This is a genomic window from Streptomyces sp. NPDC107522 (assembly GCF_055657525.1).
In genome coordinates this window covers 459,242-513,418 of record NZ_JBVKAU010000004.1, presented here as the reverse complement: position 1 = coordinate 513,418, position 54,177 = coordinate 459,242, and the positions used below count along the sequence as shown (strand labels likewise).

Sequence of the window (54,177 nt, the reverse complement as noted above, 5' to 3'; positions counted from 1 at the left end):
TGGGCTTGTCCGAGCCGTAGGGGTCGGCCCAGATCTCCACCGTGCGGTTCTTGTAGGTGGTGCCGAGGTGCGCGGTGAAGGTGACGTAGCTGCCGTAGCCGTACGTCTTGAGGTTGTTGTTCAGCGTCAGCGTGGTCGCCGTCTTGGCGACGCTCACCGAGCCGGACGCCGTGGCACCCGCGTGGTCGGCGTCGCCCGCGTACGCGACGGTGTACTTGACCGTGCCGCCGGCCGGCGGGGTGTCGGTGAAGGAGTACGAGCCGTCCGCGGCGACGGTCGCCGTGCCGAGCGCCTTGCCGCTCGGGGACTCGGCGTCGGTGCGGGTGACGGAGACCGTCGTGCCCGCCGGGAACGCCGCCGACGAGGTCAGCGAGCCGGTGAGGGTGAGGGGCTTGGCGCGGGTGGCGGTGGCCGGCGCGTTCACCGTGAGGGTCGAGGACACCTTCGCCGGGTCGTCGTAGACGTGCAGTGCGTAGGCGTCACCCCCGGTGCGGGACACCGCGAACAGCTTGCTCGCGTCCGGCGCCCAGGCCAGGCCGCGCGCGGCGAGCTGGTCCGAGCCGAGGTTGTACTCCTTCAGCGCGAGTGAGGTGCCCGGCTTGAAGACGTGGACGTCCGGCTCGTCGGTCGAGCTGGTGCCCGCCGCCACGTCGCCGTTCGGCGCGATGTCCACCGCGTTCGGGTACGGGTTGGTGGTGTACGCGCCGTCCTTGGACAGGTCCGAGAGCTTGTAGACGGCCTGGTAGTAGGGCGCGCCGCTGGCCGTGACGACGTCCTTGCCGTCCGGCGTGACGGCCATGTCCATGAGGTTGCCGCCGCCCGTGCTGCCGGGGTCGAAGGCGTGCGCCGTCTCGCTCGGCGTGCCCGAGGACACGTCGTACACCGCGAGGACGACCGGGCTCTGGCCGGGGGCGCCCGCGACGAGCGTCCCGGGCGCGCCGGCGGAGGCGTCCAGGATCGGGGCGGAGTACCAGGCGTTGGTGGGCGCCTGGTTCAGGGTGACGACCGGGTCGGTGCCGCTCAGGTCGAGCGAGCCGATCTGGCCCTGGGCGGCGCCGCCGTAGCCGAACCAGATCTTGCCGCCGGTCTCGGCGAGGTACTGCGGGTCGGCGGTGCCGGTGGAGTAGCGGTGGGCCTCGGTCGCGGTCGCCGTGTCGATGGCGACGATGGCGTCGGCGTTGCCCACGGCTGCGTACACGGTGCCGGAGTCGGGCGACAGCTCCAGGCCGCGGACGCCGGGCAGCGAGCCGACGGTGCCGACGACCGAGCCCGCGTAGTCGGTGACGACGACCTGCCCGGCGCTCGGGTCGCTGATGAAGACCCGCTGGTGAACGCCGTCGACGACCATGTCGCCGGTCGACTTCAGGGGAAGGGTGGTGCTGGAGTCGGCCGCGGCCGACCCGGCGCCGGTCGCGATCAGCGCGACCGAGCTGAACAGGACCGCGAGCGCTGTCGCGGCGGGGAGAGTGCGTCTGCGCACGGTGGTTTCGAACCCCCCGGAACGAAAGAAGTGAGGGGCGGCCGCGGCAGAAGAGGGCACGCGTGCCGCCCTGAGTGATCGAAGGCTAGGTCATGGCGCTGACAGCCAGGTCAAAGGGTGCGTAAGAGACAGGTGAGAGACAAGGGAAGCTCCGGGCGCCGCCATCGACGGCTCCCTCGTCAAGGGCATCTTCACCGGCAAGCTCGGCGGCGACTTCAGCTACGAGTGGGGCTGGGAGCGGACCACGTCCTACGAGCGCCGCAGCGAGAAGTCCATCCCGGTGTGCAGCGCCATCGCCGTGACCTGGCAGCCGTTCAAGCGTGTGGTGCGCGTCAACCCGGTGATCGACATCTGGGCGTACGCCTGGCGGGGCTCCGACGGCTCACGCACTGACAGGCCCTACGGCGCGGGCGGCACCGGGCGTTGGGCGGGCACGGCGTCCTTGACCTGGTACGCCGCGCCCGGCTCCGCCGCCCTCGCCGGCCCGGCGTTCGCCGCCAGGATCAGCGTCACCACGGCCACCACTGCGGCGGCGACGCCTCGGGTGTAACGCTCGGTGGTGCTGGTGCGTTCGAGCACGGCGACCTCTCAGCAGCTCGGGCAGCTCTCAGCAGGAATGTATTAAGCACGTTTAATACACGGTTTAACCTAGGGGTGGTCCAAGCCGAACGGCAAGGGGTGCTGGGGGAGTTGGGGCGATGGCCGAGCGTGACGACCCGCGGGTCATCGGACGCCGGGTGCAGCAGCTGCGCGTCGAACGCGGGCTGACCCAGCGGCAGTTGGCCGAGCCGGCCTACACGCCGGCGTACATCTCCACGCTGGAGGCGGGCCGGGTACGGCCCTCCGACGAGGCGCTGAGGCATCTCGCCGGCCGGCTCGGCGTCGGCTTCGAGGAGCTGGCGACCGGGCGGCCCGCCCATCTCGCCACCGATCTGCGGCTGCGTCTGACCGGAGCGCAGCGCACGCTCGCCACCGGAGAGGCCGAGGCGGCCGCCGAGCAGTACGCCGCCCTGCTCGCCGAGGCGCGCGAGCACGAGCTCCTCGACGTGGAGGCCGACGCGCTGCTCGGACTCGGCGAGTGCGGTCTCGACACCGGCGAACTGACCGAGGCCCGGCGCCACTTCGAGCGGGCCGAGCAGGTGCTCGCCGAAGCCGACGCCCCGCTGCCCGCCCGCGTCCCGGCCCTGCGCGGCAGGGCCGTGTCCCACTACCTCGCCGGGGAGCTCCGTTACGCCGTCTACCTCCTCGAATCCACCCTCGACGAGCTGAACCGCGGCGGCCTGCACGACCCCGACGCCCTGCTCCTGCTCTACGCCAGTGCCATCGGCCCCTACATGGACATGGGCGCCCACGCCCGCGCCGCCCAGGCCGCCGAGTACGCCCTCGCCCTCGCCCCGCAGGCCGGCGACCCCGCCCTGGTGGCCCGCATGCACCGTTCGGTCGCCCGCACCCTGCTCGCCGAGGGCCGCATCGCCGAGGCCGACGCCTCCCTCGCCAAGGCCGCCGAGCTCTACCGCCGGCTCCAGCTGCGCACGGAACTCGCCAACTGCCACTGGATGCGCGGCTACGTCTACGCCCAGAACGGCGACCTGGACCGCGCCGAGGCCGAGCTGCGCGAAGCCCGGGCCATGCTCACCGCCCAGCGTGCCGCCCTCTACACCAGCCAGGTCGCCGTCGAACTGGCCGACGTACTGCACCGCCGCGGCAAGTCCGACGAGGCCGCCACCCTCCTCCACGAGGTCCTCAGCGACCTCAGCCCGGAGCGCGGCGCCCTGCACTCCGCCGCCGCCCACCGGCTCCTCGGCATCATCGCCGAGGACACCCACGACACCGAGACCGCCGAGGAGCACTACGTCCGCGCCCTGAGCCTCCTGGAACGCGCGGGCGCGGCCTGCGACCTGGCCGACCTGTGCCGCCTCCTCGGCGACCTGCTGCGCCGCACCGGCCGGGTGGAGGCGGCCCTGGACGCCTACCGCACGGGCCTGGGCCACCGCACGGCCCCCGGCACCACGACGCTCGGCCCGGCTCCCGCACAGCCGCCTCTGTGAGGAACCCGAGGCTGCGCACAGCTCCCACCGGTTAACCTGCGCGGGGCATGCGAACAGGGCCGGACAGGTGGGGACAGGCGCGTGGAGAACCAGCGGACCGTGGTCGACGGGCTGCGTCTCGTCGTACGCGCGCTCGTGTACGCCGTGCTCGGCGGCGCCGCGCTCCTCGCCATCGTCACAGTCGTCTCGGTGCTCGGCCCCATGCTCGCCCTCGACCTCTACACCCCGCCCGTCGCCGCCTGGTGGACCGTCTTCACGGCGATCGCGGTGCAGGGCGTGCCGTTCCTGCTGCTGGGCACGGTCGTCTCGGCGGCGATCGGGGCCTTCGTGCCGGAGAAGGTCTTCAACCGGCTGCTGCCCCGGAACCAGGCCCTCGCTGTGCCTGTCGCGGGCGCGGCCGGTGTCGTCCTGCCCGGCTGCGAGTGCGCGTCCGTGCCGGTGGCCGGGAGTCTGATGAGGCGCGGCGTCGCCCCCGCGGCCGCCCTCGCCTTCCTCCTGTCCGCGCCCGCCATCAACCCGGTCGTGCTGGTCGCCACGTCCGTCGCCTTCCCGGGGCAGCCGGAGATGGTCCTCGCCCGGTTCGTCGCCTCGCTGGCCACCGCCGTGGTGATGGGCTGGCTGTGGGCCCGGTTCGGCCGCGAGGAGTGGCTGCGGCCACCCAAGCGGCACACCGAACCCACCGCCTCCGGCCTGCGCGCCTTCACCGCCGGGCTCCAGCACGACTTCCTGCACGCGGGCGGCTTCCTCGTCCTCGGCGCGGCGGCCGCGGCGACCTTCAACATCGCGGTGCCGAGGTCCGTTCTGGATCTCTTCACCGGGTCGGTGTGGCTGTCGGTGCTGCTCCTGGCGCTGCTGGCGGTCGTCCTGTGCGTGTGCAGCGAGGCGGACGCGTTCGTCGCCGCCTCGCTGAGCGGGTTCTCCCCGACCGCGCGGCTGGCGTTCATGGTGGTCGGGCCGATGGTGGACCTGAAGCTGATCGCTCTGCAGGCCGGGACGTTCGGCCGGGCCTTCGCCCTGCGGTTCTCGTCCGTGACGTGGGTGGTGGCCGTGGCGAGCAGTGCGCTGGTGGGGTGGTGGCTGCTGTGAGGCGGCACGGACCGGCGGTGCTGCTGCTCCTGACGGGCGCGGCGATCCTGCGGATCTCACTCTTCAGCGAGCTGTACCTGCGGTATGTGCAGCAGGCGCTGCGGCCGTATCTGGTGGTGTCCGGGGTAGTGCTGGTCGCGCTGGGGGTCGTCGCGGCGGTCGTACGACTGGACCACGGTCACGACCACAGCAACAGCCACGGCGACAGCCACAGCCCCCGCATCGCCTGGCTCCTCACCCTCCCCGCCCTCGCTCTCCTCCTCTTCCCGCCCCCCGCCCTCGGCTCCTACAGCGCCGAACGCGAGGCGGCGCAGCGGGCGGCGCAAGGGGTCGGGACGTTCCCGGCGCTGCCGGCCGGGGACACGGTGGAGCTCACGCTGGGGGAGTTCAGTTCCCGGGCGATCTACGACAGCGGGCGGTCCCTGGCGGGCCGCACGGTCCGCATGACCGGCTTCGTCACCAGCGACGACAACGGCACCTGGTACGTCACCCGCCTCCTGGTCGCCTGCTGTGCCGCCGACGCCACCACCAGCAAGGTCGAGATCCGGGGCGCGGACGCGCCGCCCGCCGACACCTGGGTCACCGTCACCGGGACCTGGCGTCCCAGGGGCGAACTCGGCACGGACGGGGCCTGGCCGCCCGTCCTGGACGCCGCGTCGGTACGGCGGGTCACGCAGCCGGCGAGCCCTTACGAGAAGCGGTGACGCTCCACTGGGACGCCCCTGGGACCCCTTCAAGGTGTTGTAGCCCGCACGGGTTTTGCGATGCGGCCCACGGGTAGTCGGGCGTCATCCGGGGCGGGCGGTGGGGTGGCCGCCGGAGGGCCCCTTGGACCGACAGGCCGCGCTCGACTGAGGAGGCTGCCGTGCGGCCCAGAGATGATCAGCGTGGTGAGCCAGGGCGAGGGCGCGGCGGTGCCATGGACGCGCTCGCCGAAGGCGTACGCGGTGTCGGACCCGGCGAGGTTCCGGCCCGGTTGTGCGACGTAGCCGTGGAGCTGCTGCCCGTGACCGGCGCGAGCGTGTCGCTGCACAGCGACGGCATGCCCGTCCAGCTGGGTGCGAGCAGTGCGCAGGCCGCGTATGTGACCGAGCTCCAGGCCACTCTGGGTGACGGTCCCTGCCAGTCCGCGGCGGAGAGCGGTGCACCCGTGCTCGCCTGCGACCTGACGAGCGGGCGGGACGTCCTGCGCTGGCCGGTCTTCGCCCAGCAGGCCACGGCCGCCGGCGTACGGGCCGTCTACTCGATGCCACTGGGTACCGACTCGGTGTGCGTGGGCACGCTCGACCTCTACCGCGACACCCCCGGCGGCCTCGACGACCGGGAGCTGCGGACGGCCCGGCTGATGGCCGGGATGATGACCGTGGCGCTGATGGCGCTGCCGCGCGCGGATGAGGCGGGCGACCTGGAGGACGAACGCTGGCTGAGCGGCCTCGCCACCGACCACGACCGGGTCTTCCAGGCGGCCGGCATGATCATGGCCCAGCTGGGCATCGGCACGGGCGAGGCGCTGGCCCGGCTGCGCGCCCACGCGTTCGCGCACGGGCGCATGGCACTGGACGTGGCACGGGACGTGGTGGCGCATCGACTGCGGTTCGACCGGGACTAGGCCGTGCTCGACCGGGGCCGGGTCGTACTCGACCGGGCCGGGCCACCGGCGCACGCGCCTAAGATCATCACCCATGGACATAGCAGCTGCCTTCATCGCCCTGGTCGGCCTCGCGGCCGTTCTGACGGTCCAGAGCCGGATCTCCCAGGCCGACCAGCGAGTCGCCCGCGTCGAGCGCAAACTCGACCTGGTCATCGACCACTTGGGACTGCGTGCGGAGGACCCGCGGATGAACGAGGTCGTGGCCCTCGTGCGGGACGGGAAGAAGATCCAGGCGATCAAGGTCTACCGGGAGATCACCGGGGCGGGCCTGAAGGAGGCCAAGGACGCGGTCGAGGGCATCGCCTAGACGCGCTCCCGCCCCCGCTTCCTGACCTCCGCCAGCCGCCGGGCGCCCAGTTCGACGGCCGCCGCGGTGGCATCCGCGGGTACGTCGCCGAGGCCGCCGTTGGTGATGGTGATCGCGTCGTCGCCCACACGGACGGCGGCGACATGCAGCGTGAGCATGGGCGCCTCGTCGTACTCGGAGACGGCGCTGAGGACGACCCGCAGCCCCTGCCGGGCGTCCCCGACCTCCGGCATCTCCGCCTCGCTCACCTCCACCGTCATCGTCCCGCCGCGCGCGGTCGCCGTGAACTCTCCGCACTCGTCCGGCAGGCTGCCCAGCCACGCCAGCGTCCGGTCGATGTCCTCGGTCCGATGGGCCACGACCTGGTAGCGCAGCTGGGCCTCGTCCCACTCGTCGTCCAGGCCGACCGACGCGCGCGTACGGGCGTCGGGGCCGAAGAGCTCCTCCGCGTACAGGGCGTCGAGCAGCCGCCCGCAGTCCGCCGACTCGGTGCTCGCCTTGAGCATGGCGTCCCGCCAGGTCGCGCCGCCCTCGGTGGGCACCCAGGGCTCGCCCAGGTCGTCCTCACTGATCAGGGCGGCCCGCGCCTGGGCCTCGGTGAGCGTGGGCGCGGCGGCGGGAGTCCGCGGCGTGCCGGCGGTCACCGCGGGGGACACCGCGTCGGGGACACCCCTGATCGCCTTGTCCAGCCCGGTGCCCGTACAAGCGGACGCGCTCAGCAGTCCGACCGAGAGCGTCGAGGCGATGACGGTGCGGGCCGAGGGACGGGGCATCGCGAGCCTCCTGTGCGGGCGTCGAGGGTGCGCTCAAGATCAGCTACCTGTTCGTGTTCCTAAGGCACCACCACGCCCGTACGTCCACCAGTGCGCCGGGCCGTCCGGGTGACGGGGGCGGCCGTCAGTAGCCGACGGTGAAGCGGCGCTGGACGAAGCGGGGCAGCTCCGCCTCGTCGATCAGGGCGACGGCCGCGTCCTCCACCGAGATACGGCTGCGGCCGTCGGCGTCCAGGACCGGCTGGTCGCCGCCGGTCCTGAAGCGGCCGGTGCGCTCGCCGGGGCCGATCTCCTCCGCGGGGCTGAAGTAGGTCCACAGCCGGTTCGAGGTCCGCAGGACGTTCAGGGCGTCGCGGTGACCGCGAACCGCCGCCGCGTACTCGCGGGGCAGGCCGAGCTGGTCGAGGGCGGTGTGCAGCAGCTCGTCGGAGTCCGCGCGCACCATGCCCGGTTCGATTTCCAGGCTGCCGGCGCCGCCGATCACGATGAGGCGGGTGCGCGGGTGGCTCTCCAGAGCCTTCAGCAGGGCCCGCGCCGCCGCCGCGTAGACGGTCGGGTCGGCGATCGAGCGCCGCACGGTGTCCGCGAAGTCCCTGGCGGCATTGCCCGGCTGGAACCCGCTGATCAGGACGTCGAGCCCGGGCAGGACGCCCGCGACGCTCTTCGGGTCCAGGACGTCGACGCTCGTCCAGGTGATGTTGGCCCGGCTCTCCTCGCGCTGCGCCCGAGCGGCGTCCCGGCTCAACGCCGTGACCTGATGGCCCCGTTCGAGGGCCTCGGCGACGACCCGGCTGCCGATGGTGCCCGTGGCTCCGATGACTCCGATGTGCATGGTTCTCCCCTGTGCATGCAGACATGGACGCCACGGAGGTGACGCCGTGCGAAAACTATACGCCGTGAAGTTTATGGACAGGGCTAAGTAAGTGGACGCTGTAGAGTGGCCGTTGTGACAGTCACGGGCAGCAGAGGAAGGCGCGAGCGGCTACGCGCCGAGACGACGGCCGAGATCAAGAAGGTGGCACTGGCCCTGATGGCTTCGGGCGGCCCGGACGCCATCACCCTGCGGGCCATCGCCCGCGAGATGGGCATGACCGCCAACGCCATCTACGGCTACTTCGCGACCCGGGACGACCTGGTCACCACGCTCATCAACGACGTGTACACCGCGCTTGCCGACGCCGTGGACGCCGCGTGGGAGGCCGCTCCGGCCACGCATCCCGCCGTCCGGATCGAGGCGTGGGCGAGCGCCTTCCGGAACTGGGCCCTGGCCAACCCCCAGGGTTTCCGCCTCGTCTACGGCGACCCCGTCCCCGGCTACCACGCCCCCGAAAGCGGCCCCGCCCCGGATGCCGCACGCCGGGTCTGCACCGGCCTCACGGCACTGGCGGCAGCCGCATGGCCCCACGCCCAACACCTCTACGAGGACAGCGCCTTCGACTGGTCCGACTTCGACGCAGGGCTCCTCGACAAGGTCCGCCCCGCCTTCCCCGACCTGCCGCCCGCAGCCGTCGCCCTCGCCCTGCGCATCTGGGGGCACCTGCACGGCCTCGTGTCGCTGGAGATCTACGGCCACATGCACACGCAGACCAACAGCCCGGACAAGCTCTTCCGCGAGGAACTGGCCCAGCTGGTCAGGACGTTGGGCGTCCCGCGCCGAAGCGGACGTAGCCGATGAAGGCGGCGTAGGCCTCCGGCGAGAGCGTGAGGGTGCCGTGGGCGGGGTTCTTGGAGTCGCGGACGGCTACGCGTGGGGTGAGGTCGGCGACCTCCTCTGTAGCTGAGCGCAATCGCATGACTTCACGCTGGTGATGTGGATCGTGAAAATCAATCGCACCCTCAGTCACCCCCTGTTACCGTCGCCCCATGCAGCGCGCGAACCCGTCTCTCACGACGACGCCGGACCCCGTCCCGGCGCCGCGCTGAAAGCTGAGCGAATCCGAAGCCCCGGGGCGAGTGCCCCGGGGTTTTGTCGTGGGGTGCTCGTCCGTTCACCTGGAGGAGTAGCCATGAACGCCTCGCACGACCACCGCCGCCTCGGCCGCGAGCTCGGCCTCTTCGACACCGACCCCCTGATGGGCGCGGGCCTGCCCTACTGGCTGCCCGACGGCGCGATCGTCCGGCATGTGCTGGAGGAGTACATCCGCGAGGCGGAACGCGAGGCCGGCTACCGGCACGTGTACTCGCCCGTGCTCGGCAAACGGGAGCTGTACGAGATCTCCGGGCACTGGGACCACTACAGCGAGGACATGTTCCCGCCGATGGAACTGGGCGCCGAACAGGTCGTCCTGCGCCCCAGCCTGTGCCCGCACCACGCCCTGATCTACCGCTCCCGCTCCCGCAGCTACCGCGAACTCCCCTACCGCATGGCGGAGTTGGGTGGCATGTACCGCTCCGAGCTGTCCGGTGTCCTCGGCGGCCTCACCCGCGTCCGGGCCATCCACCTCAACGACGCCCACATCTTCTGCACCCTGGAACAGGCGGCGGAAGAGGCCCGCGCCGCCCTCGACCTCATCGCCCGCGCCTACGCCGACCTCGGCATCCGCGCGGCCCGGTACCGCCTGTCCCTGCCGGGGGACGGGGGCAAGTACGTCGCCGACCCTGAGCTGTGGCGCCGGGCCACCGCGTTGCTGGAAGAGGTTCTGGAGGGGATCGAGTACGAGGCCGTCGAGGGCGAGGCCGCCTTCTACGGGCCCAAGATCGACGTCCAGATCACCGACCGCGCGGGCCGGGAGGCCACCCTCTCCACCGTCCAGATCGACTTCCACCAGCCCGAACGCTTCGACCTGCACTACATCGGCCCCGACGGCGCCAAGCACCGCCCGGTCATGGTCCACCGCAGCATCATCGGCAGCGTGGAGCGCGCGGTCGCGCACCTGATCGAGCAGCACGGAGGCGCGTTCCCGGCGTGGCTGGCCCCCGTGCAACTGGTGATCCTCCCGGTCGCGGAGGAGCAGGTCGAGCAGGCCGAGAAGCTGCTGCGCCGGGCCCTCGAACAGGGCCTGCGCGCAGAACTCGCCGGCCCCGAACACGGCACCCTCGGCGCCCGCATCCGCGCCGCCCGCCTCGTGCCATACCAGGCGGTGATCGGCGAGCGGGAGGCAGCGGAGGACGGTGACCTGGCGGCCGTACGCCTGAGGGACGGCCGGAAGCCGGGGTCGTTGCCGGGAGCGGAGCTGGTGGGTCGTATCGCATCCCACCTGGCGGCACGCGGCACCGAGCTCTGGGGCGCGCAATGAGAACGCTGCGGACAGGTACCCCAGGGGCGCGGGGAACTGCGCGACAGGCCACAGACGACCGTCGGACGGCTACGAACCCAAACCCCCACGGCGCTCCGCTCCCCGACCTACGGCGACGCACAACGCCGTAAGGTCAACGCCGTGGAACCGAAGAGGACTCGTCCCGTGATCATTGACTGCGACACCGGCGTAGACGACGCCCTCGCGCTGCTGTTCGCCGTACGCCACCCGGGGCTCGACCTGCGCGCGGTGACCTGCGTGGCCGGGAACACGGACGTGGACGGCGTCGTACGCAACACCCTGACCGTGCTGGAGCAGGCCGGCGCCCCGGAGATTCCCGTCGCCCGGGGCGCCGCCCGCCCGCTGATCGAGCCCGCGCGCTCGGCGCGGCACGTGCACGGCGACGACGGCATGGGCGACATGAGCCTGCCCGCCCCGACCCGCGCTCCGGCCGACGTGGACGCGGTGACGCTGCTGCGCCGCGAGATCCTGGCGTCGCCACGCCCGGTGACCCTGATCCCCACCGCGCCACTCACCAACATCGCCCTGCTGCTGCGCACTCACCCTGAGGTCACGCACAACATCGAGCGGATCGTCTTCATGGGCGGCGCGGTGGCCTGCGGGAACGCCACGCCGGTCGCGGAGTTCAACGTGTGGCACGACCCGGAGGCGGCCGCGATCCTGCTCACGGCCGGGGTGCCGATCACCATGTACGGCCTGGACGTGTTCCGCCGGGTCGTGGTCCCCGGGGCGGACGTACGGCGGCTGCGGGCGAGCGCGGAGCCCGGCGCCCGTCTCGCCGGCGACCTGCTGGCCCACCGCCCGGCGACGCCGGACGTCGCGGACGACTCCGAGGCCGGCGGCATCGGCGACGCGGGCGCGGTCTGCACGGTCGTGGACCCGGCGGGCATCACCACCAGCCTCCTGCCGGTCGAGGTCTCCCTGGCCCCCGGCCCCACCCGGGGCCAGACGATCGTCGACCGCCGCCCGCGCCCCGGCGAGTCCGAGATCCACGCCGGGCTGCGCGAACAGCACCTGGTGGACGTGGCGCTGGACGTGGACGTGGACCGGTTCGTGAAGCTGTACCTGGAGACGGTGGAGAGCGTCTGACTCCGGGTGTCCGAATGCCGCCTTGTTCTCACAAGTGCGGCTCGGTCACTGTCATGGGGTCCGATGACCGACCCCCATCGGAGACCCCCATGCTGCGGGTGCACTTCACCGCGGACGACCTCGCGCGCGTGCGCGTCGCCGCCGGCCCCGATCCCCTCTGGGAGATCGCCACCAGCTTCCAGGCACTGATCGGTGCGGACGCCCCGCTGCTCCTCGACGAGTGGCGCAGGCTCGTACGGCCGCGCGTGGGCCCCGTGCACGGGCTGCTCGCCGCGCTGCTGCCGCCCCGGGGCTACTTCCCGGACTTCCTCACCCCCGACCTGCGCGGGTCCTTCGACCTGGCGCACGCCGTCGACACCGTGCTCGGCACGCCCCGGGCCCGGCTCCGCGGCGACCTCGCCCGGCTCGCTGCCTCCCCCGTCCGCCCACATCCGCTGCCGCCCGGCACCAGGGCCCTGGCCGACGGGGAGCCCGAGGCGCTGCGCGGGCTGGGTGCCGTCCTGCACGCCTACCACCGGCGGGCGCTCGCGCCCTTCTGGCCTCGGATCCGGGCGCAGGTCGATGCCGACCGGGCCGTACGCGCGCGTGCGGTGCTGGAGGGCGGCACCGACGGTCTGCTGGCGGGCTTTCGGCCCGTGCTGCGCTGGCAGCCGCCGGTCCTGGAGGCCGACTATCCGGTCCACCGCGAACTGCGGCTGGGCGGGCGGGGGTTGCTGCTGCAGCCGTCCTTCTTCTGCCTGCGAAGACCCCTGACGCTCGCCCTCGCCGACCTGACGCCGGTCCTGGTCTACCCGATCCAGCACACCCTCGGCTGGGCCGGCGAAGCAGGCGGTACGGAAAGTGGTGCGGAGCTGGGCGCCCTCATCGGCCGTACCCGTGCCGCCATCCTGGAGGACGTCGTCACCGGCCGCACGACCGGCGAACTCGCCGCGCGCTTCGGCATCTCCGGCGCGGCGGTCAGCCAGCACACGGCCGTACTGCGCCGGGCGGGCCTGCTGCTGAGCGTCCGCCGCAGCAAGAACGTCCTGCACACCATCACCCCTACGGGCCTCGCCCTCATCGAGGGCGCCGGGGCTTCCGTTTAAGGCACGGCTTCAAGGTGTGGCGGCGGCGCGGAAGCCGCAGCCAGTCTGAGGGCGACCGAGTGCCACCTCACTGGGGGGAGTTCCTGCTCATGCGTCTACGTTCCCTGCTCAGTACGGCCGTCACCGCCGTGGGTCTGATGGCCGTGGGCCTGGCTCCCGGCGCGGGTGCCGCGGAGGCCTCGCCCGTCGGCGGCGTCGGTGCGGCGGCGGTTCCGCCGACGGTGTCGCCGGCGGCGGACTTCTTCTACTACCCGGGTCCCGGGTACACCTGCCCGGAGGGCAACTTCTGCGCCCGTGTGTGGGACCCGACGGCGGGCACATACCGGGTGTACAAGCTCTACCGCTGCGCCACCTACTCGCTCTCCAACTGGCTGGGCGTCGGAGGCTATGCGAACAGGCAGACCGGCGACCGCGCCACGGCGACGTTCTACGGCCAGAACGGCCAGGTCCTGAAGAACGTGCCGGTCGGGGGCTCCATCCAGGACCAGGACTGGGGCCCGGTGTGGAAGATCCGTAACTGCTACTGACCACGAGGGGCCCGGGGTGATCACCCCGGGCCCCTTCAGTGACGGTGGGTCAGGAACGCGCCGTACGCCGCCGCTTCGACGCCACGACGAACGCCGCGCCGCCCGCGACCAGCACCACCGCGCCGATGGCGATCGGGCCGGTCGCGCTGCTGCCGCCGGTCTCGGCGAGGTCGCCGCCGCCGTCGGGGGACGGCGCCGGGGGCGAGGTCGAGTCGGAGGGCTCCGGGGTCGGGGACTCGGTGGACGGCGTCTGCGAGGCCGGCGGCGTCGTCTCCTCCGCCGGGGTCGACGGCTCGTCGGTCGGCGGCTCCGACGGCTCGGCCGGCGGCGTGGTCGGCGGCTCCTCGGTCGCCGGAGGCTCGGTCGTGCAGTCCTTCGTGCCGCCGTTCCAGGCCGCGATCAGCTTGTCCTTGATGACCGGGCGGTCCGGGCCCTTGGGCAGGTCGCCGTGCTCGAAGCCGTCGTTCGCGTCGAACCTGCCGTCGAACTTCACCGCGCCGCGGTACAGGTCGATCTGCGCGTAGCAGCCCGCGTCCGGCACGGCGATGTCGAGGGTGTCGGTCCGGCCGGGCTTGACGGTGACCGTGTCGAAGTCGACGAAGACCTGCTCGCCGGAGGTGGCGAAGGTCGCCCCGTGGGCGAGGTAGGAGGCGAGCGAGGCGGTGCAGGTGGTGGCGTCGGCGGCGGCGCGGACGGTGATGTGGACCTTGCCGTCGCCGCTGACCTTCAGGCTCTGGTCGTCGACCTTGACCGAGTCGTAGAAGTTCGTGCCGTCGAGCGAGAACTGGCAGCGGTCGGTGGCCGTCTCCGTGCCGGCGCCGGTACCGGGCTGGTAGTGGCCGCCGGTCTTCCAGCCGTCACCGCCGTGCGGACCGGTGGCCCAGGCGCCGGAGGCGGAGGCGACGCCGGCCGCGCACAGGGCGAGCGACGCGGCGCCCGTCCCCAGCAGGCGTCGCGCGATGACACGTCTCGCTATGGACATGCGTATCCCATCAGGGGTGAGTGGTCGAAGAAGAATCGCTGGGCTCATTGGTCACATGCGCCACAGCGTGAGCACATCGTCGGGCGACGGGACAACGCTGTCAACCTGCGGGAACGCAAGGGAAGTTCAAACGGCAATCACAATTCCATCACACGAGGAATGATCTACTCCGCACTTCGCGGTGTTCGCTTTTCCGGCCAAGTGGACAGAGTTCTCATTGACGCCCGTACGCACCCGTGAGGAGTCCGCGTGACCGTCCGCACCACCACGCCTGACACCCCCGACCTCTCGTCCCGCAACCCCGACTGGTGGCGCCAGGCCGTCATCTACCAGGTCTATCCCCGCAGCTTCGCCGACGGCGACGGCGACGGGCTCGGTGACCTCAAGGGCGTCGCCCAGCGCCTGAGCCACCTCGCCGCGCTCGGCGTCGACGCGCTGTGGCTCAGCCCCTTCTACCCCTCCGAGCTGGCCGACGGCGGCTACGACGTCGCCGACTACCGCGACGTCGACCCGCGCCTCGGCACCCTCGACGACTTCGACGCCATGGCCGCCGAGGCCCACCGGCTCGGCCTGAAGGTGATCGTCGACCTGGTCCCCAACCACACCTCCCACCAGCACGTCTGGTTCCAGGAGGCGCTGCGGGCCGGCCCCGGCTCCGCGGCCCGCGACCGCTACGTCTTCCGCGACGGCCGCGGCCCGCACGGCGAACTCCCGCCCACCGACTGGCAGTCGGTCTTCGGCGGCAGCGCCTGGCGCCGCGTCCCCGACGGCCAGTGGTACCTGCACCTGTTCACCCCCCAGCAGCCCGACCTGAACTGGGAGAACGAGGAGGTCCGCGCCGACTTCCGCACCACCCTGCGCTTCTGGTCCGACCGCGGCGTCGACGGCTTCCGCGTCGACGTCGCCCACGCGCTCGCCAAGGACCTGAGCGAGCCGCTACGGGACCTGGGCGCCCCGGAGCTGAGCCGCGAGGACGCCCTCCCGCAGTTCCCGCCCGGCACCCACCCCTTCTACGACCGCGACGAGGTCCACGAGATCTACCGCGACTGGCGCAAGATCCTCGACGCCTACCGCCCGCCCCGCATGGCGGTGGCCGAGGCCTGGGTGAACCCGAGCGCCCGCCGCGCCCTGTACGCCCGCCCGGACGAACTCGGCCAGGCGTTCAACTTCGAGTACCTGCAAGCGGGTTGGGACGCGGAGGAGCTCAAGCGGATCATCACCGACTCGCTGGCCACGGCCCGCGCGGCGGGCGCCTCCGCCACCTGGGTCCTCTCCAACCACGACGTCGTACGCCACGCCTCCCGCCTGATGCTCCCGCCTGGCACCGACGAGAACGCCTGGCTGCTCTCCGGCGGCCACGCCCCGGCCGTCGACGAGTCCGCCGGCCTTCGCCGCGCCCGCGCCGCGACCCTCCTCATGCTGGCGCTGCCCGGTTCGTCGTACGTCTACCAGGGCGAGGAACTCGGCCTGCCCGAGGTCGCCGACCTGCCCTTCGAGGTCCTCCAGGACCCGATCTGGGAACAGACGGGGCGCGTCCGCAAGGGCCGCGACGGCTGCCGGGTGCCGCTGCCGTGGACGACGACGGGCCCCTCGTACGGCTTCGGCGCGGGCGGTGCGTGGCTGCCGCAGCCGCCGTCCTTCGCGCGGTACGCCGTCGAGGCCCAGGACGGCGTGGAGGCCTCCACCCTGGAGCTCTACCGCAGGGCCCTGCGCCTGCGCCGCAAACTGCTGGACGGGGAGGACCTGGAGTGGCTGCCCGACACTCCGCCCGGCGTCCTGCACTTCGCCCGCTCGGACGGCTGGCGATGCGTGGCCAACCTCTCCGGTACGCCGGTCGAGCTGCCACCGGGCGAGGTGCTGATCGCGAGCGCACCGCTGGAGGAGGGCCGACTGGGGCCGGACACGACGGTCTGGCTGGCGTAGATCAGGCTGCGGGTGGGCCCGCTGTGGGCCGGCCGTTGTGATCTGGTCGGGTGCTTCCCGGGCTTCGGGCAGACCCGGTCGGCCGGAGGGCGGCGTGGCGCGGTGGGTGGTGCGGTTCCGCTGCCCAAGGATTCGCATGCATGGCACGCACCTTCGACGAACTGGTCGCCATGCAGCGGGCGGCGGACCAGGCGCACACCAGGGTCGAGGAGCTCCGGGACCAGTACGGTCCGCCCGCCCACACGCCCTGGACCGAGCTCCAGACCGACACGTACGAGACCGCCTGGCGGGCCTGGCGCGACCTCGCCCGTGACATCCAGTCCGCGATGACCGAGTACGCGAAGGAACAGGGCACCTCGCGCAACGAGGTCGAGGCGGACGTGAAGAAGGCGGTACGGCATCCCGAGCCGGGCGGGGACGGCTGACATGGCCGGCCTCCTGCCCGGACGGAGCAACAACGCGCGCCGGTCGGCGGTGGCGCCGTGAGAATCGCAGGCATGACCAGGTCCTGGAAGACGACGACATGGGGGGCGGCGCTCGCCCTGGCAGGCGTGATGGTGATGTCCGGGACCGCCTACGGATCGGCCGGCCGCGGCCTCTGGGCCGCCGCGACCATCGAACCCGGGCGGGAAGGCATCGTCGAGGTCGGCGGATACGAGGGTGCGGCGCTGGGAGCGGGCTCCACGCTGACGCTGACGGCCCCGGCGAGGGCGAGGGTGACGGGCACGCCGTTCGCGGTGAGCGGGTACCGGGCGGAGGTGGCGCGGGGCGGGGGCAGCGGGACGTACACCTTCACGGGGACGTCCGCGGTGGCCGGCGACGCGTCGGCACCGGCGGCCTGGAAGAGCCGTACGTTCCCCTTCGTCCTGTCGGTCGGCCCGGACGCCGAGCCCGGCACCCGTCTCCCCGACTGCACCCTGACCCTGAGGGACGCGAAGGGCACCGTGCGGGCGAAGGGCACCTGCGCCGTGACGGTCGGGCTGCCCGCGCCGACGCTGTCGCGCCCCCAGTCGGGCGTGCCGTTGAGCGCGTCGCCGCAGACGTCCGGGACGGCCTACCCCGGCGCCCAGGTCACGGTCCGCGACGCGGCGGAGAACGAGGTCTGCACGACCACGGCCGCCCCCGACGGCATCTGGTCCTGCGTCCCCGGCCTCGCCCTCCGCCCCGGCCCGGGCCGCCTCCAGGCGACGGCGACGATGAACGGCGTCAGCGCGACGAGCGAGCAGATCAACATCACCGTCGCCGGGGCGGCGGAGGGGCAGCGGGACACGGTGTCGGACAGTGGGGGCCGTCGCTTCTAGCGCGCGACGTGGATCGGCGTCGGTTCACGTGAGTACGCGGGGCCGCGAGCCCTGAGTGCCCGTACTCATGCCGGGGCCTGTGCCCACGCCCACACTGCGAGCATGAAGCGATCTGCCAGGCAGAACTCCTGTACCGCGCCTTTGCGGCGCCTGCGACGCGCCTTGCGCGGCACGGCGTTGACCGCACTGTGCGCCGTGGCCCTCGCCGCCTGCGGCACGGAACGTCCCGGAGGCGGCGACGGCGACGGCGGCGACAGTGCCGGGAAGCCGGCGGCGAGGGCCCGGGCCGAGGCGCCCTCGCCGACGCCCACCCCGACCGACGACGTCGACGCGGACGACGCCGAGTTCCTCCCGTTCATGGAACTCCTCAACTCCGTCGCCGAACCGTGCGCGAAGCATCTGCTGCCCAAGGGACTGCCTACGGAACCGGTGGAGGAGCAGCCCGCCGAAGAGCCCCCCACCGAGCCGCTCCCCGACCTCCCCGTCCCGGAGGAGCCCCCGCCGACGTCCGAACCGCGGGACCCGGAGGCCGCCAAGAAGGAAACCGAGCTGGGCTCCATCGAGAAATGCGCGGCCCGCAACCACGAACGCCGGATCACCGAGGCGCTCAGCGGTCTGACCGACCCGACACCACAGCAGGTCAGGACGGCACTGCACCGCCTCGGCTACATAGACCGGAGCATCCACGGACCGAGGCGCTCCGGTGACGCCGTGGAGTTCGTCCTCGACCTGCGCAGCATGGGCGGCGAGCTGTGCCAGTCCGGCAGGGTCGGTGACGCGGGCGTCGACGTCGCGTCGTACGGCGGTTCCGTGGAGGTCAGCTGCACGGACGTGAAGCGGCGTCGCTGAACGCGGGCGGGCTCAGTGGACGCGCCACTCGTCGGCGGGGATGCAGTCGAACACGGTGTTGGCCCAGTCGTGGGGCCGGCCGAAGACCAGCCGTGTGAGCAGGATGTCGCCGGCTCGCTGCGCACGCGGGTTCATCCCCAACTGCTGTGAGCCGATGTCTCCTCCGGTGGTGATCTCGATGTCCCTGCCGGTCTTCTCCAGGTAGGCGCAGAGTTCGGCCGAGAGCTCCGACGGCGGCCGGCCGATCAGCCGGATCCCGTCGAACGTCACCTGCGGTCCGGACAGGGCGTCCACGGTGATGCAGGTCAGTCCCACCGGGCCGACGTAGTAGGCCGTGGCGTCCACTCGGTACGGCGGGGCGCCCACCGCGCGGAATCGCGTGCACAGCTGCTGGAAGGGGCCGAACTCACCGACCTTCGCGGCGGCATCGGAGGCGAATCCCCGTGCCTCCATCGCGACGGTCGCCTCCTGCGGGCTCATGCCGAAGCGCAGCGGGCCGACCCGTTCGAGCGGCGCATAGTCCCACTGCTGCCGATCGGATTCGTCGACCACCGCCCACGGGTCAGACCACATGTCCGGCAACTCCTTCGACTCCGCCGGTCGCACAAGCGTGGCGACCCTATCGGCTGCGGTCCCGGTCCGTGTGCCTACGACCGTGCCGGCTGATCCGCGATCAGAAGGGTGACGCCGGCGGGGCGGAAGCCCAGGCGGGCGTAGATGCGGGCGACGGTTTCCTCCGCGTAGGCGAGGAAGACCGTGTGCACTCCGTGGGCGCGGGCGTGGGCGGCCAGGGCCGCGGTGACGGCGGCGCCCAGGCCCTGGCGGCGGGCGGTGGGCAGGGTGCCGACGCCGCCGATCTCGGTGGTGCCGTTCGCGGGGTGGTAGTGGCCGACGGCGAGCGGGGTGCCGTCAGGGGCGAGGGCGGCGACGAGTGTCTTGTGGCCGGAGAGGAGGGTGGGGCGGGTCGTCCCGACCGTGCCGTCGGCGGTCAATTCCTCGGCCACAGCGGCCAGTTCCGCGGGGCCCGCCGGGCCCACCGCGGTGCCTGCCCGGGCGAAGGCCAGGCGGGGAAGGGCGAGAGCCGCGGGCAGGGCCGGGTCGTCGGCCGTCAGGACGCGGATCGTGACGCCGTCCGGCAGGGGCTGCGGGGGCAGCGGGTGGTGCGGGTCCAGGGCCATCAGCGGGCGTTCCGCCACCGGGAGGCCGGCCGCCTCGATACGTGCGCGCAGCGTCGGCGCCGCCTCGGCGAGCCATTCAAAGGCTCCCGGCACGCCGAGCTCCCGCTGCCGGGCGCGCACCCGGGCGATGTCGGCGTCGGTGACGTCCGCGGAGCGCTCCGCGACGGGTTGGGCGTGGCTCGGACCGCCGTAGTACGGGGTTCCCGGTTCCTTCCGCACGAACAGCCGCAGCGGCCCGAACTCCTCGGCGTCGGCGAACAGCAGCGGCACGGTGGCGTAGTACTGCTCGATACGGGCACGCAGCGATGAGTCGCTCATGCGGCGCATCCCACCACGGGGCGGCGCCCTGCCGCATCCGAAAATCCGTCAGTAGCGCACCGCCCGCGCCACCTCCGCCCGTACCTCGCCACTCAGGTCCCGTGTGCTGCGTGCGGTGCTCGTGCCCGTCTCACCCGCCGGTACGTCGGACACGGTGGCCACGGCCGCGTCCAGGAGGTTGCCGTCCTCGTCACGGAAGTTGATCTGAACGGCGAAGGATCTCGTCGAGTCGGTCGTGTTCTTCGCCGTGACCTGCACGGTCGTACGCCCGTCCCCGTCGGTCGTCGGGTCGCCCAGGCTCACCGCGTCCTTGGCGTCGATGCCGCCCTTGATGTCGTCCAGCTGCCGGCCCGCCTCCGCCGTCGCCGAGGCGAAGGCCGATGCCGCCTCACTGGCCACCGAGGAGGGTGTGTCGTCGTCGCCGCACGCGGTCAGGAGGGTGGCGGCCAGCGCGGCGGTCGCAATGAGGATCGTGGTCGTCGTCGTCCACCGGGTTCGGTGACCGGGCATGGCGCCTCCAGCGGGTGCGTTCCGGTTCGACCTCCAGTGAAGTTCCGTACGCCCGTGCCCGCACCCCGGCCGTCACTCGATCGGCCCGTCTCCCGTGGTGGCGGGCCCGCGGGTGCGGCCATCGTCGTATCGACCGCAGAACACCGCAGAAGCCGACCGCGGAACACGCGAGAAGTGGGGTACGGCAGCCATGAGCCAGCCGCAGCCACATGCCACCGACGCAGCCCATGGCTCTCCCGCTTCCCGGCGTCCGGCCGAGGCCGGACCCACCGCCGCACCCGCCCCCGCACCCCCCGGCGGATACCGGCCCGATCCCGCCGCCTCCGGCTGGGGCACCGGCGCGCTCGTCTTCGCCGGTGTGCTGATGCTGGTGAGCGGGCTGCTGGCCGTCCTGCAGGGCATCTCCGCGATCGCGGAGGACGATGTCTACGGCCGTCTCGGCGACTACGTCTTCAAGATCAACCTCACGGCGTGGGGCTGGATCCTGCTCGCCCTCGGCGTCGTGGCCGCCGCGGTCGGCTACGGCATCCTCAAGGGAGCCTGGTGGGCCCGGATCACCGGCATCTTCCTGGCGTCCGTCAGCCTGGTCGCCCACTTCCTGTTCCTGCCGTACACGCCGGTGTGGTCGGTGATCATGGTGGGGATCGACTTCTTCGTGATCCTGGCCCTCGCCCTGGCCCCGGACGTCTCCGGCGGCGGCCCCGGCACCCTCGGCTCGCCCGGCGCTTCCCAGCGAAGCGCCTCGCAGCGGGGCGCCTAGGTCGTCGGGGCACGGCTCGTCGCACAGCCGGCCCCGACGCCCGTGTGCCCGGTGTCCTGGGCTCAGGCGTGCCCCAGACCGCCCCCGCCGAAGGAGCCGCTCTTGCCGGGCAGCCAGCGCTTGCGGTGCTGGTCCTCACTGCGCCTGCTGCCCGCATGGTGCAGCTCGTGCGGCAGGAGGCGTTCCTTGCCCTCCGCATGCGGCACTTCGTCCGGCTCCCGTACCTCCCGGATCTCGTGGACCGGGCCGGTGTCGGGGAGGTGAGGCTGCTCGTCGGGCTTGGGGCGGGGCAGTTCCTTGTCACGGACCCGCATGCCGAGCTGCACGGCCCAGATCAGGGCGCCGGCGATGAACAGGCCACCCACGAAGGCTCCGACCAGGTTGAGTACCTGACTCGACGAGGCCGCTAGTACAAACGTCGCTGCCGTACTCATGCCTCAATTATCACCGAAACGGACGAATAAGCTCCCCGAGGGAGCCGGCCCGTCCCTGCGGAGCCGCGTGCCGCGCGTCGTCGCGGGTCTACGCCCGTTCCCCGCCCGCCTCGTCCAGCTCAGTGAAGAGCGTCAGCTGAAGGGCGCCGGGCGCTTCGAGGCGGGAGTTGAGGGAGTTCCAGGGCGTGCGGGTCGGCTCCGCGAGGACCTCGGCCCCGGCGGCCGCCAGCCTGGCCGTGACGGCGGTGGAGTCGTCCACCTGGAAGGCGACCCGGACATGGCCCGCCACCCGCCGGCCGACCTCGACCTCGTCGATGAACCCGGCGTGGTTCGGATCGGTCAGCTCCAGCGTGGCCCGCCCGGCCTCGAGGATGGTGACCCGGCCGCCGGGGGACGAGAACGCCCCGCGCTCGGGGAGGCCCAGCACGTCCCGGTAGAAGCGCAGCGCCTCGTCGTAGTCGGCCGCCGTGACGACCAGGCGGAGCTCACGGACGGCGGGTTCGGCCGGTGCGGCGTCGCCCGCGTTCGCCGCGTTCCCTGCGTCCCCTGCGTTCCCTGCGTCGGACATCCGTGGCTCCTCTTCGGCTCTTCGGCGCGTGCGGCGGTCGTGACTCGTGAACTCTGCCGCCCGGCGGTGTGATTCCCGTACGGCACCGGCACTCCTGCCACGACCGCCACGATCGCTCGCCGACAAGCTCTCCACCGGCCCATGTACCGCTCGCAGGCGGCTCCCGAAGCCCACGCGTCGAAACGCTGCTCCGCCATGCCTCTGCGATCCCCCGAGCGCGGGATCGCGGGCGACGGGGTGCGAGCCACGCCCCGTCGCCCGCCGCAGCGTCAGCTGCCGGTCTTGCCGAGCAGCTTGTTCATCTCCTTGATCTCGGCGGTCTGGGCGGTGATGACGGCGTCGGCCAGGTCGGTCGCGGGGCCGTACTGGCCCTTCTCCTTCTCGGTGGTGGCCATCTCCACCGCGCCCTCGTGGTGCTCGACCATCATGGTCAGGAACATGGTGTCGAAGGCCTTGCCGGACGCCTTCATCAGCTCGTCCATGTCCTTCTGGTCCATCATCCCGGCCATGCCGGAACCACCGGAGTGACCGCCGGAGTGGTCCATGCCGGGCATCGACGAGGGCACGTCCTCGCCCCAGGCCTTCAGCCACCCGGACATGGTCTCGATCTCCGGGTCCTGCGCCTTCCGGATGCGTGCGGCGAGGTCCTTGACCTGCGTGGACGAGGCACGGTCGGCGGCCATCCCCGCCATCTCGACGGCCTGCTCGTGGTGCGGGATCATGCCCTGCGCGAAGGAGACGTCCTGGTCGTTGTGGGCACCGGCGGTGGCGTCGGCGCTCGACGTGGCCGACTCCTTGGCCGCGGCGCCGGAGTCGGAGCCGCCGTTGTCACCGCCGCAGGCGGCGAGGACGAGGGCGGCGGTGGCGGCCGTCGCGGCCAGGGCGGCGCGACGGACGAAAGTACGCGTGCTGGTCATGCTGAGAACTCCTGCGTGTACGAGAACTGCTGCGCCGACACGGGCGCGGCAGGAAATGGACATGGCTGAGTGCCGTGCCCCAGGGGAGGGAGATGGGGACGGCTCGGCCTTGTCCTAGGTCCGCAGGATCTGCAGTTCGGCCAGTGAGGGAGGCGCGCGCCCGCCCTCCGGCGCGGCGGTCACGGAACGGCCGAAGAGGTCGCCGTGGACGGCGCTCCCGGCGGGATCCGGCAGCAGGCCCGGCAGCACGGGCCCCGCGCCGACGGCACCGGAGGCGCACGTCGGGTCGGCGTGCTGGGTGTGCCCGTCGCCGGTGGCGCCGCCGTGGCAGACGGTCTCGTCGGTCGTGACCGGCATATGGGCGCTCATGGCGCGCGCATGGGGGTGATGAGAGGCGGCCGCGACCGCGTTGCCGGGTCCGAGGGCGTGCATCCCGAACAGCCCGGCGAGCAGCCCGAGCAGCAGAAGCGTGCGCCACGGTCCCGTCATCGGGAGCCGCAGCGCACGGTGGTGCTGTGCACGGGCTGTCACGCCTTCATCGTACGGATGCCGCACGCGGCCGGTTCACCAGGTGACGGCAAGCGTGTGACGGCGGTGGATCAGCCCGCGTCATGCTCCGCACGACTCCCCCCCCCCACGACTTTGCCGTCTCTTTACAACCCGCTCCGCCGCCGCGTCGTCTCTGCGCTCGACCCGTCACCCAGCCCGCCGGGTACCGGAGTACCTGGCGGGCAGACGAAAGAGAGCGACTCAATGCGCCGAACCGTCCTCAGCGCCATGGCACTTACGTGCACCGCCCTGCTGGCGGGCGTCACGCCCGCCTTCGCCGACGGAACCTCCCCGACGCCGGCCCCCGGCCGGACGGCCACCGCCGTCTCTACGCCCACCACCGAGCCGAGTGCCGAGCCGACCACCGCACCGAGCGCCGAGCCGACCCGTACCGCCTCTCCCGTCCCCTCGGAACCGCCGGCGGCCGAACCGACACGGCCGTCGGAGGGCGGTCAGGTCTCAGTCGTACCGTCGGGGGCGCCCGACACCGGAGTGACGCCGGCTTCGGGGTCCGGGACCGGACGGGGCGGGATGATCGGTGCGGGAGCGGCCGCGGTGCTGCTCGCCGGTGGCGCGACCGCCTTCGTCGTACGGCGTCGGCGGGCGACCGGCGCATGACGCCGCTGCCGAGGCGGGCGTTCACCGCGGCGGTGATGGCCTCGCTGCTGGTGGGCTGTGGCGGCCAGGGAACAGACCCTGCCGCGAGCGCGCGCTCCCGCAGAACGAGGGGTACCGACGCGGCCGACGGGGGTCCGTCCTCCTCGGCGTCCACCGACTCGGCGCGTGCGCTGGGGCGTTCGGCGCCGGTCCGGCTGCGGATCCCGGCGATCGGCGTGGACACCCCCGTCATCCGCCTCGGCCTGGCGGCGGACGGCACCGTGCAGGTGCCGCCGATCACCGCCGACGACCGCGCCGGCTGGTACCGGCACTCGCCGACGCCGGGTCAGGTCGGCCCGTCGGTCATCCTCGGCCATGTCACGGTCGGTGCCTACGGGGACGGGGTGTTCCGCCACCTCGCCCGGCTGCACCGGGGCGACCGGATCGTGGCGCGCAGGGAGGACGGCAGTTCGGCGGAGTTCGCGGTCAGCGCCGTACGGACGGTCGCCAAGGCGGACTTCCCGGCGGACGACGTGTACGGGGACGTGGACCGCCCGGAGCTGCGGCTGGTCACGTGCGGGGGCCCGCGTGACGGGGACGAGTACCGCGACAACGTGATCGTCTTCGCCGAGTTGAGTTCTGCGTCCCGTTGACCGACCGGCCCAAAGAACCACCGACCGACCGAAACCGATGCCGGGGTGAGCCGGGCCACCGGAACACAAGCCGATGGCCCGGCATCCTCCCCCACAGGAACTGGCCCCACGACTGTCGTCACGATCACTGCCGTCACGACCATGGAGAGCGTTGAAACGGTCCCGAGACAAGGCAGCGTCCGAGCTGTTCGCCGCCCTGTACCCGCGCCTCGCCGGCTGGTGCCGTCGTCTGGTCGACGACGACGAGACGGCCCACGAGATCGCCTCCGAGGCGTTCACCCGGCTCTGGGCGCGCTGGAGCCGGGTGGAGGAACCGCGCGGCTTCCTCTACGTCACCGCGGCGAACCTGGTCCGGGACCACTGGCGCAAGCTGGAGCGCGAGCGCAAGGCGATGCGCCAGGCCACGACGGAGGCGGCGCTGGCGGCGGTCGACTCCCGGACCGAACAACCGGATCCGTCCGTACGCCTGCTGGTCCAGTCCCTCCCCGAACGCCTCCGCACCCCGATCCTCCTCCACTACTACGCTGACATGCCGATCCGGGAGGTGTCCGTGCTCACCGGACGCAAGGAAGGAACCGTCAAGGCCGACCTCCACGCGGCCCGCGAACTGCTCCGCGCCCACCTGAGGAGAAGCCTTGACCACACGCTTTGACGGTGAGGGGGAGGGCCCCGAACTGGCCCCCGACGACCCCCTCGCGGTGATCCTCCGCCCGTCCTCGGCCCACCTCGCCCCACCCCCCGGCCACTACGAGGCGATCCGCCGCAAGGCATCCCGCCGCCGCCTCCTGCGTACGGCGGCGGGGGTCGGCGCGACCTGCGCGGTCGCGGCGCTCATCGCAGTGCCGCTGTACTTCACGAGGCCCGACGCCCCCACGACCCCGGCGCCCCCGCTGGCACCCCCGCCGGCGACCAGCCGTACGACACCGCCCGAGCCGTCGCCTGTGCCCACGCCGTCGGAGTCAGCCACCGGAAGGCCCACCGCAACGCCGAGCGGTCCGGCCGCCACTGCCGAGCCGTCGTCGCCGCCGTCGGTGACGCGGCCGTCGGCGACACCGACGGCGCTGCCGCCGACGGCGCGGGCCGAACCGTCGGTGGCCCCGACCAGGACCGCGACCGCACCGCAGTCGGGTGCGGCGCGGCCATAGGCACCGGCCTGTCGATGTACGTCAGCGCACGTCGACGAAGTCACCGGCGGTCTTGACCGCCGGGGTGGTGGCGGTGCCGGCGAAGTTCCAGCGCCAGTAACCGTCACGGTTGGCGGTGACGGTCGTCCTCAACTTGCCGGTGCCGTCCGTCTTGACGGTCTTGACGGTGCTGTAGGTGCTGCTGCCCGCGGGCCGGAACTGGAGCCGGACGGACTGATAGGTGTAGCCCGCGTAGACGTACCGGTCCCAGTTGGCCCGGGCGAGCTTGCCCGTGACCGTGATCGACTTGCCCTTGGCGACCGGCTCGGGCGAGGCGTCGACGCTGAGCGTGGAGCGCCGCTTCACCGGGTGGGTGCCGTAGACGCCGCCGTAGTAGTCACCGTCCTTGGCCTTGAGCTGGACGTACACGTCCCAGGGCCCGGCAAGGGTGTTGCGGGGCAGGTCGATGTCCGGGTCGAGCTTGACGGTGAGCTTGCAGGTGGACGTGGTGGCGCTGGTGGCCGTGCACGTGGGGACGCCGTGGTACGACCAGTAGTCGTCCCCCTTCTCCCGGTCGATCGCCAAGAACGCGAGGTCCGTACTGATCCCCGAATCATCGGAAGCGGTCACCGAGATGGTGAACGACTCCGTCCGGGAGATCCCGAAGACGATGCTCTTGCCACCGTTCACGGACACCTTCTTGATCTCCACCCCGGTCTCCGCGGCATGCGCGGGCAGGACGGTGAGAGCAGAGCCGCACAGGGCGAGGGCACCGGCGAGCACGGCACCTATGGATGCTGAACGCATGAATCCCCACAAAGTCGAGCCGGCCGACGATCCTGGATCCCCCCTGGTCGCGGGCACGGCGGGTGGCGTGAGGATACGGCACGGGGTGTTGGGGCGTCGCGCGTGATCCCCCTGTGCGTAGGTGGATCGCGGCGCGGCTGGATCATGTGCCCCATAGGCTGCGGCGATGGAACGCGTAACGGACGTGCCCGAGAGTCTCGCCCAGTCCCCCGCTCCGGTCCGGGTGAACGACTACGACAGTTTCGCCGAGGCGTACTCGGCGGAGACCGAGAACAGCCTCGTGAACGCGTACTACGCGCGGCCCGCGATGGTGGCCCTCGCCGGAGACGTGGCCGGCCGTCGGATCCTGGACGCCGGCTGCGGCTCAGGCCCCCTGTCCGCCGCACTGCGCGACCGCGGTGCCGTCGTCACCGGCATCGACGCCAGCGCCAGGATGCTGGAGCTGGCCAGGCGGCGGCTCGGTGACGACGCGGCCCTGCACGTGGCGGACCTGAGCGACCCTCTGCCGTTCGCCGACGGCGCGTTCGACGACGTCGTCGCGTCGCTGGTCCTGCACTACCTGGAGGACTGGGGGCCTACGCTGGCCGAGGTACGGCGCGTGCTCAGGCCCGGCGGCCGGCTGATCGCGTCGGTGGACCACCCTTTCGTCGCCTACACGATCCACGATCCTCGGCCCGACTACTTCGCGACCACCGGCTATACCTTCGACTGGACGTTCAACGGGCAGTCCGTCCCGATGAGGTTCTGGCGCAAGCCGTTGCACGCGATGACCGATGCCTTCACCACGGCCGGCTTCCGCATCACCGCCGTCAGCGAGCCACAGCCCGACCCGGCCGCCCGCGAGCTGTTCCCCGACGGCTTCCAGGACCTCTCGACCAAACCCTGCTTCCTTTTCTTCGTCGTCCAGGCACCGCCGCCGGCCGGGGGCTCGGACGACTAGCCACTGGTTGTCGGATGTGCGTGGCAGGATCCCCGGATGAATCTTTCGCCGCGCCCTGCCGAAGCCGTGTCCACAGTGGCAACCGACGCCGGAATGCTCGCCCTGTGGGACCCTCAGCAGTTCACCGGCATCGTCGACCACGACACCTGGGACGCGCAGCTCGGCGAGGACGAGGACGTTGAACGGCACATCCGAACCGGTGCCTTGGTCCCCATCAACATCCGAAGTGACGGGGCCTTCGGAGTCGTGGTCCGCACAGGCGAGGTCGACCGGCCTGCCCGACTGACCGAGGGGGAGAGCAGGCACTGCCTGCTCACCTCGGATGCATACCTCTTTCGTTCGTCGGGGCAGGTGTGGCTCAGCGGTATCGAGGCCGTGGAGGCCGAAGCATGGCCTGACACCGTCCGGTTCGATCTGCCCGTGGGCCGCTACTCGGTGGTGATCCACTTGATCGCGTGGGAAGACGAACCCGGCAGTGTCAACGAGGACGGCACCCCGTCGGAGACCGCGCTCTCCGACTTCGTAGCCGTCATCAACCCCGCCGCGCCGGAACAGGACGACTTCCGCTCCGTGGCGGAGACCTTCGACAGACCGGGAGACTGACGACCGAGGACGGACATCCGGCGGGAGAGCCGGGGCCGGTCGGCCTTCCGGCGATGGGAGCCCGCGGAGCGTCGGGACGCTTCAGGGCCGTGAGTACTGCCCGACGTCGCCGGACGGCCTCAGGCCGCGGCATCCCCGCAGGACCCGGCGGACGCGAAGGCCAGGATGTGCGGGACCGCCTCGCGCAGGCCGGCGAAGTGGCGGTGTACGCCCTTCACCGGGACCGTGGCGTTCACGCCCCATACCGTCATCCCGGCGTCCAGTCCGGACTGTACGCCGGAGGGGGCGTCCTCGATGACCAGGCAGTCCTTCGGGTCGGCACCCAGACGGGCAGCGGCGTGCAGGTAGGGCACGGGAGAGGGTTTGCCCTCCTCGACCGCGGCCGCGTCCACGATCACGTCCGGTAGCGGCAGGCCCGTCCGCAGGAAGCGGCCGCGTACCCGGTGCTCGTAGTTCGAGGTCACCAGCGCCCAGGCGCCCGGGGTCAGGGCGTGCAGCAGCTCCGGTGCGCCGTCGAAGGCCGTGTAGATGCCGGACCGTACGTCCTCGTCCTCCAGTTCGTGCAGCGTGGCCAGGCACTCGTGCGGATCGCGGTCCGCGGCGACCTGTGCGAACGTCTCCATCGGCCGCGTCCGCAGAGCCACCCGGTAGACCTCCGCCGCGTCCAGCCCGTACCGCTCCGCCCAGGTCTCCCAGACCCGGCGCTGGTTGCTCACCGCGTCGATCAATGTGCCGTCGACGTCGAACAGTACGTACTTCTTGCGGCCCGGCCGCCCGGATTCGCCTTCACTGGTCACGCGCTGATCATGTCAGGCGGCACACGGGCGGCTGCGAGGCCGCTGTGTGCCCGGGCTGCCATCGGCCGGAGCAAGGCGTGCTCAAATGTGTCTGGAGGGGACTGGCGGGACGGACGAGGGGGCGCGGTGGGGCCGGCGGGGCGCAGAGTCAGGGGGGCCGTGGCGTGGGTGCTGATCGCTGTCGTGGTTCTCGGTGTGGGGGTCGCGATGGCCTTCCAGGTGCGCGGTGCGCTGGAGCGGGAGCGCGAGTTCCGTGCCGCGCCCGCTTGTGCCTCCGTCCCGGTGAAGGCGTCGGGGTGCCTGTGGGAGCAGGAGTTCACCGTGAGAGCAGTCGATACGCACCGTCGTGAACGACGCGAGCCCCCGGAAGCCGAGTTGGTCCTGCCCTCCGGCAAGCCTTGGGAGGTGACGTTCCGGAACACCGATCCGGTGGTGTCGGAGATGCAGCCGGGCGAGAAGGTCGTCGGTCTGATCTGGCACGGGGAGGTCGTCGAGGTCCGGGACGCCGACGGGCGGCGGCAGCAGACGTCGTCGGGGCCCGTGGGCTGGCCCGAGGACCGGCTCGGCGGTGCGCTCGCCTGTGTCTCGTTCGGGCTGGCCGCCCTCGTCGGAGGGCTGTGGCAGCTCTTCGTACCGGGCAGGCGGCGTCATGCGAGAGCAGCGGCCGTCGTACGGTGGCACGGCGTCGGCCTGGGCGGCACAGCCATCCTCACGCTCTGGGCGCAGTCGGCCAACGACTGGCCGCTCTGGGCGATTCCGGCGATCTGGGGGCCGCTCGTGCTGCTCCTCCTCGCCTCCATGGTGGCCTTCGTCCTGGCCGCCCTCCGCGGTGAACTGGACGATGACGATGACGAGGACCACGCCGGTGCCGGTGCCGGTGCCGGTGCCGGTTCCGGCGGAGGTGGCGACGGTGCGTCCGTCTCGCGGGACGCAGGGAGTGGTCAGGACTGAGGGCCCCCGTCACACTCAGTGCGCCGCGAACTGCCTCCCCGTCGACTGCAGTACATCGGGGCGCACACCTACCCCGTCCACCGTCAACGCCTCCCCGTAGATGTCGGTGACCCTGATCGGCCCGCCACACCCACTCCCCTGCTCGGAGAGGAAGTAGTTGTACTCGGTACGCGGCAACTGACGCCACCCGCCGCCGTCCCGAACCTCCAGCCGCGCCACCGGATTCCGGTGCCCCACCACCTGGATCCCGCACCAGTGGCTGCTGGAGCCGGTCTTGTACCGGATCGACATCGCCTCGGATGTGCTGGCGCTCAGCAGCGTCCACGTGATGGGGATGCGCCCGGCCGAGGGTGCCGCCAGCTTGGCGAAAGCCTCCGCGCTCAGGTCGAGTTGGCCGGGGGCGCAGGGGAGCGGGCACTCGTTGGTGATGCGGACCGTTATGGAGGCGCCGGTCGCCGCGCGGACGCGTATGTAGGCCCCGCAGGCCTTGGAGGTCTCGTAGTCCGTGTGGTTCATCGCCGCCGTCATGACGTCGTCCGTCGGGCCGTACAGACAGGCGCCGTCGCCGTTGCCCGTGTCATAGAAGGTGGCGACCCCGTCGTAGGTGACGTCCGGGCGGATCCGTCCCGCCAGGGGGGCGGCACCCGACGCCGGCCGGGGAGTCGTCGTGGCCGACGGGCGTGACGTTGTGGGGGCGGAACCGGGTCGTGGCGTTGTCTTGGCAGGCGTCGCCGTGGGGGTGGCCGTCCTGGGGCGCTTCGGCTTCCGCGTCGCATCCGGATGGGGGCTCGGTGTCGTCCGCGGGGACGTCGACCGGGTGTCGGCCGCGGGCGTCGTCCCCGCATGACCAGCCGTCGTCGCCGAGTCGGGGCGGAGGGCCATCAGCAGGGCCGCGGCGAGTGCCACGGCCGTCACGACCGCGGCGGGGACAAAGGCCGAGCGCCACTTGCGCGGGGACCGGCGGTGGGAACGGGATGCCACGGATGAGTCCTTACGTGGTTCGGCGGAAGCGGAGCACGTGGGTCCTGTGAGGCTCCCTGCGGCAGGCAGGGGGCCTTACGCATGTCAGTGGCCGCGGAAGGCGGAAAGGTTGCCGGGTTCGCGCTGAACTCGTGCTTCCGGCAGGGGAGTCGATGGCAACCGGTTCCCCCTGTCCTTCCATTCAGTCACCGACTCCGCCTGCCCGATTCTTTCGAAAATCGGTCATTCCCCTTGACTCAGGCCTCCGCACAGCCACAAGATCGGGCCCGCTCATCCCGGCAACCGGTTGCCATCACCGAGGAGTCCTCATGACCTCACCCCTCTCCCGCCGATCCACCCTCCAGGCCGCCGGAGTCCTCGCGGCCGCCGGTCTGGCGAACAGCCTCGCCGGGACCGCGAACGCGGCCACCGCCTCCGCCGCCACGGCGGACGAGACCGCCGGGGACATCGTTGTCACCCACCCCACGCTGCCCTCCGTCCCGGTCAACAACTCCTTCACCGTCAAGGTCCGCGCTGCAGGTGGCAGTTGGCGGAGACTCGACGTCTACCTGGCCAAGCTCGCGCTCATCGACCCCGTCACCGGCAGCAACAGGGCGCAGAACTCCTCCTGGGCCGCCTTCGACTTCTCCGGCACCGTCGAGGTCGAGGTCACCTACAACCCGGGCAGCGCCGAGAAGTTCCGTGTCCGCCCGGACTCGTACGGCATCAAGCCCGAGGAGCTGGGCGGCACCGCGCGTTTCACCCTGGACCGGCCCCGCAACGTCGTCGTCCAGGTCGACGACAAGGTCTTCGACTGCCTGCACCTGCTCGCGAACCCGCTCGAGCAGAACCCGCCCGCCGAGGGCGACAAGCACGTCATGTACTTCGGGCCGGGTCTGCACACCACCTCGGACCGGTTGCTGAAGGTGCCCAGCGGCACCACCGTCTATCTGGCGCCCGGCGCCGTCCTCACCTCTCAGGTGATCTTCGAGAACGTGGAGAACTCCCGGCTCGTCGGCCGCGGCGTGCTCTACAACTCCCCGAACGGGGCGCTCTTCATCCGCAATACCGAGAACGTCACGATCGACGGCATAACGATCCTCAACCCCCGCTACGAGAACGTCCGGGTCGCCGAGTCCCAGAACCTCACCATCAAGAACCTGCGCGCCTTCAGCCACCAGGGCTGGGGCGACGGCATCCAGCTCTACTGCTCCGAGAACGTCACCGTCGACGGCTGCTTCCTGCGTACGTCCGACGACTCCGTCGCCCTCTACACCCACCGCTGGGACTTCTACGGCGACACCCGCAACATCACGGTCAGGAACTGCTCCCTGTGGGCCGACGTCGCCCACCCGATCAACATCGGCGTGCACGGCAACTCGGACACCCCCGAGATGCTGGAGAACCTGACCTTCGAGAACATCGACATCCTCGACCACCGCGAGCCGCAGGTGACCTACCAGGGTGCCATCGCGTTCATGGTCGGCGACAGCAACCTCGTCCGGGACGTGAGGTTCGACAACATCCGCGTGGAGGACTTCCGCTGGGGCCAGCTCATCCACATGCGGGTCGAGTACAACCCGAAGTACAACACCTCGCCCGGCCGCGGCATCGAGTCCGTCTACGTCAAGGACCTCAGCTACAACGGCAAGAACGCCGACCTCTCGGTGATGATGGGCCTCGGCGAGGACCGTCTCGTCAAGGACGTCACCTTCGAGAACCTGCGCGTCAACGGCCGCGTGATCGCCGACAGCACGGGCAAGCCGAGGTGGTACCTGGCCTCCGACGGCGTGCCCATGCTGGTCAACGAGTACGTGCAGAACCTGCGGTTCCTCACCACCGAGGAGGCCGCGGCCCTGTAGCGGGCCATTTCCGGGTGGTGGGAAATCGCTGGCGGATCGCGGGCGGGCGGCGTTACGCTCGCCCGCGATGACGACTCATTCTGTTGACAGATTGGGGGTCCCGTCCGCGCAAGGTGAGTGCTGATGGGCACTCAGTTCGCGAACGGGGACACCCGGCTTTCCTTCTGGCCGCGCGTGCGTGAGTTCGCCGTGCCGGCCTCCATGATCGAGACCGCGACCGCCCGTCGGCTGGCGGGGGACTGGGCGGGGGCTTGTGCCGCCTCGGGTTTCGACGTCGATCTCAATCTGCGGTCCGTGGCGCGTGAGCACGGCCGCGAAGTCGCCGGTCGGGTCCGGGCCGATCTACGGCACCTCGCCCCCGACCTGCTGCGCTGGCACATGCCGAGAATCGCTCCCGACGGGCTGCTGCGGCCGGGGCTGACCCTTGCACTCGCCCGGTACGACGGTGGGGGGCGGGGTGGCAGACGGCCGCTGTATCTCGTGGTGCGGACTCCGCCTGCGTGGGCCGGTGCCGGTCAGCGGATCAGCCTTGCGTTGTGGGACGGGGCCGGGTCGGGGTCCGGGGCTGGGGCTGGGCCCGAGGGCCGTGTCTGTCGGCATCCGCATCCCCGGCCCAACCGGCGGTTCCGTCTCGATCTGCACCGTCACCTGTGGGATGTCCGCAGGGTCGGTGAGCTGCGGGGCAGGTCAGGGGGCGGCGGTCCTGGCCGTTTCGGCGGTCCCGGTGGTCTGCTCACCGATGACCAGGCCGGGACGGAGCCGGTCCTGGCGGGCCTGCCCGGCCTGGTGGGTCTGCCGTATGGGCGTCGCTGTGCCGTTGACCGGTGGGCGGACGAGGCGCGGTTACTGCTGCGCGCCGAGGGGCGGTCCAGTGGTGCCGTGCTCGTGAGGTTGGGGGGACGGCATCGGTTGGTTCTGGACGTGCCCCCGGAGGGAGACGGCGGTGGTGGGCCGCCCGTGCCGCGGATCGCGGCGTCCACCAGGGGCCGTGTCTCCGAGCTGCCCGTCCTTCCCGACGCGGCGACCTGGGTGCTGCCCGACCTGGAGTTGCTCCATCTCGGGCTCATCGACGCCGGCCGGCTGCATCCGCTGGTCGCCTCCGCCCTCGTACCGGATCATTCGCCGCCGCCCCGGCCGTCCGCGACTCCGGAACGGGCAGGGCAGCCACGCCTCGTCGAGTGCCGGGGAGCGCGGCACCGGATCGGTCTCGTGGACGGCGTCCTGGCGCCGTTGGACCACGACCCGGCCGAGATCCGGCGCGAGGAACTGCTGGCCGCCCTGACCGGAACGCCGCTCCCGTGCCTCCGGGTCATCGACGAAGCGCACCGGCGTCCGGACTGCCTGCCCGATGTGCGTGAACGCCTCGACCACGGCGACATCGCCGGTGCGCTGGCCGTCGTGGAGGGGCTGTTGGGTCCGGATGCCGTGCTGCGCCACGGTGCTCTGCGGGACGAGTTGGCCGCGGCGGCGGAGCGGCGGATCGTGTACGGGCTGTTCAGAGCGGGCCTGACCGAACCGGGGCCCGGGCGCCGTCCCGGATACGAACTCCTCGCTCCGGACCGCCCCCGCCCCCGCGACCGGCGCTCACGCAGACGGCACGCGACCTTCGACTGACCTCAGCCGGCCTGACCTGAATCGACCCTGGCCTGGCCTGGCCTGTCCTGGCCTGACCTGGCCTGTCCCGTCCTGACCCTGCCCTCGTACCCAAAGGTGATCACACATGCCCACGCGCCTCGCCCCCACCCGCCCAGCTTCCCAACTCGACGTGGCCGCCGACCTGTTGGCCCTCCTCGGTGACACCACCACCGAACCCCGCCCCGACACGCAACTGGAGGCCCTGACCCTGGCCGTCGCGGCCGACCTGCCCGTCCTCCTGTGGGGTGAGCCGGGTATCGGCAAAACTGCTGCCCTGACCCAGCTCGCCGCCGCGCTGGAGCTGCCGCTGACCACGGTGATCGCCAGCGTGCACGAGCCGTCCGACTTCTCGGGCCTGCCCGTCGTCGGGGACGATCCGGCCGAGCAGGGCGTGCCGATGGCGCCGCCGGACTGGGCCGTACGGCTGGTGAAGGCCGGGCGGGGGCTGTTGTTCCTGGACGAGTTGTCCACCGCGCCGCCGGCCGTGCAGGCCGCGCTGTTGCGGCTGGTGCTCGAGCGGAGGATCGGTGCGCTTCAACTGCCGCCGGACGTACGGATCGTGGCCGCCGCCAACCCGCGGTCCTCGGCGGCCGACGGCTGGGAGCTGAGCGCGCCGCTGGCCAACCGGTTCGTGCATCTGCAGTGGACCCACGACCACGAGGTCGTCGTACGGGGACTCGGCGGGACCTGGCCGCGGGCGACCCTGCCGCGACTCGACCCGCGGAAGCTGCCGGACGCCGTGGACTTCGCCCGGCGCGCGGTTTGCGGGCTGCTCTCCGGGCGGCCGGGTCTCGTGCACCGGCTGCCGGGCAGTGAGACGCGCCGGGGTGGCCCCTGGCCGTCGCCTCGCAGCTGGGAGATGACGCAGCGTCTGATCGCCTTCGCGACCGCCGCCGGTTCCTCGCGGGACGTGCTCTCGCTGCTGGTCAGGGGCACCGTGGGGGACGGTCCCGGGCTGGAGCTGCTGGCGTGCGTGGACCGGATGGACCTGCCGGACCCCGAGCTGCTGCTCGCCGATCCGGCCGGTGCCGTGCTGCCCGAGCGGGGGGATCTGCGGCAGGCCGCGCTCGACGGGGTGGTGGAGGCGGTACGGGCGCGTCCCGAGAAGTCCCGCTGGGACGCGGCCTGGGCGTTGCTGGTCCGGGCGGTGGAGACCGGGGCGCCTGACCTCGTCGTCGTCCCCGCGTCCACGCTTGCCTCGCTCCGCCAGGAGGACTGGGACGTGCCGCCGTCGATCGAGCAGCTCGCCGGAGTCGTGGGCCTGTCCCGGCGGGCGGATCACGCGGCGGACCGGACGGCGGCGGTCGCCGCGAAGGCGGGCCGGTGAGCGGGGGTGCCTCCGGCAGGGCCGAGGAATCACGAGGCATGCGCCAAGCACCCGATCGGGCTGTGGCCCTCGACCGTGACAAGCTCTTCGCCGCCCGGCTGCACGCCGCCCGCGTCCGGCCGTATCTGGCGACCGCCCTGTTCGCCCTGCACGTCGTGGAGTCGCGGCGGGTGCCGACGATGGCCGTCGACCGGCACTGGCGGTGCTACGTCTCGCCCCCGTTCGTGGACCGTACGCCGGTGGAGGAGCTGGCCGGGGTGTGGGTGCACGAGGTGTCGCATCTGCTGCGGGACCATCACGGACGCAGTGACCGGGTGGCGCGCGAGCGCGGGCTGACCGGGCCGGGGGAGCGGCTGCGGATGAACATCGCCGCGGACTGCGAGATCAACGACGACGTGTACGGCGACGGGCTCGCCCGGCCCGAAGGCGCCGTCCTGCCGCGGACCTTGATGCTGCACGAGGGCGAGCTGATGGAGGACTATCTGCGTCAGTTCCGGCTCGGGCCGCGTATGCAGGATCTGGCCTGGCTGGACTGCGGCAGTGGGGCCGACGGGCTCGAACGGGAGTGGGACCTGGGGGCGGACGGAGCACACGGGCTGAGCGCGCGGGAACGGGACGCCGTCCGGTTCCGGGTGGCGCAGGGCATCACCGGGCGGCCGGGTCACGCCTCGGCGGGGTGGCAGCGGTGGGCGGAGGAGGTCTTCCATCCGCCGCAGCCGTGGCGGGAGTTGCTGGGCGCGGCGGTCCGCTCGGCGGCCTTCAGTCCGGGTGCCGGCGACGACTACACGTACGGCCGTCCCTCGCGTCGTTCGGCCTCGGTGCCCGGCGCCGTCCTGCCGAGCCTGCGGCGCCGGCCGCCCCGGGTCTGCGTCGTCATCGACACCTCCGGCTCGGTCAGCGACGCCGAACTGGGCAGCGCGCTGCTGGAGGTCGCCGCGATCTCCCGGGCCGTCGGTGGGCGGCACGATCTGGTCAGCGTCGTGCCGTGCGACGCGGCGGCCGGGGGCGTGCACCGGTTGTGCCGTGTCGAGGGGATTCCGCTGGTGGGGGGTGGCGGCACGGATCTGCGCGCCGGCTTCGCCAGGGCGCTGAGAGCGCGGCCCCGGCCCGATGTCGTCGTCGCCCTGACGGACGGTCAGACCCCGTGGCCGAGCACGCGGCCGCCGTGCCGGACGGTCGTGGGGCTGTTCCCCCGGGGGGCGGGCGCGGGCGCGGTGAACGAGGACGACCCCGACTATGTGCCGGACCTGCCACCGGAGTGGGCGCGGGTCGTCGAGATCGGGTAGGGCAGCGCGGGGCGGTGATACCTGCCGCCTGCCTGCCTCCACACGGATTCTCGCCCCCGCCGCCCCTACCCGTCCCATCCCCAGGGGCGCCGCCCCTTCGACCCCGGCCCCTGGGGGCTGCCGCCCCCAGACCCCCGCTTCGGCCCTGAAGGGGCCTCGTCCTCAAACGCCGGCGGGCTGGATGATGCGGACCGGTGCTGGGAAGTGAGTGCCGGTCCTGTGCGGCGGAACACCCTGCGGGTGGGTGGGGGTTAGGGACGGTGGCGCCTCGGCCTCGAACGCCGGACGGGCTGGAGCACATACGGCCTCGGTCTCGCCGTCCGTTCTCCCCGTCGTACCCATGGCTGACGTATCCGTCGATGCGTACTGCGTTCTCAGTACGGCGGATTGTCGGCAGCCGCACGACGACGTGGTGCCCCTGCTCCCGACAGCCTGGGCACACGTTCGAGTCCCAGATGTGGAGACCCCTGTCGTGGCTACTTTCCTGTATCAAGTGGGCCGTCTGGCCTTCCGGCGGCGCTGGTACGTCGCCCTGGTCTGGGCGGCCGTGCTCGCCGCCGTCGGGCTGGGTGCCCTCAAGGCTCCGGGAGCCTCCGACGAGGAGTTCTCCATGCCGGGCATCGAGTCGCAGAAGGCGTTCGACCTGATGGAGGAGCGCTTCCCGGGTGCGACGGCCGACGGCGCGACCGCGCGGGTCGTCTTCGTCGCGCCGGGCGGTGAGAAGGTGACCGCCACCGGGAACAAGAAGGCCGTCGAGGAGGCCGTGGCCGAGCTGGGCGACGGCTCGCAGGTCGCCTCCGTCGTCGACCCGTTCCAGGCCAGGGCGGTCAGCAAGGACGGTACGACGGCCTACGCGACCGTCACCTACAAGGTCGGCGCCAACGATCTCACCGACGTCGGCAAGGCGCAGCTGGAGAAGGCGCTCGGCGACGCCCGCGACTCGGGGCTGACCGTCGAGGCCGGTGGCAGCGCGATGGACGACGGGGGCGGCCCGGGCGGGATGGCCGAGGTGATCGGCGTCGCGATCGCCGCCGTCGTCCTCCTCGTCACCTTCGGGTCCCTCGCTGCCGCCGGGCTGCCGCTGCTGACCGCCATCATCGGTGTCGGCGTCAGCATGGCGACCATTCTTGCCCTCTCCGACGCCCTCGGCCTGTCCACCACGACCGGCACCCTCGCGATGATGCTGGGCCTCGCGGTCGGCATCGACTACGCCCTGTTCGTCGTCTCGCGATACCGGGAGGAGCGCGCCAAGGGCCGTACACCGCAGGAGGCGACCGGTCTCGCCGTCGGTACGGCCGGCTCCGCGGTCGTCTTCGCCGGGCTCACCGTCGTGATCGCCCTCGCCGGGCTGTCGGTGGTCGGCATCCCGATGCTCACCAAGATGGGGCTGGCCGCGGCCGGCGCGGTCGTCGTCGCCGTACTGATCGCGCTGACCCTGGTCCCGGCGTTCCTCGGCTTCTGGCCGAACGCCGTGCTCTCGCGGCGGGCCCGCAAGAGCGGCCGTATGGACGAGACCGGTGACGACAACGGCGGCACGCGCTGGGCGCGGTTCGTGCTGCGCCGGCCCGTGCCCGTGCTGCTGCTCGGCGTCCTGGGGCTCGGTGCGCTCGCCGTGCCGATGACCCAGCTGCAGCTGGGCATGCCCGGCGACGAGGCCAAGTCGACCTCCACCACCGAGCGGCGGGCCTACGACGCGCTCGCCGAGGCCTTCGGGCCGGGCTTCAACGGGCCGCTGACCGTCGTCGTGGACGTCAAGGGCGCCGCGGACCCGAAGGACGCGGTCACGACCGTCGCCGAGGAGATCCGCGGCACGAAGGGTGTCGTGTCCGTCTCCCCGGCGCGCTTCAACGCGGCCGGTGACACCGCCGTCTTCTCGGTCGTGCCGGCCACCGCGCCGACCGACGAGAAGACCAAGGACCTGGTGACCACCATCCGGGACGGGCGTCCCGGGATCGAGACGCGGACCGGGGCGACCTTCGAGGTCACCGGCACCACCGCGCTGAACATCGACATCGCCGCCAAGGTGCAGGCCGCGCTGGTGCCGTATCTGATCGTCGTGGTCGGGCTCGCGGTCGTGCTGCTGCTGGTGGTCTTCCGGTCCGTGCTCGTCCCGCTCAAGGCGGCCGTCGGCTTCCTGCTGTCGGTGCTGGCCTCCCTCGGCGCGGTCGTCGTGGTCTTCCAGCAGGGGCACGGCGCCGGACTGCTGGGCGTGGAGCAGACCGGGCCGATCATGAGCCTGATGCCGATCTTCCTGGTGGGCATCGTCTTCGGGCTCGCCATGGACTACGAGGTCTTCCTCGTCTCGCGGATGCGGGAGGCGTACGTCCACGGGGAGCCGGCCCGTGCGGCGGTCACGTCCGGCTTCCGGCACAGCGCCCGCGTCGTCGTGGCCGCCGCTCTGATCATGATCGCGGTCTTCGCCGGGTTCATCGGCGAGAGCGACTCCATGATCAAGATGATCGGGTTCGGCCTCGCCTCCGCCGTGCTCTTCGACGCCTTCGTCGTACGGATGGCGATCGTGCCGGCCGTGCTGGCCCTGCTCGGCGACAAGGCCTGGTGGCTGCCGAAGTGGCTGGACCGGATCCTGCCCCGCGTCGACGTGGAGGGGGAGGCGCTGAGCCGGCGGCCGGAGGCGGAGCCCGCGGCGGACGCCTCGGCCGACCTGGAACCGGCGCGCACCTGATCCGACGCCCCGCCCCCCACAGGGACCGCCCGTGACGAAGGACACGGGCGGTCCCGTCGGCCGTTCGCACCCGCAGACGTCCACCATGGACCCCAGCCCACCGACCGGAGAACCCGATGACCACCAGCCCGGAACGGCGCTATGCCGAGCGCATCGAGGAGTTCACGGACCGCATCGAGGAGTTCGCGGACCGCCACCGCTTTCTCGTCGATCTGGCACCGGTCCTCGCGCTGATGGGCTGCGCGACCCTCGGCAGTTCCCTCACCCTGCCCGGCGCCGAGCCACCGGACCAGGACAAGGCCGGCGTCATCCTCATGGGCGTCGCGTGCCTCGCTCTCCTGAAACACCGCACCCACCCGCGCACCGCCGTCGTCGTCACCGCCGTCTGCACGGTGATCGCGGTCGCGCTGGGCTACCTGGTCACCCCGCTGCTGCTGGCCCCCGTCATGGCGGCGCTCTACTGGCTGGCCGCCCTCAGCGACCGGAAGACGACCCGCGCCTACGGCCTCACCACCATGGTGGCCGTGAACCTCGCGGCGGTGTTCTCCGACTCCATGGAGCACCTGTCGCTGCTGCTCAGGACGATCGGCCCGTTCTTCTGGCTGCTGCTGCCCCTCGCCGCCGGCAAGATGACCCAGCTGCGGCGTGCCTACCTGAGTTCGGTGCAGGCCCGTGCCGAGCACGCCGAGCGCACCCGGGAGGAGGAGGCGCGGCTGCGCGTCACCGAGGAGCGCATGCGCATCGCCCGCGAGCTGCACGACGTCGTCGCCCACCACCTTGCGCTGGCCAACGCCCAGGCCGGTACCGCCGCGCATCTGGCGCTGACCAGTCCCGAGCAGACCAAGGCGATCCTCACCGACCTGACCGGCACCACGTCGTCCGCGCTGCGTGAGCTGAAGGCCACGCTGGGCCTGCTGCGGCACAGCGGCGACCCGGCCTCGACACCGCTGGAACCGTCACCGGGGCTCGCCCGCCTGCCCGAGCTGGTCTCGGCGTGCGCGTCCGCCGGGCTCAAGGTCACGGTCACCACCGAAGGGGAGCCGCAGCACCTCTCACCGGGCGTCGACCTGACCGCGTTCCGGATCGTCCAGGAGGCACTGACCAACGTCACCAAGCACGCCGCCACCCAGGCCGCGCACGTCCGGTTCGAGTACACCCGTACCCGTCTGACGATCACCGTCAGCAACGACGGCACGGTGGCCCCCGCGGCTTCCGGCCCCCCGGGAAGCCGGGGCTTCGGCGTCATGGGCATGCGGGAACGCGCCCGCTCCATCGGCGGCGAACTGTGCGCCGGCCACCGTCCCGAGGGCGGCTTCGAGGTCGCCACCACAGTGCCCCTGCAGCCGCACGGCGCCGCGGAGGACGCGACGCCGTGACACAGGGGGTTCGGATCGAGGCGTGCGCCTACCGCGTCAGAGGCCGAACTCCTGGGGAGACAGGCCGAGTACGGAGCACGCCTCGCGCAGGACCTGTTCCTCGGCCGGGGCGACGTATCCGTCCGCGCCCGCGACGACGAAGCCGGTCTGTACGACCGCCCTGGCCTCCGTCGGCTTCTTCGCCGCCTTGGCGATCTCCTGCAGGACCTCCTGCTTGCCCTGCTGGAAGTTGAACGCCAGCTGGTCGACATGCTTGTTGAAGCGCTGGCGGAGCTGTTCGGACGGGAAGTTCTGCAGGACGTCGTTGTTCAGGATCAGCGACTCCACATGCTGCCGCTCGGCCGGGTCGACATGCCCGTCGGCGGCGGCGACCAGGGCGCACATCGCCATGCTGGCGTCCCGGTAGGCGCCGCTCTTCAACTCCGTCTTGAGGGAGGTGAGCTGGGACTTGAGCGTGTTCACCAGCTGTGCCCGCGATCCCCCGGAGGATCCCGAACCCGGCCGGCCGTGTCCGCCGGTCCCCCGCATGCCCTGCGCCTGCTGCTGCAGACCCTTGGCCTGGTCCTTGATCCGATCCCACATCGCCATCCGTGCCACCTCGGCTTGAGCCCGTGTCGTTCCGGTCGTCCGCGTGCGTTCTGTGCGTCGTCCTGCCAACTCCCCCCGGCCTGCGGAAGTTCCCGCTCCGGCAGGTTCAGCCGTAGAGGGCCACCCTCGGGGCCACCGTGCCCCTGGCCTTCGGGTCGACGGCGGTGAGGCGGTAGACCTGGGTGAGGGTCTCGCCCGCGCGTACCATGCGCCGCGCCGTCGCGAGGTCGGTGAACAGGGTGCCGGTCTGCGTGCCGAGGTGCACGGCCTCCCAGCAGCCGTGTGCGGTACGCCGCTCCAGCTCGATGTCCGCCGGGCCCAGGAACGGCCCCGCGTCCGGGGAGGTCACCAGGATCTGGGGCGCGACGGTCCGGTCCGCCGACGAGTCGTTGCGGTAGGAAACCGTGAACTCGTGCCGCGCGCTGTCGGCGGGGAGCGGGCTCGTGGGCAGATCGACGAAGCCGGTGGGGATCGCGGACGCCTGCTTCTGCGCACCCGCACTCGTGGGCGCTCCCCCGACGCCCTGCTGCGTGTCCGCGAGGGCGGGGCCCGCCGTGGCCAGGGCGGCGAGCGCTACGGCAAGGGCCACGGAAGCAAGCCTGAGACGACGGGTGGTCTGCAACGACACGTTCGCTGATCCTTCGCATTCGCTCGGGTGACGCAGCACAGCGTAGGGGCCGTACAGCCACGGTCGGGTCCGCCGAACGGCCGAGGCGAGGGCGTCGGTCACCGGCCGAACGGCCGACCCCTCTTGAGCCGACCCCTCTTGAGCCGACCCCTCTTGAGCCGACCCCTCTTGAGCCGACCGCCCTCAGTGGACCGCCCTGGGCCAACTGCCGTCAGCCGGGTGCCTGCAGCGGCCGCGCGGCCAGCGCCCGGGCGACTCCGCAGAGGTTGTCGGCCATGGCTCGACCGGTCCGGTGAGCCCAGTCGCGTCCCCGCTGTTCGTCCAGGTAGTCGGGGCCGGGACCGGGGCCGAGGTGCCAGTAGGTCCACGCCTGGCCGGGAATCGTGTAGCCGATGTCCGCGAGCGCCCCGGAGATCTCGCTGATGACGTGGTGCGCGCCGTCCTCGTTCCCGGTGACCACCACACCGGCCACGCGGTTGTGGGCGACCGGGCGCTCCTCGTCGTCCGTCTCGGACATCATCGCGTCCATGCGCTCCATGACGCGCTGTGCCACCGACGACGGCCGGCCCAGCCAGGTGGGCGAGGCGATGACCAGGATCTCCGACTCCAGGAGCCGCGCGTGGACCCCGGGCCACTCGTCGCCGTCACCCGCGTCGGTGACCACGCCCGGGGCGATGTCGAGGTCGACGGCCCGTACGGAGGACACCTCCACGCCCTGCTCGGAGAGCCGCCGCCCGACCACCGCGGCCAGCGCCTCGGTGTTGGAGGACTCCGGAGACTTCTTGAGGGTGCAGTTGATGACGAGTGCTTTCACGACCGCTCCGACGCCGCGCGGGCGCCCTCAGTCCTCGCCCCGGACGATGTTCCACTCGGCGCTCTTGTGGGCCGAGCGCGGAGAACTGCCGTCCTCCACCGCGGGGAGACAGGTACGGATGGCCTTGCCCCGCAGGTGACGGGCCTTCGTCCAACCGGTCTCGCGTACCTTCAGGACCTTCTTCTCGGCAGTGCGCGCGATCACGGCGCCTCAACTTCTCTCTGCTTCCGAAACTCCTCAGCCCGCGGGGCTCAGCCCACGGGCCATCGATCACGCCCCGCCGGGTTCCCTCGGCGGTGGTCATCAAACGCCGTGCTGCTCAGGGGGCGTGCTGCTCAGGCGGCGCGCTGCTCACAGGTCGCGCTTGCGCAGCGGCCGTACCGCGGGACCCTGCAGGACCCGGCCGTCCGGGGCGAACCGGGAGCCGTGGCACGGGCACTCCCACGCCTGTTCCGCGCGGTTGAAGGCCACGATGCAGCCGAGGTGGGTGCAGCGGGCCGAGACCGCCTGGAGCCCGCCCTTCTCGTCGCAGTGGATCGCCCACTGCCCTCCGCCCATGCGCACCACGGCGCCGTCTCCCGGGGCGATCTCCTCCGGCGCGGGCCCGGTCAGCGGCCCGGTCAGCGGCGGGATCCGGTCGCCGACGAAGTGCCGGGCAACCTGGGCCTGGTGCTTCAGGAACGCCCCTCCCTCGCGGACCACGGAGGCCAGGCGGCGCGGATCGTACAGGCCGCTCCACTCGACCTTCCGTCCTGCGACGAGGTCGGCGAGCAGGCGGCCCGCCATGATGCCGCCGCTCATTCCCCAGCCACCGAACCCGGTCGCCACATAGGTGTGCCGGCTGCCGGGGTGGAGCGGCCCGACGAGCGGGACGGTGTCGGTGGAGTCGTTGTCCTGGGTGGCCCAACGGTGGGTGAACGTGAGCCCGGGGAAGCAGGCGCCGGCCCAGGCGGTCAGCCGGCCGAACCGTTCCTCGACGTCGGCGGTGCCGGGCGTGAAGTGCTCCCCGGTGACGATCAGCAGGCGTTTGCCGTCGCCGAGGGGCGCCGTGCGGACGGAGCGGGTGGCCTGCTCCGGGGTGATGTACATGTTGCGCGGCGCCTGCTCCTCGTCGATGGGCGCGGCCACGACCAGCTCGCGGCGCGGGGACAGCCGGGTGAAGAGCAGGGCGCGGTCGAAGACGGGGTAGTGCGTGGCGATCACGACGTCGCGGGCGCGCACGGACACACCGGCGTCGGTCGTGAGCACGCAGGGTTCGCCCTCGGCGAGGCCGACGACCCGAGTGTCCTCGTAGACCGAGCCGCCGCGCCGTCGCAGGTCGTCCGCGAGTGCCAGCAGGTACTTCCGGGGATGGAACTGGGCCTGCCCGGTCACCCGGACCGCACCGGCGACCGGGAACGGCAGCTCCGTCTCCGTGACGAACTCGGCGGGCAGACCGGCCTCCCGTGCCGCCTCCGCCTCGGCCCGCAGCTCCCTCACGCGCTGCGGTTTCTCGGCGTACGTGAACGCCGCCGCCTCCTCCCAGTCGCAGTCGATGCCCAGCTCCCGCACGATCTCCTCGGCGTGCCGGATCGCGGCGGTCTGCGAGCGCGCGTACAGCCGGGCGCCCTCCGGTCCGCGGGTGCGGCGCAGGCGGTCGTAGATCAGGGTGTGCTGGGCGGTGAGTTTGGCCGTCGTATGACCGGTGACGCCCGCGGCGAGGCGCCCCGCCTCCAGGACGGCGACCTCATGTCCCTGCTGCACCAGTTCCCAGGCCGTACTGAGCCCCGCGATGCCGCCGCCGACCACGGCGACGTCGACGGAGAGGTCGTCGGCCGGTGGGGGAGCGGGTTCGCCGGGTGGTGCGGTTTCCAGCCAGTAGGAGCTGCGGAGCTCTGTCTCAGCGTTCATGGCCGCCGAGTTCCCGCCATGGTGAGGTGACACGCGGACGGGTACCCGGGGCTCGGAACACGCACCGGCGGCCGGTGTACGAACAGGGCCGGCCCCGGCGAGACAGCGGACCAGGAGGGATCAATGAGCACGGTCAAGGAAACGGTCGAGGTGGAGGTCCCGCTCCGCAGGGCATACGACCAGTGGACCCAGTTCGAGGACTTCCCGAACTTCATGGAAGGCGTCGACGAGGTCACCCAGCTCGACGACCGGCACAACCACTGGACCACCAGCATCGGTGGGGTGCGGCGCGAGTTCGACACGGAGATCATCGACCAGATGCCGGACGACCGGATCACCTGGCGGTCCATCGGCGGCGACACCGAGCAGCGTGGCTCGGTCCGGTTCGAGCGGCTGGACGACACGCACACCCGGGTGGAGCTCACGATGGACGTCGAGCCGACCGGCCTCGCCGAGAAGGGCGCCGACGCGCTGGGCGTGATCGACCGGCGGGTGAAGGGAGACCTGCGCCGCTTCAAGGACTACGTCGAGAGCGGCAGCGGCACCGGCGGCTGGCGCGGACGCATCCGGCCGGGGGACCCCGGCACCACCCTCTGACGGTTCCCCGAGCGCACGCGCTCACGGTAGGAACCACCCCGGCCGGTCCCACGCTCCCGTGGGACCGGCCGGAAGCGTGTCCAAACGGTCCCCGCCGCGGCAACCGACCGTGCTGTCGTATCAGCCGATGGTGAGCTGGGCGGTACTTCGGTCCGGGGGGATCGTTGGGCCGGGCGTGATCGAGAAGAACGTCCCCGTGACGACCCATGCCGGGCGGACGAGCCGACCGCGGTTCGCCCTGGCTCTTGCGCCCCTGCTCGCGGGTGCCTCCGTCCTGCTGGCCGGGAGCGCCGCAGGGGCCGTCTCCGTGGCGTTCGCGGGGGAGGTGCCGGTCACGGTGCATGCCGCGCGGGTGTCCGGGTCGGGTGTGTCGGCCTCCCCGGGCGCCTCCGGGCGCGGCGGGGTGCTGCCCGCGCTGGCCACGCGGATGGAGCGGGCCACCGTGGAGGACGCCTGCGTGACCTCCACCACCCGGCTGCCGGTCATCGGCGCGGTGACGGCCGTCGTACGGATCGAGCAGGCCTCCGCCACCGGGCTGACGGTGGAGGCGGGCAAGGCGACGGCCGGGGCGGTGAAGCTCTCCGGCGCGAGATTCGACACCCCGCGGGTGTCCCTGGAGCGGCCCACGGGCCTGTTCACCGTCGGTGCCGAGAAGGTCAGCGGCAGCAGGGTGACGACGAAGCCGCACTCCTTCACGGCCGGGACGATCACCTCGCGGGGCGTCACCATCGACCTGCGCCGGGGCGAGGGCGGCTGCGTGCTGGGGGCGGGCCGATGAGCGGTGGCCCGATGACGAGCGGCCGAGTGAGCAACGGCGCGACGACCGGCGGCCCGCCGACCAGCGGTTCGACGACCACGGAGACCCGGTCCGACCTGTGGGCCGAGTGGCGGGCGTGGCGCCGGGGCCGTCCGTTCGCGGCGGGGCTGCTGCTCGGGCTCGGCGGGCTGGAGCTGATCTGCGTCTCGTGGGTGGGCCTCGGGTTCCTGCGGTTCACCGGCACGGCGGGCGCCGCCTCGTGGGCCCTGGGCGCCCTGTTCGTCGTCGCCGGTGTGACGACGTGGCACAACCCCGCCCTGCGCTGGTTCTCCGGCGTCCTGGCCGCCGTACTGTCCCTGGTCAGTCTGGTCGCCGCCAACCTCGGCGGCCTGCTCCTCGGCTTCCTGCTCACCGCTGTCGGCAGCGCGCTGGCCCTGGCCTGGGTCCCGCAGCAGGCGTCTTCGAACCGAGAGGACACGTGAAGTGAGCCACTCCGCCGCGCCATCCGCCTGGGTCTACCGACGCAGCGGCATCCACGATCCGGCCCTGCGCCGCGGCTACGAGGCGTGCCGCCGTGCCACCCGCGCGCAGGGCGAGATCGAGTACGCCGTCTCGCTGCTGATGCCGCCACCGCTGCGGATCGCCACATGGGCGCTGTTCGGCGCCGGATATTCCGTGGACACCCTGGTCGACGCGGCCGACCCTCCTGGCGCTGCGACCGAATCCCCCGGCGAGTCGGGCCCGGGGCAGGCCGGGCGGCTGGAAGCGTGGATCTCGGCGTTCGAGGCGGACCTGCGCGACGGCCGCGGCACCGACCCGGTGCGACAGGCGCTCATCCACACCATGCAGACCTGGAACCTGCCGCCGGCGTTCCTGCACACACAGTTCGAAGAGCTGCGCCAGGACGTCCACGGGCGGCAGTTCGCCACCTGGCAGGAGTGGCGGCGCAACAGCAGACTGATCGTCGTCCCGTTCGCGCTGCGTGCGGGCTCGCTGCTGCTGCGGGCCGCCGGCCTGTCCGCCGAACCGGAGGCGATCGCCGCGGGCGTGCCGGAAGCGGCGGTGGCGTGGCAGACCGCCGCCGACGCCGTCTACCTCACCGACAGCCTCGTCGATCTCTCCGACGACCTGGACCGCGGCCACGTACCGCTGCCCCAGGAAGCCCTGGACGAGGCGGGGGTGAGCCGCGCGGACCTGCTGGCCCGGCGCGCCACCCCCGCGTTCGAGGACATGGTGCGCCGTCTGGCCGACCGGGCCCGCACCTGGCTGGACCGGACCCCGCTGCCACTCCTGCTGCACCCGGCGGTCGGCATCGCGTTCGGCACGTACACCGAGCTGTACCGGCTGCAGCTCAAGGTCGCAGCCGACGACCCCGCCGCGCTGCTGCGGCGCCGCCCGGCCCTGCCGCGGAGCGCCCGGCTGCGCGTGCTGCTTCCGGCGCGGGCGCGGGCGGCGCTGGCCTGGGGCCTGTTCCCGTTCCCCGTACGGCCCTGCCCGCCGCTGGCACCGGCCGACGTACGCGAACCCGAAGGGCTGGCCGGTGAAGTGCGCCGACTCGCCGCCGAGCGGCGCCCGACCGCCCCGCCGACCCCCCACCCGTCCGGTGCCCGCCCGCCCCGGCTGCCCGCGGAGGCCGTGCCACGCCATGTCGCGATCGTGATGGACGGCAACGGCCGCTGGGCCACCGCCCGCGGCCTGCCCCGCACCGACGGCCACCGGGCGGGCGCCGAGGCGCTGATCGACGTCGTTCACGGCGCGCTGGAGATCGGCCTGAAGTACCTGACCGTGTACGCGTTCTCCACCGAGAACTGGAAACGTCCCGCCGGCGAACTGCAGGCGCTGATGTACGAGATCCCCACGTCCCTCCGCCGGCTGACGGACGACGCTCGGCCGCTCGACGTCCGCGTGCGCTGGGCCGGGCTGCGCTCCCGTCTGCCTGCCGAGGTCATCGAGACCCTTGTCGAGGCCGAGCGGGCCACCCGCGACCGCACCGGACTGACCGTGACCCTGTGCGTGAACTACGGCGGCCGCGCCGAGATCACGGCGGCCGCGGCGCAGCTCGCCCGGGAGGCGGTCGCCGGGAGGATCGACCCCGGCGGGATCTCCGAACACGCCTTCGCCCGCCGCCTCCACGTCCCCGAACTGCCCGACGTCGACCTGCTGCTGCGCACCGGCGGCGACCAGCGCACCTCCAACTTCCTTCCCTGGCAGGCCACTTACGCCGAGCTGCTGTTCCTGGACACCCCGTGGCCCGAGGTGGACCGCCGCGACCTGTGGAACGCGCTGGAACAGTACGCCCGCCGCACCCGCCGCTACGGCTCCGTGCCCCGTATTCCCGCCCAGAGCCCCCGGTCGTCCAGGGACATGGCGGAGCTGAAGGACGGCTGACGCGTCGTGGGGCGGGCGGCCGGCTGGAGCCGGAAGGAGACGGCTTCCATCAGGGGCCTGCGCCGGGTCTTCTGGACGGCGGCGATCCGCCAGGCACCCCCGGGCTCGCGGACGACCGTGTACGTGGCGAGCTTGCCCAGCCGCTTCGGCCTGCCCTTGCCGACGTCGCCGCGGGTGACGACGACGGCGGTGTCGGGGCCGTAGAAGCGGATGTCGGTGATGTCGAGGGTCAGCTCCGTGCCCTTGAGGAAACCGGCGAAGAGGGCCTGATGGGCGCGGCCGATCTCCTGGGCGCCGCGGTAGACGGTGCCGACGAAGGTCACGTCGGTCGCGTCAGGGGTGAAGCACCTGCCGTACGCGGCTCCGTCACCCCGGTTCCATGCCGCGCGGCCTTCTTCGAGGAGGGCCTGGATCGCCGCGACGTCGCTTTCGCGTGCGGGGTCGGCAGGGGTGCGGGTCAGGTGGGTCATCACTTCTCTGCCTCCGGCTTCGTGGACGGGTCCCACAGGAACGAGATGCGCTCCATGACGGACTGACGCTCGGTGTTGTGGAAGGCGGCGATCCGCCAGCCGCGGTCGTCCTCGCGGATCAGCGTGTTGGTCTGGGTCTTGGACAGGTCGCCCGCCTTCTTGGGCGTGCCCGCGTACGTGTCGCCGCGGCTGGTGACGACGGCGGTGTCGGGGCCGTAGAAACGGATGCCGAGGAAGGAGTCGGCGAGCCCGGTGCCCTTGAGGAACCCGTCGAACAGGGCGCGGTGGGCGGCCGTGATGTCGTTGCGGCCCTGGTAGTGGGTCCCGACGTAGGTCGTGTAGGTGGCGTCCGCGGTGAAGTGCTCCCCGTACGCGCCGGCGTCCCCGCGTCCCCATGCCTCGGTCAGCGAGTCGAGCACGCCGCAGACCGCGAGGTGGTCCGTCGCCGTCGCGGTGCCGGTGGCGGTGCGGGTGAAGGCCGGGGTGACCGCCGTGCAGTCGCTCTGGCCGACGTTGTGCACGTCGGAGGTCGCGTCGAGCCACAGGTAGCCGGCTCCGGCGGCGAGCGTCAGGGCCAGCGCGGTCCCTCCCAGGGCCCGCTTGACGGTACGGCGGCGAGAGCGACGCGGGACGTCGGTGGCCGTCGGTTCCGGCGAGGTGGCCGTGTCCCGGGTGATCGTGTCGGTGCTCATCATGCCCCCTTCATGATAGCTTCATGGGAGAAGTAACTGCTGAGAAGATTTCTCTGCGTTGAAGAAGAGATTAGGGAGTGGAAAGGACTGTGTCAACGCCGTCCGCGCGATCCGATGCGAGCCAGGTCTACCGCCGCTACCTGAGCGCCGTGCTGCTGCACGGTCACGCCAGCGCCCGAGCCTGCGACCTCGGGGCCACCGACCTGTACGCGCTGAACATCCTTCAGCTGTCCGGGGCCATGTCCCCCGGCGAACTGGCCGAACGCACAGGTCTGACGACCGGTCCGACCACCCGGTTGATCGACCGGCTGGAACAGGCCGGCTACGTCCGTCGCGCACCCGACCCCTCGGACCGGCGCAAGGTCGTCGTGGAACCGGTCGGCCAACCCGCCGACCTGGACCACGTCATGGCCCCCGCGCGGCAGCGGATCGGCGAGATCCTCGGCGGTTACACGCCGGACCAACTCGACGTCCTCTTCGACTACTTCACCCGGGCCGCCCGGGCCTACCACGACGCCGCCGACGAACTGCGCGGCACGGATGCCGGCCGCTGAGGGGGGCGACCTGGTAGGTGCCCGTCCCTGCGTTTGACGCAGGCGTGCCCTGGGGCTGGACTGGATGGACAGGCGCTGCGACCCGACCCGTACCAGGGAGAGCAGCGATGACCTCGATGGAAACCTTCAGTCTTCTGCAGCCGTACCGGATCGCGGAGGAGACGTTCGTCATCCCGTGGGCCCTTGAGGCGCCGCCGGTCGGTCACTTCCCGATGAACTCGATGGTGATCCGGGGAGCCGAGCCGGTGCTCGTGGACACGGGCGCGCCGGCCGTGCGGTCGCAGTGGCTGGAGGCCGCATGGTCCGTGGTGGACCCGCTGGACGTGCGGTGGATCTTCCTCACCCACGACGACCGTGACCATGCCGGCAACCTCCTGCCGGTCCTCGCCGAATGCCCGAACGCGACCCTGCTGACGACGTGGTTCTCGATCGGGCGCATGGCCGAGGAGTGGGAGACGCCGGTCAACCGGTGCCGCTTCATGATCGACGGCGACCGGGTGGACGTGGGTGACCGCACGCTGGTCGCCAAGCGGCCACCGCTGTACGACAACCCCACGACCCGCGCCCTCTTCGACCCGAAGACACACGTCCTGTGGGCGGTGGACACCTTCGCGACGAACGTGCCCGCGCCCATGGCCGAGACGGCCGACCTGGCGGCGGAGGAATTCCGCGAGGGGCAGTTCTTCGGCGGGCGCCTGGTCTCGCCCTGGGTCGCGCTGCTGGACGGCCGGAAGTTCGGGGCGGTGGTCGACGACTTCCAGCGGCTGGACGCCGAGGTCATCGCCGGCTGCCACTGCCCCGTGCTGCGCCGGCCGCAGATCGCGGAGGCGTACGACCTGCTGCGCCGGTTGCCCGAGATCCCGCCGTGGCCGGAGTTCACGCAGGCCGACCTCGACCAGTGGATGGCGGTCGCCGAGAGCTCGGTCCCGCCGGAACAGCCACGGCCGTCGGGCACGTGACCCACCTGACGCCCTCATGCCCGAGCTGCCCGACGTCGAGGGGTTCCGGGAGGTGCTCGCGTCCTGCGCGAAGGGCAGGGTCATCCAACGCATCGACGTGCGCGACACCGGCGTACTGCACGGCGTGAGCACGCGGCAGCTGCGGGACGCGCTGGAAGGCCGGCGTTTCACCGAGCCGGAGCGGCACGGGAAGTGGCTGCTCGCCCGCACCGGCGGCCCCACCCTCCTGCTGCACTTCGGCATGACCGGACGGCTGGTCTGCAGCCGTCCCGACGACGCGCCCGAGGCGCACGACCGCGTCCTGTTCACCGTGGCCCGCGACCGTCAGCTCCGCTTCCGCGACCAGCGCAAACTGCAGGGCCTGTGGCTCGCCCACGACGAGTCGGAGGTCGCGGCCCTCCTTCACCGCCAGGGCCCCGACGCGCTGGCGGTGAGCCGCGAGGAGTTCGAGGCCGCGCTCTCGGCACGCCGCGGCAGCCTCAAAACGGCCCTCACCGACCAGTCCGTCCTCGCCGGACTCGGCAATCTCCTGGCCGACGAGATCCTGTGGCGGGCGGGACTGCACCCCGCGCGCCGGGCGAGCGACCTCACCGAGGCCGACCGCCGCCACCTGTACACGCACATGCGCCGCACCCTGCGCTCCGCGATCCCCGCCGGCTGCGTCCCGCCCCGGGACGCCTGGCTCACCGGCCACCGCGACGACCCCGCCCCCACCTGCCCGCGCTGCGGCACCTCCCTGCGCCGGTCCCGGATGGGCGGCCGGGGCACGGTGTGGTGTCCGCGGTGTCAGTGATAGGGAACGGCGGTTTCAGCGGTACGGATCAGTCGGTGCGCGTATCCGCCAGTACCCGTGTCAGCGCGTGCCGCCCCTGCGCAGCACCTTGTCGACGCCGACCGCGACGACGACGAGGGTCCCGGTCGCGACGTCCTGGTAGAGGCTGTCGATGCCCGCCTGGGTGAGGCCGGAGCGGAGCACGTTGACGATGAGCGCTCCGATCAGCGTTCCGACGACGCTTCCCCGGCCGCCGAAGAGGCTGGTCCCGCCGATGACGACGGCGGTGATGCTCTCCAGGTTCGCCGTCTGGTAGGCGTTGGGGTCGGCGTTGGGGATGCGTCCGAGGGCCTGCCAGGCGGCGATGCCGTAGAGCAGACCGGCGGTGACGTAGACCGACAGGACCGTGCGCGGCACGTTGATGCCGGTCAGACGGGCCGACTCGGGGGCGTTGCCGACGGCGTAGATGTGCCGGCCCCAGCTCGTGCGGGTGAGCACGTACCAGAAGAACGCGTACAGACCCAGGAGCAGGAAGGTCCCCCAGGTGACGAGGACGGCGCCGACGTGGATGCCGTGCCCCCAGAAGTCGAGCAGGTCGCTGGTCACCGGGTAGCTGCGGGAGTCGGAGTAGAGCCTGGCCGTGGCGTAGACGACGCTCAGCGCGCCCAGGGTGACGATGAAGGGCGGCAGGCCGAGCCGGGCCACGAGCAGGCCGTTGACCGTGCCGAGGAAGACCGCCACGGCCATGCCGAGCAGCAGCGCCGCCACCGGGCTGCCTCCCTCGAAGACGAGCTTGGCCATGACGATCGTGCCGAGGACGGCGATGGCCCCGTTCGCCAGGTCGATGCCCGCGGTGAGGATGATCAGCGACTGACCGAGCGCCAGGGTGCCGATCACGATGGTCTGCTGCAGCACCAGGGACAGGTTTCCCGGCGTCATGAAGGTGTCCGTCGTGAGCGAGAAGACCAGTACGGCGACGGCCAGGGCGGCGAGCGGGCCGGCCGTCGGCGTGCGCATGGCATAGCGCAGCGCCTCCCGCAGCGCGGCGCCGGGCTCCGGCTCGGCGGTGGGGCTGGTCGTACCGGGAGATCTCATGGTCCTTTACTGGTTCCTTCCACCGGTCGGCGCACGCAGGTCATCCCCAGCAGCGGCACGTCATCCCCAGCAGCGCCGGAGTCCCCAGTCCGTGTCGTGGGACGCCAGCCCCCGCACCGGCTGGTCGGTGATGAGTTCCGTGCCCGTGTCGGTGAAGCCGGACGGTTTCCTCCCGCTCTCGGTGAACTCGACGACCGCGGCCACGCCCCGGTCGGCCATCCTGACCGGGAACTGCATGACGGTGGCCGCGTACTTGCCGGCTTTGACGGCCCGCACGCCCGCGCAGCCGCCGTCGATGGTGCCGATGGTCACCTGCCGGGTGAGGCCGCGAGCGGCGATGGCCGCGGAGGCGCCGTCGGCCACCGGTTCGTTGATGGTGTAGACCGAGTTCACGTCGGTCGTGCGCTGCAGCAGGTTCTCCATGGCGGTCTGCGCCAGGTTGCGGTCGCCGTTGGTGTTCGCCCGCCCGCGGATCGCCGGTGAGTCGTCGTCGATCCCGAAGCCCTCGAGGAACCCGTCGTGACGCTCCTGGCTGACCGAGGAGCCTTCCGTGCCGTCCAGCATGAGCAGCTGGGGCGCCCGGTCGGCGAGCACGGCCCTGACATACGCGCCCTGGAGGCGTCCGGCCTTGACGTTGTCGGTCGCGTACGTGGCGTCCACGGCGTCCTCCGGGTCCGTGGCGCTGTCCAGCGCGATCACCAGGATGCCCTGGCGCCGGGCCTCCGCGATGGCGCCGAGGACGCCGGTCGTGTTCGACGGCGTGATCAGGATTCCTTGTAC

At 72.1% G+C, this 54,177-nt stretch carries 61 protein-coding genes (2 of these 61 only partly in view); 35 read left to right on the top strand and 26 right to left on the bottom strand.

Translation table 11 applies throughout. The features are described 5' to 3' along the window. From ACZ7L6_RS16400 to ACZ7L6_RS16390, 3 genes are all read right to left on the bottom strand, one after another. Positions 1-1,480 carry the 5' portion of an Ig-like domain repeat protein gene (locus ACZ7L6_RS16400; RefSeq protein WP_471924296.1) on the bottom strand. Its footprint begins 497 nt before the window's first position, so the window shows 1,480 of its 1,977 coding nt (coding positions 1-1,480); the start codon lies at positions 1,478-1,480; its stop codon lies off the left edge, out of view. Between the two features lie 249 nt (positions 1,481-1,729). Then, a complete protein-coding gene (locus tag ACZ7L6_RS16395) occupies positions 1,730-1,870 on the bottom strand; it encodes a hypothetical protein (protein ID WP_471924294.1) in 141 nt (46 codons plus the stop codon). A gap of 9 nt (positions 1,871-1,879) precedes the next feature. Then, positions 1,880-2,059, bottom strand: a complete 180-nt coding sequence (locus ACZ7L6_RS16390; protein WP_471924292.1) for a hypothetical protein — start codon at positions 2,057-2,059, stop codon at positions 1,880-1,882. A 119-nt stretch (positions 2,060-2,178) separates the two neighbouring features. Here ACZ7L6_RS16390 and ACZ7L6_RS16385 point away from each other — a divergent pair, with 119 nt between their 5' ends. The 5 genes from ACZ7L6_RS16385 to ACZ7L6_RS16365 all read left to right on the top strand — a co-directional run bounded on the left by ACZ7L6_RS16385 (position 2,179) and on the right by ACZ7L6_RS16365 (position 6,572). Next, positions 2,179-3,528, top strand: coding sequence for a helix-turn-helix domain-containing protein (locus ACZ7L6_RS16385; RefSeq protein WP_471924290.1), 1,350 nt, complete (start codon positions 2,179-2,181; stop codon positions 3,526-3,528). An 81-nt stretch (positions 3,529-3,609) separates the two neighbouring features. Beyond that, the gene (locus ACZ7L6_RS16380; protein WP_471924288.1) at positions 3,610-4,614 is read left to right on the top strand and encodes a permease; all 1,005 of its coding nucleotides are present in this window, start codon (positions 3,610-3,612) and stop codon (positions 4,612-4,614) included. Further along, a complete protein-coding gene (locus ACZ7L6_RS16375) occupies positions 4,611-5,318 on the top strand; it encodes a TIGR03943 family putative permease subunit (protein WP_471924600.1) in 708 nt (235 codons plus the stop codon). Before ACZ7L6_RS16380 ends, ACZ7L6_RS16375 begins: the two co-directional genes overlap by 4 nt. Positions 5,319-5,533: 215 nt before the next feature. After that, positions 5,534-6,223 carry a GAF and ANTAR domain-containing protein gene (locus ACZ7L6_RS16370; RefSeq protein ID WP_471924286.1) on the top strand — a complete coding sequence of 230 codons (690 nt, stop codon included), beginning with the start codon at positions 5,534-5,536 and terminating at the stop codon, positions 6,221-6,223. A 73-nt stretch (positions 6,224-6,296) separates the two neighbouring features. Next, complete coding sequence (locus ACZ7L6_RS16365; protein ID WP_471924284.1) at positions 6,297-6,572, top strand: ribosomal protein L7/L12; 276 nt, start codon at positions 6,297-6,299, stop codon at positions 6,570-6,572. Here ACZ7L6_RS16365 and ACZ7L6_RS16360 read toward each other — a convergent pair. Together ACZ7L6_RS16360 and ACZ7L6_RS16355 are read right to left on the bottom strand one after the other, a co-directional pair. Then, positions 6,569-7,345 (bottom strand): hypothetical protein, encoded by a 777-nt coding sequence (locus ACZ7L6_RS16360; protein WP_471924282.1) that lies wholly within the window; start codon positions 7,343-7,345, stop codon positions 6,569-6,571. The two genes, ACZ7L6_RS16365 and ACZ7L6_RS16360, sit on opposite strands and share 4 nt — an antisense overlap. Positions 7,346-7,469: 124 nt before the next feature. Continuing rightward, positions 7,470-8,177 (bottom strand): NAD(P)-dependent oxidoreductase, encoded by a 708-nt coding sequence (locus ACZ7L6_RS16355; RefSeq protein WP_471924280.1) that lies wholly within the window; start codon positions 8,175-8,177, stop codon positions 7,470-7,472. Positions 8,178-8,291: 114 nt separating this feature from the next. Between ACZ7L6_RS16355 and ACZ7L6_RS16350 the strand changes: the two genes are divergently transcribed. Next, on the top strand, positions 8,292-9,020 hold the full coding sequence (locus ACZ7L6_RS16350; protein WP_471924278.1) for a TetR/AcrR family transcriptional regulator: 729 nt from the start codon (positions 8,292-8,294) through the stop codon (positions 9,018-9,020). On the opposite strand, the gene ACZ7L6_RS16345 is transcribed toward ACZ7L6_RS16350, so the two are convergent. Further along, entirely contained in the window at positions 8,977-9,138 is a 162-nt protein-coding gene (locus ACZ7L6_RS16345; RefSeq protein WP_471924276.1) for a DUF397 domain-containing protein, read from the bottom strand. The genes ACZ7L6_RS16350 and ACZ7L6_RS16345 overlap by 44 nt on opposite strands. A 213-nt stretch (positions 9,139-9,351) precedes the next feature. Here ACZ7L6_RS16345 and thrS point away from each other — a divergent pair, with 213 nt between their 5' ends. The 4 genes from thrS (at position 9,352) to ACZ7L6_RS16325 (ending at position 13,303) form a co-directional block, all read left to right on the top strand. Next, on the top strand, positions 9,352-10,581 hold the full coding sequence (gene thrS / locus ACZ7L6_RS16340; RefSeq protein ID WP_471924274.1) for a threonine--tRNA ligase: 1,230 nt from the start codon (positions 9,352-9,354) through the stop codon (positions 10,579-10,581). 165 nt (positions 10,582-10,746) lie between these two features. Beyond that, positions 10,747-11,691, top strand: a complete 945-nt coding sequence (locus ACZ7L6_RS16335) for a nucleoside hydrolase (protein WP_471924272.1) — start codon at positions 10,747-10,749, stop codon at positions 11,689-11,691. Positions 11,692-11,780: 89 nt separating this feature from the next. Next, entirely contained in the window at positions 11,781-12,776 is a 996-nt protein-coding gene (locus tag ACZ7L6_RS16330; RefSeq protein ID WP_471924270.1) for an ArsR/SmtB family transcription factor, read from the top strand. Positions 12,777-12,865: 89 nt separating this feature from the next. Beyond that, positions 12,866-13,303, top strand: coding sequence for a hypothetical protein (locus ACZ7L6_RS16325; RefSeq protein ID WP_471924268.1), 438 nt, complete (start codon positions 12,866-12,868; stop codon positions 13,301-13,303). A 49-nt stretch (positions 13,304-13,352) separates the two neighbouring features. Here ACZ7L6_RS16325 and ACZ7L6_RS16320 read toward each other — a convergent pair whose 3' ends face one another. Continuing rightward, positions 13,353-14,285 (bottom strand): LAETG motif-containing sortase-dependent surface protein, encoded by a 933-nt coding sequence (locus ACZ7L6_RS16320; protein ID WP_471924266.1) that lies wholly within the window; start codon positions 14,283-14,285, stop codon positions 13,353-13,355. A 249-nt stretch (positions 14,286-14,534) separates the two neighbouring features. Here ACZ7L6_RS16320 and ACZ7L6_RS16315 point away from each other — a divergent pair, with 249 nt between their 5' ends. The 4 genes from ACZ7L6_RS16315 to ACZ7L6_RS16300 all read left to right on the top strand — a co-directional run bounded on the left by ACZ7L6_RS16315 (position 14,535) and on the right by ACZ7L6_RS16300 (position 18,358). Continuing rightward, positions 14,535-16,208, top strand: a complete 1,674-nt coding sequence (locus ACZ7L6_RS16315) for a glycoside hydrolase family 13 protein (RefSeq protein ID WP_471924263.1) — start codon at positions 14,535-14,537, stop codon at positions 16,206-16,208. A 140-nt stretch (positions 16,209-16,348) separates the two neighbouring features. Beyond that, positions 16,349-16,633, top strand: a complete 285-nt coding sequence (locus ACZ7L6_RS16310) for a hypothetical protein (RefSeq protein WP_471924261.1) — start codon at positions 16,349-16,351, stop codon at positions 16,631-16,633. Positions 16,634-16,705: 72 nt separating this feature from the next. Beyond that, positions 16,706-17,509 (top strand): carboxypeptidase regulatory-like domain-containing protein, encoded by an 804-nt coding sequence (locus ACZ7L6_RS16305; protein ID WP_471924258.1) that lies wholly within the window; start codon positions 16,706-16,708, stop codon positions 17,507-17,509. Between the two features lie 102 nt (positions 17,510-17,611). Beyond that, entirely contained in the window at positions 17,612-18,358 is a 747-nt protein-coding gene (locus ACZ7L6_RS16300) for a hypothetical protein (RefSeq protein ID WP_471924256.1), read from the top strand. A gap of 12 nt (positions 18,359-18,370) precedes the next feature. Here ACZ7L6_RS16300 and ACZ7L6_RS16295 read toward each other — a convergent pair whose 3' ends face one another. The 3 genes from ACZ7L6_RS16295 to ACZ7L6_RS16285 form a co-directional block, all read right to left on the bottom strand. Beyond that, on the bottom strand, positions 18,371-18,931 hold the full coding sequence (locus ACZ7L6_RS16295) for a hypothetical protein (RefSeq protein WP_471924253.1): 561 nt from the start codon (positions 18,929-18,931) through the stop codon (positions 18,371-18,373). 74 nt (positions 18,932-19,005) lie between these two features. Then, positions 19,006-19,854 carry a GNAT family N-acetyltransferase gene (locus ACZ7L6_RS16290; RefSeq protein ID WP_471924251.1) on the bottom strand — a complete coding sequence of 283 codons (849 nt, stop codon included), beginning with the start codon at positions 19,852-19,854 and terminating at the stop codon, positions 19,006-19,008. Positions 19,855-19,902: 48 nt separating this feature from the next. Further along, positions 19,903-20,364, bottom strand: a complete 462-nt coding sequence (locus ACZ7L6_RS16285) for an FxLYD domain-containing protein (RefSeq protein WP_471924249.1) — start codon at positions 20,362-20,364, stop codon at positions 19,903-19,905. A 190-nt stretch (positions 20,365-20,554) separates the two neighbouring features. Here ACZ7L6_RS16285 and ACZ7L6_RS16280 point away from each other — a divergent pair, with 190 nt between their 5' ends. Beyond that, complete coding sequence (locus ACZ7L6_RS16280) at positions 20,555-21,124, top strand: DUF7144 family membrane protein (RefSeq protein WP_471924247.1); 570 nt, start codon at positions 20,555-20,557, stop codon at positions 21,122-21,124. 62 nt (positions 21,125-21,186) lie between these two features. On the opposite strand, the gene ACZ7L6_RS16275 is transcribed toward ACZ7L6_RS16280, so the two are convergent. From ACZ7L6_RS16275 to ACZ7L6_RS16260, 4 genes are all read right to left on the bottom strand, one after another. Beyond that, on the bottom strand, positions 21,187-21,558 hold the full coding sequence (locus tag ACZ7L6_RS16275; protein ID WP_471924245.1) for a DUF6479 family protein: 372 nt from the start codon (positions 21,556-21,558) through the stop codon (positions 21,187-21,189). A gap of 88 nt (positions 21,559-21,646) precedes the next feature. Further along, on the bottom strand, positions 21,647-22,126 hold the full coding sequence (locus ACZ7L6_RS16270) for a VOC family protein (RefSeq protein ID WP_471924243.1): 480 nt from the start codon (positions 22,124-22,126) through the stop codon (positions 21,647-21,649). A 269-nt stretch (positions 22,127-22,395) separates the two neighbouring features. After that, on the bottom strand, positions 22,396-23,043 hold the full coding sequence (locus ACZ7L6_RS16265; RefSeq protein ID WP_471924241.1) for a DUF305 domain-containing protein: 648 nt from the start codon (positions 23,041-23,043) through the stop codon (positions 22,396-22,398). Positions 23,044-23,157: 114 nt separating this feature from the next. After that, positions 23,158-23,574, bottom strand: coding sequence for a DUF6153 family protein (locus ACZ7L6_RS16260; RefSeq protein ID WP_471924239.1), 417 nt, complete (start codon positions 23,572-23,574; stop codon positions 23,158-23,160). A gap of 222 nt (positions 23,575-23,796) precedes the next feature. Here ACZ7L6_RS16260 and ACZ7L6_RS16255 point away from each other — a divergent pair, with 222 nt between their 5' ends. From ACZ7L6_RS16255 to ACZ7L6_RS16240, 4 genes are all read left to right on the top strand, one after another. Next, positions 23,797-24,210: a sortase-dependent protein gene (locus tag ACZ7L6_RS16255; protein WP_471924237.1), complete on the top strand. Its 414-nt coding sequence runs from the start codon at positions 23,797-23,799 to the stop codon at positions 24,208-24,210. Next, on the top strand, positions 24,207-24,842 hold the full coding sequence (locus ACZ7L6_RS16250; protein WP_471924235.1) for a class F sortase: 636 nt from the start codon (positions 24,207-24,209) through the stop codon (positions 24,840-24,842). Before ACZ7L6_RS16255 ends, ACZ7L6_RS16250 begins: the two co-directional genes overlap by 4 nt. 151 nt (positions 24,843-24,993) lie before the next feature. Beyond that, entirely contained in the window at positions 24,994-25,494 is a 501-nt protein-coding gene (locus ACZ7L6_RS16245) for an RNA polymerase sigma factor (RefSeq protein WP_471924233.1), read from the top strand. Beyond that, positions 25,478-25,987, top strand: a complete 510-nt coding sequence (locus ACZ7L6_RS16240; protein ID WP_471924231.1) for a hypothetical protein — start codon at positions 25,478-25,480, stop codon at positions 25,985-25,987. The genes ACZ7L6_RS16245 and ACZ7L6_RS16240 overlap by 17 nt, the downstream gene beginning before the upstream one ends. 21 nt (positions 25,988-26,008) lie before the next feature. Here the strand turns inward: ACZ7L6_RS16240 and ACZ7L6_RS16235 are convergent, their stop codons facing one another. Further along, positions 26,009-26,773 carry a hypothetical protein gene (locus ACZ7L6_RS16235; RefSeq protein ID WP_471924229.1) on the bottom strand — a complete coding sequence of 255 codons (765 nt, stop codon included), beginning with the start codon at positions 26,771-26,773 and terminating at the stop codon, positions 26,009-26,011. 166 nt (positions 26,774-26,939) lie between these two features. Between ACZ7L6_RS16235 and ACZ7L6_RS16230 the strand changes: the two genes are divergently transcribed. Beyond that, on the top strand, positions 26,940-27,713 hold the full coding sequence (locus tag ACZ7L6_RS16230; protein WP_471924227.1) for a class I SAM-dependent methyltransferase: 774 nt from the start codon (positions 26,940-26,942) through the stop codon (positions 27,711-27,713). A 36-nt stretch (positions 27,714-27,749) separates the two neighbouring features. Then, positions 27,750-28,316, top strand: a complete 567-nt coding sequence (locus ACZ7L6_RS16225) for a hypothetical protein (RefSeq protein ID WP_471924225.1) — start codon at positions 27,750-27,752, stop codon at positions 28,314-28,316. A gap of 119 nt (positions 28,317-28,435) precedes the next feature. Here the strand turns inward: ACZ7L6_RS16225 and ACZ7L6_RS16220 are convergent, their stop codons facing one another. Then, positions 28,436-29,113 carry an HAD family hydrolase gene (locus ACZ7L6_RS16220; protein ID WP_471924223.1) on the bottom strand — a complete coding sequence of 226 codons (678 nt, stop codon included), beginning with the start codon at positions 29,111-29,113 and terminating at the stop codon, positions 28,436-28,438. A 159-nt stretch (positions 29,114-29,272) separates the two neighbouring features. Here ACZ7L6_RS16220 and ACZ7L6_RS16215 point away from each other — a divergent pair, with 159 nt between their 5' ends. After that, positions 29,273-30,064, top strand: coding sequence for a hypothetical protein (locus ACZ7L6_RS16215; protein WP_471924221.1), 792 nt, complete (start codon positions 29,273-29,275; stop codon positions 30,062-30,064). A gap of 15 nt (positions 30,065-30,079) precedes the next feature. Here ACZ7L6_RS16215 and ACZ7L6_RS16210 read toward each other — a convergent pair whose 3' ends face one another. Then, entirely contained in the window at positions 30,080-31,045 is a 966-nt protein-coding gene (locus ACZ7L6_RS16210) for an expansin EXLX1 family cellulose-binding protein (RefSeq protein ID WP_471924219.1), read from the bottom strand. Positions 31,046-31,353: 308 nt separating this feature from the next. Between ACZ7L6_RS16210 and ACZ7L6_RS16205 the strand changes: the two genes are divergently transcribed. The 6 genes from ACZ7L6_RS16205 (at position 31,354) to ACZ7L6_RS16180 (ending at position 41,193) form a co-directional block, all read left to right on the top strand. Further along, a complete protein-coding gene (locus tag ACZ7L6_RS16205; protein WP_471924217.1) occupies positions 31,354-32,886 on the top strand; it encodes a glycosyl hydrolase family 28 protein in 1,533 nt (510 codons plus the stop codon). A gap of 123 nt (positions 32,887-33,009) precedes the next feature. Further along, on the top strand, positions 33,010-34,500 hold the full coding sequence (locus ACZ7L6_RS16200; RefSeq protein WP_471924215.1) for a hypothetical protein: 1,491 nt from the start codon (positions 33,010-33,012) through the stop codon (positions 34,498-34,500). 106 nt (positions 34,501-34,606) lie between these two features. After that, positions 34,607-35,848, top strand: a complete 1,242-nt coding sequence (locus ACZ7L6_RS16195) for an AAA family ATPase (protein ID WP_471924213.1) — start codon at positions 34,607-34,609, stop codon at positions 35,846-35,848. 38 nt (positions 35,849-35,886) lie between these two features. Continuing rightward, positions 35,887-37,134, top strand: coding sequence for a vWA domain-containing protein (locus ACZ7L6_RS16190; protein ID WP_471924211.1), 1,248 nt, complete (start codon positions 35,887-35,889; stop codon positions 37,132-37,134). 472 nt (positions 37,135-37,606) lie between these two features. After that, positions 37,607-39,817 (top strand): MMPL family transporter, encoded by a 2,211-nt coding sequence (locus ACZ7L6_RS16185; protein ID WP_471924209.1) that lies wholly within the window; start codon positions 37,607-37,609, stop codon positions 39,815-39,817. Positions 39,818-39,933: 116 nt separating this feature from the next. Next, a complete protein-coding gene (locus tag ACZ7L6_RS16180; protein ID WP_471924207.1) occupies positions 39,934-41,193 on the top strand; it encodes a sensor histidine kinase in 1,260 nt (419 codons plus the stop codon). A gap of 36 nt (positions 41,194-41,229) precedes the next feature. On the opposite strand, the gene ACZ7L6_RS16175 is transcribed toward ACZ7L6_RS16180, so the two are convergent. From ACZ7L6_RS16175 to ACZ7L6_RS16155, 5 genes are all read right to left on the bottom strand, one after another. Then, on the bottom strand, positions 41,230-41,781 hold the full coding sequence (locus ACZ7L6_RS16175; RefSeq protein ID WP_471924205.1) for a tellurite resistance TerB family protein: 552 nt from the start codon (positions 41,779-41,781) through the stop codon (positions 41,230-41,232). A gap of 106 nt (positions 41,782-41,887) precedes the next feature. Beyond that, the gene (locus ACZ7L6_RS16170) at positions 41,888-42,370 is read right to left on the bottom strand and encodes a signal peptide protein (protein ID WP_471924203.1); all 483 of its coding nucleotides are present in this window, start codon (positions 42,368-42,370) and stop codon (positions 41,888-41,890) included. Between the two features lie 250 nt (positions 42,371-42,620). Next, positions 42,621-43,223, bottom strand: a complete 603-nt coding sequence (locus tag ACZ7L6_RS16165) for a flavodoxin family protein (protein ID WP_471924201.1) — start codon at positions 43,221-43,223, stop codon at positions 42,621-42,623. Positions 43,224-43,250: 27 nt separating this feature from the next. Then, positions 43,251-43,427, bottom strand: a complete 177-nt coding sequence (locus tag ACZ7L6_RS16160; RefSeq protein WP_471924199.1) for a hypothetical protein — start codon at positions 43,425-43,427, stop codon at positions 43,251-43,253. 147 nt (positions 43,428-43,574) lie between these two features. Continuing rightward, positions 43,575-45,113 (bottom strand): FAD-dependent oxidoreductase, encoded by a 1,539-nt coding sequence (locus tag ACZ7L6_RS16155; RefSeq protein WP_471924197.1) that lies wholly within the window; start codon positions 45,111-45,113, stop codon positions 43,575-43,577. A gap of 123 nt (positions 45,114-45,236) precedes the next feature. Between ACZ7L6_RS16155 and ACZ7L6_RS16150 the strand changes: the two genes are divergently transcribed. From ACZ7L6_RS16150 to uppS, 4 genes are all read left to right on the top strand, one after another. Continuing rightward, positions 45,237-45,710 carry an SRPBCC family protein gene (locus tag ACZ7L6_RS16150; RefSeq protein ID WP_471924195.1) on the top strand — a complete coding sequence of 158 codons (474 nt, stop codon included), beginning with the start codon at positions 45,237-45,239 and terminating at the stop codon, positions 45,708-45,710. 175 nt (positions 45,711-45,885) lie between these two features. Beyond that, the gene (locus ACZ7L6_RS16145) at positions 45,886-46,488 is read left to right on the top strand and encodes a DUF6230 family protein (protein WP_471924193.1); all 603 of its coding nucleotides are present in this window, start codon (positions 45,886-45,888) and stop codon (positions 46,486-46,488) included. Positions 46,489-46,499: 11 nt separating this feature from the next. After that, positions 46,500-46,949, top strand: a complete 450-nt coding sequence (locus ACZ7L6_RS16140) for a DUF6114 domain-containing protein (RefSeq protein ID WP_471924191.1) — start codon at positions 46,500-46,502, stop codon at positions 46,947-46,949. Between the two features lies 1 nt (position 46,950). Then, positions 46,951-48,855 (top strand): polyprenyl diphosphate synthase, encoded by a 1,905-nt coding sequence (gene uppS / locus ACZ7L6_RS16135; protein ID WP_471924189.1) that lies wholly within the window; start codon positions 46,951-46,953, stop codon positions 48,853-48,855. Here the strand turns inward: uppS and ACZ7L6_RS16130 are convergent. Together ACZ7L6_RS16130 and ACZ7L6_RS16125 are read right to left on the bottom strand one after the other, a co-directional pair. After that, positions 48,780-49,325: an SgcJ/EcaC family oxidoreductase gene (locus ACZ7L6_RS16130; RefSeq protein WP_471924187.1), complete on the bottom strand. Its 546-nt coding sequence runs from the start codon at positions 49,323-49,325 to the stop codon at positions 48,780-48,782. The two genes, uppS and ACZ7L6_RS16130, sit on opposite strands and share 76 nt — an antisense overlap. Beyond that, complete coding sequence (locus ACZ7L6_RS16125) at positions 49,325-50,020, bottom strand: SgcJ/EcaC family oxidoreductase (protein WP_471924185.1); 696 nt, start codon at positions 50,018-50,020, stop codon at positions 49,325-49,327. Before ACZ7L6_RS16125 ends, ACZ7L6_RS16130 begins: the two co-directional genes overlap by 1 nt. An 86-nt stretch (positions 50,021-50,106) precedes the next feature. Between ACZ7L6_RS16125 and ACZ7L6_RS16120 the strand changes: the two genes are divergently transcribed. From ACZ7L6_RS16120 to ACZ7L6_RS16110, 3 genes are all read left to right on the top strand, one after another. Continuing rightward, positions 50,107-50,571, top strand: coding sequence for a MarR family winged helix-turn-helix transcriptional regulator (locus ACZ7L6_RS16120; protein ID WP_471924183.1), 465 nt, complete (start codon positions 50,107-50,109; stop codon positions 50,569-50,571). Positions 50,572-50,678: 107 nt separating this feature from the next. Then, the gene (locus tag ACZ7L6_RS16115) at positions 50,679-51,530 is read left to right on the top strand and encodes an MBL fold metallo-hydrolase (protein ID WP_471924181.1); all 852 of its coding nucleotides are present in this window, start codon (positions 50,679-50,681) and stop codon (positions 51,528-51,530) included. A gap of 16 nt (positions 51,531-51,546) precedes the next feature. Next, the gene (locus tag ACZ7L6_RS16110) at positions 51,547-52,323 is read left to right on the top strand and encodes an Fpg/Nei family DNA glycosylase (RefSeq protein ID WP_471924179.1); all 777 of its coding nucleotides are present in this window, start codon (positions 51,547-51,549) and stop codon (positions 52,321-52,323) included. Between the two features lie 60 nt (positions 52,324-52,383). Here ACZ7L6_RS16110 and ACZ7L6_RS16105 read toward each other — a convergent pair whose 3' ends face one another. Then, the gene (locus tag ACZ7L6_RS16105; protein WP_471924177.1) at positions 52,384-53,397 is read right to left on the bottom strand and encodes an ABC transporter permease; all 1,014 of its coding nucleotides are present in this window, start codon (positions 53,395-53,397) and stop codon (positions 52,384-52,386) included. Between the two features lie 60 nt (positions 53,398-53,457). Beyond that, positions 53,458-54,177 carry the 3' portion of a substrate-binding domain-containing protein gene (locus tag ACZ7L6_RS16100; protein ID WP_471924175.1) on the bottom strand. Its footprint extends 321 nt past the window's final position, so 720 of the gene's 1,041 nt are visible here — the last part of the coding sequence; the start codon falls outside the window, past its right edge; the stop codon is at positions 53,458-53,460.

What these genes read in the sequence shown, in the direction of transcription:
- ACZ7L6_RS16385 (WP_471924290.1), top strand. Translation starts at nt 2,179, where the DNA reads ATGGCCGAGCGTGACGACCCGCGGGTCATCGGACGCCGGGTGCAGCAG.
- ACZ7L6_RS16370 (WP_471924286.1), top strand. Translation starts at nt 5,534, where the DNA reads ATGGACGCGCTCGCCGAAGGCGTACGCGGTGTCGGACCCGGCGAGGTT.
- ACZ7L6_RS16365 (WP_471924284.1), top strand. Translation starts at nt 6,297, where the DNA reads ATGGACATAGCAGCTGCCTTCATCGCCCTGGTCGGCCTCGCGGCCGTT.
- ACZ7L6_RS16360 (WP_471924282.1), bottom strand. Translation starts at nt 7,345, where the DNA reads ATGCCCCGTCCCTCGGCCCGCACCGTCATCGCCTCGACGCTCTCGGTC.
- ACZ7L6_RS16355 (WP_471924280.1), bottom strand. Translation starts at nt 8,177, where the DNA reads ATGCACATCGGAGTCATCGGAGCCACGGGCACCATCGGCAGCCGGGTC.
- ACZ7L6_RS16345 (WP_471924276.1), bottom strand. Translation starts at nt 9,138, where the DNA reads ATGCGATTGCGCTCAGCTACAGAGGAGGTCGCCGACCTCACCCCACGC.
- thrS (WP_471924274.1), top strand. Translation starts at nt 9,352, where the DNA reads ATGAACGCCTCGCACGACCACCGCCGCCTCGGCCGCGAGCTCGGCCTC.
- ACZ7L6_RS16330 (WP_471924270.1), top strand. Translation starts at nt 11,781, where the DNA reads ATGCTGCGGGTGCACTTCACCGCGGACGACCTCGCGCGCGTGCGCGTC.
- ACZ7L6_RS16325 (WP_471924268.1), top strand. Translation starts at nt 12,866, where the DNA reads ATGCGTCTACGTTCCCTGCTCAGTACGGCCGTCACCGCCGTGGGTCTG.
- ACZ7L6_RS16320 (WP_471924266.1), bottom strand. Translation starts at nt 14,285, where the DNA reads ATGTCCATAGCGAGACGTGTCATCGCGCGACGCCTGCTGGGGACGGGC.
- ACZ7L6_RS16310 (WP_471924261.1), top strand. Translation starts at nt 16,349, where the DNA reads ATGGCACGCACCTTCGACGAACTGGTCGCCATGCAGCGGGCGGCGGAC.
- ACZ7L6_RS16305 (WP_471924258.1), top strand. Translation starts at nt 16,706, where the DNA reads ATGACCAGGTCCTGGAAGACGACGACATGGGGGGCGGCGCTCGCCCTG.
- ACZ7L6_RS16300 (WP_471924256.1), top strand. Translation starts at nt 17,612, where the DNA reads ATGAAGCGATCTGCCAGGCAGAACTCCTGTACCGCGCCTTTGCGGCGC.
- ACZ7L6_RS16295 (WP_471924253.1), bottom strand. Translation starts at nt 18,931, where the DNA reads ATGTGGTCTGACCCGTGGGCGGTGGTCGACGAATCCGATCGGCAGCAG.
- ACZ7L6_RS16290 (WP_471924251.1), bottom strand. Translation starts at nt 19,854, where the DNA reads ATGAGCGACTCATCGCTGCGTGCCCGTATCGAGCAGTACTACGCCACC.
- ACZ7L6_RS16285 (WP_471924249.1), bottom strand. Translation starts at nt 20,364, where the DNA reads ATGCCCGGTCACCGAACCCGGTGGACGACGACGACCACGATCCTCATT.
- ACZ7L6_RS16280 (WP_471924247.1), top strand. Translation starts at nt 20,555, where the DNA reads ATGAGCCAGCCGCAGCCACATGCCACCGACGCAGCCCATGGCTCTCCC.
- ACZ7L6_RS16275 (WP_471924245.1), bottom strand. Translation starts at nt 21,558, where the DNA reads ATGAGTACGGCAGCGACGTTTGTACTAGCGGCCTCGTCGAGTCAGGTA.
- ACZ7L6_RS16270 (WP_471924243.1), bottom strand. Translation starts at nt 22,126, where the DNA reads ATGTCCGACGCAGGGAACGCAGGGGACGCAGGGAACGCGGCGAACGCG.
- ACZ7L6_RS16265 (WP_471924241.1), bottom strand. Translation starts at nt 23,043, where the DNA reads ATGACCAGCACGCGTACTTTCGTCCGTCGCGCCGCCCTGGCCGCGACG.
- ACZ7L6_RS16255 (WP_471924237.1), top strand. Translation starts at nt 23,797, where the DNA reads ATGCGCCGAACCGTCCTCAGCGCCATGGCACTTACGTGCACCGCCCTG.
- ACZ7L6_RS16250 (WP_471924235.1), top strand. Translation starts at nt 24,207, where the DNA reads ATGACGCCGCTGCCGAGGCGGGCGTTCACCGCGGCGGTGATGGCCTCG.
- ACZ7L6_RS16235 (WP_471924229.1), bottom strand. Translation starts at nt 26,773, where the DNA reads ATGCGTTCAGCATCCATAGGTGCCGTGCTCGCCGGTGCCCTCGCCCTG.
- ACZ7L6_RS16230 (WP_471924227.1), top strand. Translation starts at nt 26,940, where the DNA reads ATGGAACGCGTAACGGACGTGCCCGAGAGTCTCGCCCAGTCCCCCGCT.
- ACZ7L6_RS16225 (WP_471924225.1), top strand. Translation starts at nt 27,750, where the DNA reads ATGAATCTTTCGCCGCGCCCTGCCGAAGCCGTGTCCACAGTGGCAACC.
- ACZ7L6_RS16205 (WP_471924217.1), top strand. Translation starts at nt 31,354, where the DNA reads ATGACCTCACCCCTCTCCCGCCGATCCACCCTCCAGGCCGCCGGAGTC.
- ACZ7L6_RS16200 (WP_471924215.1), top strand. Translation starts at nt 33,010, where the DNA reads ATGGGCACTCAGTTCGCGAACGGGGACACCCGGCTTTCCTTCTGGCCG.
- ACZ7L6_RS16195 (WP_471924213.1), top strand. Translation starts at nt 34,607, where the DNA reads ATGCCCACGCGCCTCGCCCCCACCCGCCCAGCTTCCCAACTCGACGTG.
- ACZ7L6_RS16190 (WP_471924211.1), top strand. Translation starts at nt 35,887, where the DNA reads ATGCGCCAAGCACCCGATCGGGCTGTGGCCCTCGACCGTGACAAGCTC.
- ACZ7L6_RS16180 (WP_471924207.1), top strand. Translation starts at nt 39,934, where the DNA reads ATGACCACCAGCCCGGAACGGCGCTATGCCGAGCGCATCGAGGAGTTC.
- ACZ7L6_RS16175 (WP_471924205.1), bottom strand. Translation starts at nt 41,781, where the DNA reads ATGGCGATGTGGGATCGGATCAAGGACCAGGCCAAGGGTCTGCAGCAG.
- ACZ7L6_RS16155 (WP_471924197.1), bottom strand. Translation starts at nt 45,113, where the DNA reads ATGAACGCTGAGACAGAGCTCCGCAGCTCCTACTGGCTGGAAACCGCA.
- ACZ7L6_RS16150 (WP_471924195.1), top strand. Translation starts at nt 45,237, where the DNA reads ATGAGCACGGTCAAGGAAACGGTCGAGGTGGAGGTCCCGCTCCGCAGG.
- ACZ7L6_RS16140 (WP_471924191.1), top strand. Translation starts at nt 46,500, where the DNA reads ATGACGAGCGGCCGAGTGAGCAACGGCGCGACGACCGGCGGCCCGCCG.
- ACZ7L6_RS16130 (WP_471924187.1), bottom strand. Translation starts at nt 49,325, where the DNA reads ATGACCCACCTGACCCGCACCCCTGCCGACCCCGCACGCGAAAGCGAC.
- ACZ7L6_RS16125 (WP_471924185.1), bottom strand. Translation starts at nt 50,020, where the DNA reads ATGATGAGCACCGACACGATCACCCGGGACACGGCCACCTCGCCGGAA.
- ACZ7L6_RS16115 (WP_471924181.1), top strand. Translation starts at nt 50,679, where the DNA reads ATGACCTCGATGGAAACCTTCAGTCTTCTGCAGCCGTACCGGATCGCG.
- ACZ7L6_RS16110 (WP_471924179.1), top strand. Translation starts at nt 51,547, where the DNA reads ATGCCCGAGCTGCCCGACGTCGAGGGGTTCCGGGAGGTGCTCGCGTCC.
- ACZ7L6_RS16105 (WP_471924177.1), bottom strand. Translation starts at nt 53,397, where the DNA reads ATGAGATCTCCCGGTACGACCAGCCCCACCGCCGAGCCGGAGCCCGGC.